The sequence below is a fragment of the Natrialba hulunbeirensis JCM 10989 genome (assembly GCF_000337575.1).
Classification (GTDB): domain Archaea; phylum Halobacteriota; class Halobacteria; order Halobacteriales; family Natrialbaceae; genus Natrialba; species Natrialba hulunbeirensis.
On the sequence record NZ_AOIM01000020.1, the window covers coordinates 1 to 57,671 of the forward strand.

Annotated in this window: 53 protein-coding genes, 2 tRNA genes and 1 rRNA gene (1 of these 56 running past the window's edge); 28 read left to right on the forward strand and 28 right to left on the reverse strand. The window is 57.5% G+C overall.

The genetic code is table 11. The features are described from left to right. Positions 1-15: 15 nt before the first annotated feature. The 3 genes from C483_RS07705 to C483_RS07715 form a co-directional block, all read right to left on the reverse strand. A tRNA-Ala gene (locus C483_RS07705) sits at positions 16-87 on the reverse strand. A gap of 185 nt (positions 88-272) precedes the next feature. Continuing rightward, positions 273-344: transfer RNA gene (locus C483_RS07710), tRNA-Ala, on the reverse strand. Between the two features lie 132 nt (positions 345-476). Next, positions 477-1,948, reverse strand: a 16S ribosomal RNA gene (locus tag C483_RS07715). Between the two features lie 675 nt (positions 1,949-2,623). On the opposite strand from C483_RS07715, the gene C483_RS07720 reads away from it, so the two are divergent. From C483_RS07720 to C483_RS07740, 6 genes are all read left to right on the forward strand, one after another. Further along, complete coding sequence (locus C483_RS07720) at positions 2,624-3,457, forward strand: ParA family protein (protein ID WP_006652792.1); 834 nt, start codon at positions 2,624-2,626, stop codon at positions 3,455-3,457. Between the two features lie 944 nt (positions 3,458-4,401). Next, positions 4,402-4,872, forward strand: coding sequence for a winged helix-turn-helix domain-containing protein (locus tag C483_RS07725; protein ID WP_006652793.1), 471 nt, complete (start codon positions 4,402-4,404; stop codon positions 4,870-4,872). Next, positions 4,869-5,147, forward strand: coding sequence for a DUF7521 family protein (locus tag C483_RS07730; RefSeq protein ID WP_006652794.1), 279 nt, complete (start codon positions 4,869-4,871; stop codon positions 5,145-5,147). The genes C483_RS07725 and C483_RS07730 overlap by 4 nt, the downstream gene beginning before the upstream one ends. Before the next feature lie 185 nt (positions 5,148-5,332). Beyond that, positions 5,333-8,038: an efflux RND transporter permease subunit gene (locus C483_RS07735; RefSeq protein WP_006652795.1), complete on the forward strand. Its 2,706-nt coding sequence runs from the start codon at positions 5,333-5,335 to the stop codon at positions 8,036-8,038. A gap of 508 nt (positions 8,039-8,546) precedes the next feature. Further along, positions 8,547-8,762, forward strand: a complete 216-nt coding sequence (locus C483_RS20210; RefSeq protein ID WP_160166251.1) for a hypothetical protein — start codon at positions 8,547-8,549, stop codon at positions 8,760-8,762. A gap of 749 nt (positions 8,763-9,511) precedes the next feature. Then, on the forward strand, positions 9,512-10,738 hold the full coding sequence (locus tag C483_RS07740) for a Cdc6/Cdc18 family protein (protein WP_006652796.1): 1,227 nt from the start codon (positions 9,512-9,514) through the stop codon (positions 10,736-10,738). Positions 10,739-11,435: 697 nt separating this feature from the next. Here the strand turns inward: C483_RS07740 and C483_RS07745 are convergent. Together C483_RS07745 and C483_RS07750 are read right to left on the reverse strand one after the other, a co-directional pair. Continuing rightward, positions 11,436-11,681, reverse strand: coding sequence for a DUF7127 family protein (locus tag C483_RS07745; protein ID WP_006652797.1), 246 nt, complete (start codon positions 11,679-11,681; stop codon positions 11,436-11,438). Positions 11,682-12,075: 394 nt separating this feature from the next. After that, positions 12,076-12,435, reverse strand: coding sequence for a hypothetical protein (locus C483_RS07750; protein WP_006652798.1), 360 nt, complete (start codon positions 12,433-12,435; stop codon positions 12,076-12,078). A gap of 297 nt (positions 12,436-12,732) precedes the next feature. On the opposite strand from C483_RS07750, the gene C483_RS07755 reads away from it, so the two are divergent. The 3 genes from C483_RS07755 to C483_RS07765 all read left to right on the forward strand — a co-directional run bounded on the left by C483_RS07755 (position 12,733) and on the right by C483_RS07765 (position 15,131). After that, complete coding sequence (locus C483_RS07755) at positions 12,733-13,014, forward strand: PadR family transcriptional regulator (RefSeq protein ID WP_006167184.1); 282 nt, start codon at positions 12,733-12,735, stop codon at positions 13,012-13,014. Positions 13,015-13,261: 247 nt separating this feature from the next. Further along, positions 13,262-13,822 carry a universal stress protein gene (locus C483_RS07760; protein ID WP_049912494.1) on the forward strand — a complete coding sequence of 187 codons (561 nt, stop codon included), beginning with the start codon at positions 13,262-13,264 and terminating at the stop codon, positions 13,820-13,822. A gap of 403 nt (positions 13,823-14,225) precedes the next feature. Further along, a complete protein-coding gene (locus C483_RS07765) occupies positions 14,226-15,131 on the forward strand; it encodes a formyltransferase family protein (RefSeq protein ID WP_006652800.1) in 906 nt (301 codons plus the stop codon). Between the two features lie 24 nt (positions 15,132-15,155). On the opposite strand, the gene C483_RS07770 is transcribed toward C483_RS07765, so the two are convergent. The 7 genes from C483_RS07770 to C483_RS07790 form a co-directional block, all read right to left on the reverse strand. Continuing rightward, the gene (locus tag C483_RS07770; protein ID WP_006652801.1) at positions 15,156-17,111 is read right to left on the reverse strand and encodes an MEDS domain-containing protein; all 1,956 of its coding nucleotides are present in this window, start codon (positions 17,109-17,111) and stop codon (positions 15,156-15,158) included. A gap of 480 nt (positions 17,112-17,591) precedes the next feature. Then, the gene (locus tag C483_RS07775; protein ID WP_006652802.1) at positions 17,592-18,224 is read right to left on the reverse strand and encodes a phosphoribosyltransferase; all 633 of its coding nucleotides are present in this window, start codon (positions 18,222-18,224) and stop codon (positions 17,592-17,594) included. A gap of 96 nt (positions 18,225-18,320) precedes the next feature. Further along, complete coding sequence (locus C483_RS20410; RefSeq protein WP_006652803.1) at positions 18,321-18,488, reverse strand: hypothetical protein; 168 nt, start codon at positions 18,486-18,488, stop codon at positions 18,321-18,323. 430 nt (positions 18,489-18,918) lie between these two features. After that, positions 18,919-19,194, reverse strand: coding sequence for a hypothetical protein (locus C483_RS19435; RefSeq protein WP_083860412.1), 276 nt, complete (start codon positions 19,192-19,194; stop codon positions 18,919-18,921). Positions 19,195-19,448: 254 nt separating this feature from the next. Further along, positions 19,449-20,015, reverse strand: coding sequence for a DoxX family protein (locus C483_RS07780; RefSeq protein WP_006652804.1), 567 nt, complete (start codon positions 20,013-20,015; stop codon positions 19,449-19,451). A gap of 582 nt (positions 20,016-20,597) precedes the next feature. Next, complete coding sequence (locus C483_RS07785; RefSeq protein ID WP_006652805.1) at positions 20,598-21,614, reverse strand: hypothetical protein; 1,017 nt, start codon at positions 21,612-21,614, stop codon at positions 20,598-20,600. A gap of 311 nt (positions 21,615-21,925) precedes the next feature. Beyond that, positions 21,926-22,678 carry a zinc ribbon domain-containing protein gene (locus tag C483_RS07790; RefSeq protein WP_006652806.1) on the reverse strand — a complete coding sequence of 251 codons (753 nt, stop codon included), beginning with the start codon at positions 22,676-22,678 and terminating at the stop codon, positions 21,926-21,928. Between the two features lie 524 nt (positions 22,679-23,202). Here C483_RS07790 and C483_RS07800 point away from each other — a divergent pair. The 3 genes from C483_RS07800 to C483_RS19915 all read left to right on the forward strand — a co-directional run bounded on the left by C483_RS07800 (position 23,203) and on the right by C483_RS19915 (position 25,577). Beyond that, positions 23,203-23,448, forward strand: a complete 246-nt coding sequence (locus C483_RS07800; protein ID WP_006652808.1) for a hypothetical protein — start codon at positions 23,203-23,205, stop codon at positions 23,446-23,448. A 319-nt stretch (positions 23,449-23,767) separates the two neighbouring features. Then, positions 23,768-24,742 (forward strand): hypothetical protein, encoded by a 975-nt coding sequence (locus C483_RS07805; protein ID WP_241431483.1) that lies wholly within the window; start codon positions 23,768-23,770, stop codon positions 24,740-24,742. Next, entirely contained in the window at positions 24,675-25,577 is a 903-nt protein-coding gene (locus C483_RS19915; protein WP_152419850.1) for a restriction endonuclease, read from the forward strand. The genes C483_RS07805 and C483_RS19915 overlap by 68 nt, the downstream gene beginning before the upstream one ends. 56 nt (positions 25,578-25,633) lie before the next feature. Here the strand turns inward: C483_RS19915 and C483_RS07815 are convergent, their stop codons facing one another. Continuing rightward, complete coding sequence (locus tag C483_RS07815) at positions 25,634-25,795, reverse strand: hypothetical protein (RefSeq protein WP_193787503.1); 162 nt, start codon at positions 25,793-25,795, stop codon at positions 25,634-25,636. Between the two features lie 287 nt (positions 25,796-26,082). Here C483_RS07815 and C483_RS19920 point away from each other — a divergent pair, with 287 nt between their 5' ends. The 9 genes from C483_RS19920 (at position 26,083) to C483_RS07860 (ending at position 35,267) form a co-directional block, all read left to right on the forward strand. Further along, a complete protein-coding gene (locus C483_RS19920; protein ID WP_152419851.1) occupies positions 26,083-27,108 on the forward strand; it encodes a DUF5677 domain-containing protein in 1,026 nt (341 codons plus the stop codon). A gap of 512 nt (positions 27,109-27,620) precedes the next feature. After that, complete coding sequence (locus C483_RS07825) at positions 27,621-28,850, forward strand: eCIS core domain-containing protein (protein WP_006652813.1); 1,230 nt, start codon at positions 27,621-27,623, stop codon at positions 28,848-28,850. A gap of 110 nt (positions 28,851-28,960) precedes the next feature. Then, entirely contained in the window at positions 28,961-29,782 is an 822-nt protein-coding gene (locus C483_RS07830; RefSeq protein WP_006652814.1) for a hypothetical protein, read from the forward strand. A 107-nt stretch (positions 29,783-29,889) separates the two neighbouring features. Continuing rightward, the gene (locus tag C483_RS07835) at positions 29,890-30,696 is read left to right on the forward strand and encodes an eCIS core domain-containing protein (RefSeq protein ID WP_006652815.1); all 807 of its coding nucleotides are present in this window, start codon (positions 29,890-29,892) and stop codon (positions 30,694-30,696) included. Positions 30,697-30,698: 2 nt separating this feature from the next. Next, entirely contained in the window at positions 30,699-31,613 is a 915-nt protein-coding gene (locus C483_RS07840) for a hypothetical protein (RefSeq protein WP_006652816.1), read from the forward strand. Positions 31,614-31,667: 54 nt separating this feature from the next. Then, complete coding sequence (locus tag C483_RS07845; RefSeq protein ID WP_006652817.1) at positions 31,668-32,279, forward strand: hypothetical protein; 612 nt, start codon at positions 31,668-31,670, stop codon at positions 32,277-32,279. A gap of 87 nt (positions 32,280-32,366) precedes the next feature. Continuing rightward, positions 32,367-33,230 (forward strand): hypothetical protein, encoded by an 864-nt coding sequence (locus C483_RS07850; protein ID WP_152419853.1) that lies wholly within the window; start codon positions 32,367-32,369, stop codon positions 33,228-33,230. A 175-nt stretch (positions 33,231-33,405) separates the two neighbouring features. After that, a complete protein-coding gene (locus C483_RS20800; RefSeq protein WP_006652819.1) occupies positions 33,406-34,296 on the forward strand; it encodes an eCIS core domain-containing protein in 891 nt (296 codons plus the stop codon). Between the two features lie 2 nt (positions 34,297-34,298). Continuing rightward, positions 34,299-35,267 carry a hypothetical protein gene (locus C483_RS07860; protein ID WP_049912497.1) on the forward strand — a complete coding sequence of 323 codons (969 nt, stop codon included), beginning with the start codon at positions 34,299-34,301 and terminating at the stop codon, positions 35,265-35,267. 165 nt (positions 35,268-35,432) lie between these two features. On the opposite strand, the gene C483_RS07865 is transcribed toward C483_RS07860, so the two are convergent. From C483_RS07865 to C483_RS07885, 5 genes are all read right to left on the reverse strand, one after another. Further along, positions 35,433-35,873: a universal stress protein gene (locus C483_RS07865; protein WP_006652821.1), complete on the reverse strand. Its 441-nt coding sequence runs from the start codon at positions 35,871-35,873 to the stop codon at positions 35,433-35,435. Positions 35,874-35,960: 87 nt separating this feature from the next. Continuing rightward, the gene (locus tag C483_RS07870; RefSeq protein ID WP_006652822.1) at positions 35,961-36,191 is read right to left on the reverse strand and encodes a hypothetical protein; all 231 of its coding nucleotides are present in this window, start codon (positions 36,189-36,191) and stop codon (positions 35,961-35,963) included. A 39-nt stretch (positions 36,192-36,230) separates the two neighbouring features. After that, complete coding sequence (locus C483_RS07875) at positions 36,231-38,027, reverse strand: dihydrolipoyl dehydrogenase (protein WP_006652823.1); 1,797 nt, start codon at positions 38,025-38,027, stop codon at positions 36,231-36,233. Between the two features lie 57 nt (positions 38,028-38,084). After that, positions 38,085-39,209, reverse strand: a complete 1,125-nt coding sequence (locus C483_RS07880; protein WP_006652824.1) for an MBL fold metallo-hydrolase — start codon at positions 39,207-39,209, stop codon at positions 38,085-38,087. A 279-nt stretch (positions 39,210-39,488) separates the two neighbouring features. Further along, positions 39,489-39,890 (reverse strand): helix-turn-helix domain-containing protein, encoded by a 402-nt coding sequence (locus C483_RS07885; protein WP_006652825.1) that lies wholly within the window; start codon positions 39,888-39,890, stop codon positions 39,489-39,491. Between the two features lie 370 nt (positions 39,891-40,260). On the opposite strand from C483_RS07885, the gene C483_RS07890 reads away from it, so the two are divergent. Then, on the forward strand, positions 40,261-41,058 hold the full coding sequence (locus tag C483_RS07890; protein WP_006652826.1) for a ZIP family metal transporter: 798 nt from the start codon (positions 40,261-40,263) through the stop codon (positions 41,056-41,058). A 67-nt stretch (positions 41,059-41,125) separates the two neighbouring features. Continuing rightward, positions 41,126-42,370 (forward strand): S8 family peptidase, encoded by a 1,245-nt coding sequence (locus tag C483_RS07895; protein WP_006652827.1) that lies wholly within the window; start codon positions 41,126-41,128, stop codon positions 42,368-42,370. Between the two features lie 162 nt (positions 42,371-42,532). Here the strand turns inward: C483_RS07895 and C483_RS21330 are convergent, their stop codons facing one another. Further along, entirely contained in the window at positions 42,533-42,688 is a 156-nt protein-coding gene (locus C483_RS21330) for a DUF7129 domain-containing putative zinc-binding protein (RefSeq protein ID WP_006652828.1), read from the reverse strand. 188 nt (positions 42,689-42,876) lie between these two features. Next, positions 42,877-44,166 (reverse strand): MFS transporter, encoded by a 1,290-nt coding sequence (locus C483_RS07900; protein ID WP_006652829.1) that lies wholly within the window; start codon positions 44,164-44,166, stop codon positions 42,877-42,879. A 195-nt stretch (positions 44,167-44,361) separates the two neighbouring features. Between C483_RS07900 and C483_RS07905 the strand changes: the two genes are divergently transcribed. Continuing rightward, positions 44,362-45,510 (forward strand): cobalamin-independent methionine synthase II family protein, encoded by a 1,149-nt coding sequence (locus C483_RS07905; protein ID WP_006652830.1) that lies wholly within the window; start codon positions 44,362-44,364, stop codon positions 45,508-45,510. Between the two features lie 18 nt (positions 45,511-45,528). Here C483_RS07905 and C483_RS07910 read toward each other — a convergent pair whose 3' ends face one another. From C483_RS07910 to C483_RS07935, 6 genes are all read right to left on the reverse strand, one after another. Further along, entirely contained in the window at positions 45,529-46,326 is a 798-nt protein-coding gene (locus C483_RS07910; protein ID WP_006652831.1) for a pirin family protein, read from the reverse strand. A 329-nt stretch (positions 46,327-46,655) separates the two neighbouring features. Next, positions 46,656-47,423: an iron-sulfur cluster repair di-iron protein gene (gene ric / locus C483_RS07915; RefSeq protein ID WP_006652832.1), complete on the reverse strand. Its 768-nt coding sequence runs from the start codon at positions 47,421-47,423 to the stop codon at positions 46,656-46,658. 303 nt (positions 47,424-47,726) lie between these two features. Continuing rightward, positions 47,727-49,457 (reverse strand): methyl-accepting chemotaxis protein, encoded by a 1,731-nt coding sequence (locus C483_RS07920; RefSeq protein ID WP_006652833.1) that lies wholly within the window; start codon positions 49,455-49,457, stop codon positions 47,727-47,729. A 109-nt stretch (positions 49,458-49,566) separates the two neighbouring features. After that, positions 49,567-50,028: a YeeE/YedE family protein gene (locus tag C483_RS07925; protein WP_006652834.1), complete on the reverse strand. Its 462-nt coding sequence runs from the start codon at positions 50,026-50,028 to the stop codon at positions 49,567-49,569. Between the two features lies 1 nt (position 50,029). Next, positions 50,030-50,593 (reverse strand): YeeE/YedE family protein, encoded by a 564-nt coding sequence (locus tag C483_RS07930; protein ID WP_006652835.1) that lies wholly within the window; start codon positions 50,591-50,593, stop codon positions 50,030-50,032. 20 nt (positions 50,594-50,613) lie between these two features. Next, positions 50,614-51,807, reverse strand: a complete 1,194-nt coding sequence (locus tag C483_RS07935; protein ID WP_006652836.1) for an MBL fold metallo-hydrolase — start codon at positions 51,805-51,807, stop codon at positions 50,614-50,616. 244 nt (positions 51,808-52,051) lie between these two features. Here C483_RS07935 and C483_RS07940 point away from each other — a divergent pair, with 244 nt between their 5' ends. The 4 genes from C483_RS07940 (at position 52,052) to C483_RS07955 (ending at position 55,814) form a co-directional block, all read left to right on the forward strand. Beyond that, positions 52,052-52,297: a sulfurtransferase TusA family protein gene (locus C483_RS07940; protein ID WP_006652837.1), complete on the forward strand. Its 246-nt coding sequence runs from the start codon at positions 52,052-52,054 to the stop codon at positions 52,295-52,297. Position 52,298: 1 nt separating this feature from the next. Further along, positions 52,299-52,889 (forward strand): DsrE/DsrF/DrsH-like family protein, encoded by a 591-nt coding sequence (locus C483_RS07945; protein WP_006652838.1) that lies wholly within the window; start codon positions 52,299-52,301, stop codon positions 52,887-52,889. Between the two features lie 126 nt (positions 52,890-53,015). Then, positions 53,016-55,046 (forward strand): heavy metal translocating P-type ATPase, encoded by a 2,031-nt coding sequence (locus tag C483_RS07950; RefSeq protein ID WP_006652839.1) that lies wholly within the window; start codon positions 53,016-53,018, stop codon positions 55,044-55,046. Positions 55,047-55,460: 414 nt separating this feature from the next. Further along, the gene (locus C483_RS07955) at positions 55,461-55,814 is read left to right on the forward strand and encodes a DsrE family protein (protein ID WP_006652840.1); all 354 of its coding nucleotides are present in this window, start codon (positions 55,461-55,463) and stop codon (positions 55,812-55,814) included. A gap of 238 nt (positions 55,815-56,052) precedes the next feature. Here the strand turns inward: C483_RS07955 and C483_RS07960 are convergent, their stop codons facing one another. Both C483_RS07960 and C483_RS07965 read right to left on the reverse strand, forming a co-directional pair. Continuing rightward, positions 56,053-56,688 (reverse strand): vitamin K epoxide reductase family protein, encoded by a 636-nt coding sequence (locus C483_RS07960; RefSeq protein ID WP_049912498.1) that lies wholly within the window; start codon positions 56,686-56,688, stop codon positions 56,053-56,055. 318 nt (positions 56,689-57,006) lie between these two features. Beyond that, positions 57,007-57,671 carry the 3' portion of a universal stress protein gene (locus C483_RS07965; RefSeq protein ID WP_006652842.1) on the reverse strand. Its footprint extends 169 nt past the window's final position, so only the last 665 of its 834 coding nucleotides appear in the window; its start codon lies beyond the right edge, outside the window; the stop codon is at positions 57,007-57,009.

Consider the following 57,671-nt stretch of genomic DNA (forward strand, 5'->3'; position numbering starts at 1 on the left):
GATCGTGACGCGATATGGACCCACTGGGATTTGAACCCAGGGCATCCTCCTTGCAAAGGAGGCACTCTCCCACTGAGCTATGGGCCCACTCATCGGATCCAAACGGACTCGATGAGAGAAATGTGAGCTTCGACAGTTCAAAGGTGCCCGTTCGGTTCTGCGGGTGGGTGGTGTAACCGAACGTGGACTGAAAGGTGGGCCAGGCGCGACGGCCTGGTCCCGATCTGTGGAGGNTCGTGCGCCACCATCTCCGAAGAGATCGTGACGCGATATGGACCCACTGGGATTTGAACCCAGGGCATCCTCCTTGCAAAGGAGGCACTCTCCCACTGAGCTATGGGCCCACCCCTCCAATCTGGAGGGAACGAGGCGTTAGCCTTGGTAGTTCAAAGGTGCCCGTTCGGTTCGGCGGGTGGGTGGTGTAACCGAACGTGGACTGAAAGGTGGGCCAGGCGCGACGGCCTGGTCCCGATCTGTGGAGGTGATCCAGCCGCAGATTCCCCTACGGCTACCTTGTTACGACTTAAGCCCCCTTGCGGAGCCCAGATTCGACCCGGAAACCGAGCCTCATCCGGACCCCACTCGGGTGCTTTGACGGGCGGTGTGTGCAAGGAGCAGGGACGTATTCACCGCGCCCTTCTGAGGCGCGATTACTACCGAATCCAGCTTCATGAGGGCGAGTTTCAGCCCTCAATCCGAACTACGACCAAGTTTCGGAGATTAGCGTCGCCTTTCGGCGTTGCATCCCACTGTCTTGGCCATTGTAGCCCGCGTGTCGCCCAGCACATTCGGGGCATACTGACCTACCGTTGCCCGTTCCTTCCTCCAGTTTGGCACTGGCAGTCCTCCTAATGTACCCAACCACCACAAGGGGGTTGCTGGCAATTAGGAGTGCGGGTCTCGCTCGTTGCCTGACTTAACAGGACGCCTCACGGTACGAGCTGACGGCGGCCATGCACCTCCTCTCAATGGCTCAGGTAAGCTCATCACACTGACCGTCACTGCACATTGTCGATGCTGGTGAGATGTCCGGCGTTGAGTCCAATTAAACCGCAGGCTCCTCCGGTTGTAGTGCTCCCCCGCCAATTCCTTTAAGTTTCATCCTTGCGGACGTACTTCCCAGGCGGTCTGCTTCACGGCTTCCCTACGGCACAACACAGGCTCGTAGCCTGTGTCACACCTAGCAGACATCGTTTACAGCTCGGACTACCCGGGTATCTAATCCGGTTCGTGACCCGAGCTTTCGTCCCTCCCCGTCGGATCCGTCTTCCAGAGGCGCTTTCGCCACCGGTGGTCCGTCCAGGATTACGGGATTTCACTCCTACCCCAGACGTACCCCTCTGGTCTTCCGGTCCCAAGCCACACAGTTTCCACCGGACGCCTCTCCGTTAAGCGGAGAGATTTCCCGATAGACTTGCGCGGCCAGCTACGGACGCTTTAGGCCCAATAACAGCGGTCATCACTCGTGCTGCCGGTATTACCGCGGCGGCTGGCACCGGTCTTGCCCAGCACTTATTCCGCGACCACCTTACGGTCGCAAAAAGCGAGGACTATATGCCCTCGCACTTGGAGTCCCCTTATCGCACTGGCGTGCAGTGTAAAGGTTTCGCGCCTGCTGCGCCCCGTAGGGCCCGGTATCTTGTCTCAGATACCGTCTCCGGGCTCTTGCTCTCACAACCCGTACCGATTACTGGCACGGTGGGCCGTTACCCCACCGTCTACCTAATCGGCCGCAGCCACATCCTATGGCGCCGGGGCATTTCAGGCTCTCTCCACTCCAGGATGAGAGCCCTATTCCAGATTAGCCTCAGTTTCCCGAGGTTGTCTGGATCCATAGGGTAGTTTGGCCACGTGTTACTGAGCTATCTGCTACGAGTCTAAACTCGTACAACTAGCATGGCTAAATCGGACTCCAATAGCAATGACCTCCGGCAGGATCAACCGGAATGGTCTCCCCAGCNTGGCGGTGAATGCTATGTCTCGTGCACTCACACATGGGTCCACGTTCGGTGACCAACCACGATCGTGAACCGATCGGGCGTCACCGAACTGTCGAAGCTCACATCAGATCCCATCTGTACGGCGGACCGCAGGGGTGAGATCCTCATCTTCCGTCTACTATATTGTAGTGCCCGACCACTACTTAAGGCCTACGAACTGGACCGTCACAGACAGGGAGTACCACGCGTGGCAGAATAGAACAGTGTTCAATGAAAGAGCCGGTCAAGAACGCAGTCGTGGTAATACAGTTTGGTGGACGCCACTATGAAACGGGTAGCAATCTCCGTTACAGGGGCAACTTTCTCTCCAAATAGGTGAGGAGGGGTTGGCGATGGTGTACATCTAGTTGATACGCACCCGTGTATAGGTAGACAGATGAAACGACCGTAGTCAGACAGCGTTCAATGTTCAGCGATCTGCGAAAGTCGGCAACTGGCACAGGGTAGGGAAAGATACAATTTAGAACAGAATCGCATCAAGTGAGGAGTCAAACGGCGAATAGCCAGAAAGGACTAGAGGCTACAGAAAATCTGTGTAGATAGCATAGCTAGAGAGAGCCGCCAAGAAAATAACAATCAGTTAGAGGGTGTGTAGCAGCGCGAACGTGAGCTGCAGGTAATCGATGAACGGAGTAACAGTAACGCTACAAAAAGGCGGAGTTGGAAAGACGACAGTCGCAATCAATCTCGCAGAGCGATTCGCAGCAGCAGGAAACGATGTACTTCTAGTTGATGTTGATCCCCAAGGGAGTGCCACCGATGGCGTTGGCTGTAACGACGCGTATACGACGGACACATATCTGAAACACGTACTTGACGAGGACGATCCAACGACACCAACAGACGTAATCAGAACTGTCTGTGGGCCGAATCAGTTCGATCTCGTTCCGTCGAATAGGAAACTCCAGCGCGTTAGTCACGAACTCTATGAAGCCGACAACGGCGAGGCAGCGTTCTACCGACATATCGTTGCTCCACTCGAGTCGACCTACGATTGGGTGGTCTTCGATGCGCCGCCAACGATCGGGCCGGTATCGAACGCTGCGGTGGTTGCGACGCGGCAGGTGGTGGTTCCGATGCAGTTGTCGAAGCCAAGCGCTGATGCGCTCGTCCGGACAGTAACGAATCAGCTGTTCGCCCTGAATGGACGGCTCTCAGAATCTGACCCCGTCGAAATTCTCGCGATTGTGCCAAACCGGGTGAAAGGAGACAATGAGGAGAAACACGTGTTGAACGCACTCGAGGACAGCCAGTTCGAGTCGTATCTACCATCGTTTGCGAGAACAACTGCATACGAGTCACCGGGGCCCGGGCCAGGAATTCGTGAGCGGGTTGCCTTCCGACGGTCGTATCGAGAGGGAGTTCCACTTGCAGCCTACGATTCGTCCGCAGATATGCTCAAGCGGTTTGCTGCGCTGGCAGCGATGATCGAGGATGAGGCCCGAGAATCGATTTGAGAGGGATCGATCAACCAGAGATGCGTATCGAGGGCCAGACTAGTATCGAGGGCCAGCAGCGGTACAGAGTGAGGGAGGGAGATCAGGGGCAGAAAGGAGGCGAGAAGCACGAAAGCGAGAGGTGTGAAAGGGGATAATATGAGAGTGGGAGACACGAAAGCGAAAATGCTGTGAGTATGAACGAGACAACAGGCGAGAGCACTAAATACGCTGGTGTCCTGAAATGGGGTAATGGAGAAGGGGAACAACCAACGGAAAGTTGCAGCGATGTGCGATGGTTGTGGAACAGCCTATGCGGCGATTGAACGGGATGGCGGTACAATACAGCCGATTGGGCATCCGAATGGTTGCTGTGATGGAGCAGGAATGACAGTGTTATCAGACAGAGAAAGTGGCGGAGAAATTGTCGGGAAGCCAGATTCAGAAACGCAGTAAACAGAGATCAGAACTCGAGCACAGAACCGACATGCAGTAAATCGAGGGCTATAGTAACAGCTGCAACTATTTGCATACTGATCGCACGACTGCTGGGCGATCAGATGCGCACTGATTTCCAGTGGCTACCATCGTTCGTTGACCGAAAACGCAAGACTGCAGCTAGTCCTACATCGTGGGAACACCCACGAGGCCTATAGTCCTACACTGAGAAAGACGAGCAGAGAAGAATATGTGTGCTGTTCGTGTTGAAACACTTCCCGCTGCTAACAGAGTATCTGCGGTCAGGATTTGCGGGTGTCTCCATAGGCACGATCACAGCCATGCCACTGCCGCCGTCTACGAACTAGACCAGTCACGTCTCGTTGTGAGAACGGGCGACCTCCGGCAGCACCCTCAACAGGTGGCCCAATGAGGTGGGTCAGCCCCGTTCAGCGGCTACAGCGTTCTCAGAGAGGTCAGACGTGTAAAACCCTTCAAAGGTTTCAGAGGACGGAGTCCCCACAGAAATGACAAAAAAGCACGTATCGTGGGATCGGCTCTGTCTGATCCCATCAGCAAACGATCGAGAGACGACAGCGTTCGAGATGGATCACGAATCATCGTCGGCCGACGACACTCCCGATGAAGAGCAACCACCTGTCGAAACCGTACTGCGGACCCTCGATGATGGCACCTGTCGACAGATACTGACGGCCCTCGACGAACCGAAAGCAGCAACTGCGCTCTGTGAGGAGTGTGACGTACCCAGTTCGACGATGTACCGCAAGTTAGATCTCCTTCGCGAGGCAGCACTCGTCGAGGAATACACTGAAGTTCGACGTGATGGTCCAAACGCGACCCTGTACGAGCGAAACTTCGCGACGATTTCCGTCGGAATCGACGATACAGACGAGTTTACCGTGCAGGTGAAACGGCCGGCAGAACAGCCGGAAGATCGCATGGCGACCTTCTGGACGGAAATGAAACGAGAATCATGACGGAGCTACTGACGACACTACTCGCTGTCGTCAAACTCACGGTCCTCATACTGGGAGGAATCGTTGCGCTGCTCGCATATCGAGCCTACGTTCGGACCCGAATCGATGGGTTACAGTACTTTTCGATCGGGTTCGTGATTATCACAGTCGGGACGTTCCTGGTCGGGTTCTTGCATCACATCGTCGGAATCTCAGTTACAGCGGGAATGCTACTGGAGAGTCTGATTATCTGCAGTGGGTTTCTGGTGATGATCTACGCGTTGTACGGATACTGAACGTACTACCATACAGAACGTGCTACCATACAGAACGTGCTACCGTAGTTTGGAACACGTGCAACCAGAACACTCTGCTGCAGTTACCACCTCCTTCACAGAACCGGTTCTGTGGGCGAACCGGTTGTCCCACCACGTGGGACCCCACAGCGACTCCTTATTCACATAATACCGAGAGATGATCGATGAGCGAAACGCTCTCGGATCGATATGCGGATGCAGTTATTTCGTATCGGCGATTACTCATCGTCTTCGTACTCCTGCTGACCGCCATCGTAGCAGCCGGCATCGTACTGGGTACTGACCCTGTCGATGACGATGGTGACCAGTTTGATATTGAGTCACCGGAGACAGCAGCACTCGAGGAGATCGAGGAAACCTATGCAGCTGACACACAGCCGGTCACCCAGGTCGTCGTTCGAGACGATGGTGGTGACGTCCTCACCCGCGAGTCGTTACTCGAGGGACTCCGATTTCAACAAGAGATCCGAGAGATAGAGTCGATTAATCAGACCCTCGACGAAAACGGCGCAGTCGGCCTCGAAAACGCCGTCGCGACGGTCGCCGTCTTCGAAGATCGCGCAGCCGATGCAAACGGCGCCCACGATACCAGCGAGCCGACACTCGAGGAGCAACGCCAGGCACTCGAGTCCCGGTCTGCTGAAGAAGTCGAAGCGTTGCTGGAGAGCGTGTTGGAGCCGGACCAGGAGTTGCGGGGCGGCGACGATCCGTACGCGTTCCTTCCGACCTCGTACGAACCCGGTTCTGTCGAGTCTGAATCCCGACTCGTGTTGTTGTTCCACGAGGAGGACGATGAGACAGGTGACGGACCGAGCGGGACAGGTGACGGGACGAGTGACGACGAAACGGCAACCGCTGTCGCCGACGCACAGCTAGCGATCGAATCGGTGTTCGAGGATCGCTTCGACGATGGCTTCGTCTTCGGTGAGGGGATCACCGACGCCGCGAGTGCGAGCGCGGTCGGCGATAGTTTCGTGATCATCACGCCCGTTGCGTTCGTGTTGGTGTTGTTCGTCCTCGCAGTCACGTATCGTGATCTCGTCGATGTGCTCATCGGATTCCTCGGAATCGGAGTCGTGATGGCCTGGATCGGTGGGGTTCAGGGCTGGCTCGCGATACCCGGCGATTCGATGCTTATTGCCGTGCCGTTCTTGCTGATCGGGTTGTCCATCGACTACTCGTTACACGTCGTGATGCGGTACCGGGAAGCGAGAGGTGGTGGGGCTGCACAGAGTACGGCTGCGACGGGGAACGTTGCAACGACCACAGCCGCTGACGGCATGCGCCGCGGATTCGGCGGCGTCGTCCTCGCCCTCGCTGCCGCGACGGTCTCGACCGGCGTTGGGTTCTTTTCGAACGTCGTCAGTCCATTGCCCGCCATCCAGAACTTCGCAGTGTTGAGCGCGAGCGGCATTCTCGCGACGTTCATCGCCTTCGGTGCGTTCGTGCCCGCAGTGAAAACCGAGATCGACGAGCAACTCGAGAGGCGGTTCGACTGGACGCGTGCGAAGCAACCGTTCGGGATGGACGCCGGCATCGTTCACGGTGCACTCGAGCGCATCGTCTCACTCGTTCGAACGGCCCCGGTCGGCGTGATTGTCGTTGCGTTCTTGCTCGCGAGTGCGGGAGCGTACGGCGCGACGGGGTTGGATACGGAGTTCAACCAGGCCGACTTTCTCCCGGAAGACGCACCAGAGTGGGCGAAAGCGCTTCCCGGACCGCTTGCTCCGGACACCTACACGGTGAGCGACGATCTATCGTACCTCGGGGAACACTTCGCAGACCACGGCCCGGACTCACAGTCACAGATACTGATACAGGGTGATGTGACCGACCCAGAAACACTGACCGCGATACAGAACACCACTGCGACCGTTGGCGGTGTGAGTGCGAGTGAAGCTGAAGGTGGGGTTGGGGGTGAGCGTGGTGAAAACAGCCTACACGCGACCACGACAATCGACATTCGTGCCGACGGGACGGCGGCGATCGATGGACCACAGGCGCTCATCGAGTCGCTCAGCGCGGAGAACGAGACGGTTGCAACCGAACTCGAACAGCGAGACACGACCGGAAACGGACTCCCCGATGAGGACGTCGCTGGTTTCTACGACATACTGTTCGATGCAGACGAAGAAGCGGCCGAATCGGTACTCTACCGGACAGATGACGGTGAATACGAGTCAGCACGACTGGTCCTCTCCGTTCGCGGCGATGCCGCATCACAGAGCGTCGCATCGGATACGAAGGCTGTCGCAGAGGCGATCTCGAGTTCGGTTCCCGTAACGGCAACTGCAACCGGCGGCATTGTGACGACTGCCGTTGTTCAGGATGCGCTCCTCGAGACGCTCGTTCAGGCGTTCACGATCACCGTCGTCGTAATCCTCGTCTTCCTGACGCTCCTCTACTGTGTTCGCTACCGAGCACCATCGCTTGGCGTACTCACACTTGCACCGGTTGTCGCGGCACTGGCATGGCTCCTCGGTGCGATGGCACTTCTCGACGTCCCGTTCAACACCGAGACGGTCGTGATGACGAGCCTCGCGATCGGTCTCGGTGTCGACTACAGCATTCACGTCAGCGAACGATTCGTCGACGAGCACGCGAACGGGACACCGCTATCCGAAGCAGTGACGGCGACGATCACCGGGACAGGCGGTGCCCTCCTGGGAAGTGCAGCGACGACAGCGGCCGGATTCGGCGTTCTCGCACTTTCACTCGCACCGCCGCTTCGCCGGTTCGGACTCGTCACTGGCCTCAGCATCATCTTCGCGCTGATCGCGTGTCTGACGGTCTTGCCGTGTTTGCTCGTGCTTCGAGCGCGACTCCTCGAGACACTCGAACGCAGAGAACGTGAGGAGCAACAACTGTGAAAAGTGAGAGTCTGAACGTGAGAGTGACCAAAACGGCATTCACAGGTGAAAAGTGGGTGTACTCGAGTTCCAGTCTCAAAGTGGGGAAACGACTGGAACCGATGACAGCGACCGGAACACGAACACACCGGGTTTCCGGTGAATACCGGGCCCTAAGAAGGGTCACTCCGTTCATTCACCAGTTCGGTAACACTCGCTTTTGGGTTGAACATCGATGTCGCTTTTGAGTTGTACATCTATGATCGGTACGTTGGGTGAAACCTCGTTAATCGGTACGTCAAGTGAAGCCTCGTTAGTTCCGGCTGCGAGACTGTAGAGTGCCGGGTGCGATACTGCAGATAGTCCGACACATCATTGAAGTGACTCGTCTCACCTGGGAGATGCATCATAATTAGGTTCTGCAGACGTTGCTACCCTAATTCTGCAGACGGTACTACCCTAAAGACAGGCACACCGGGTTTCCGGTGAAAGAACCAGCGAGTTTCCGTTGGGGTGTTGAGATAACCGAATGTTGAGATACCCGAAGATAGAGGAGAAGAAGGAAAGACTGGCGATGGTGGGAAGGAGGAGTGGTGCTACAGAAACGGAGATAAAAGAAAGGGGTGGTGATAGGACAGACACACCAGACACACACACCGGATTTCCGGTGAAATGGACTGAGGTTCTCCGATTCTCTCTTGTATTTTCCTGTTTCTCTCAAAAGTTGATGGTGAAGAATAGATAGATATATACCATAGACAGGAGTAAAGTCCATTGATTCGGTCGCAAACACATATTGCGACATTGTCGCATAAAGCAGTCTTGTTCCAACGGAACTGCTCCACATCAGTTCCCCGTCCACTTCTGCACTCTATAAACTTGGGATCTCCTCTACGATTTTCTGAAGTAACACAAATCTCGGTTGACCGCTCTTCAAATTCTGTTCCTGCTTATCATTGCCACTCTCCTGCTATTTTGAACCCTGCTCTTCAACTTCGCACCCTGTGTTACACTCTCGGCTGTGACTAATGCTGCACTCCTCGGCTGTGACTGATGCTGCACTCTCGCCTGTTACCAACTTACCTTCTCCCACCTAACCTTCTACTACTCCCGCTTCCACTACCTCCGCTTCCACTGCACCCACCACACCATTTCACCCCATTTCACCGGAAACCCGGTGTGTGTGTGCCAACCCAAATTCAGCCATCATCCTTCGCCTCGTTCCTGCATACTAGATCTCACTCTCGTTTGTGTGTGCTCACGAGTAGTTACTCGAGTACCGTCACTCTGCGAGTATCGTCTCTTTGGATCCACCGAACTCGGTGCTTACGTGAGCTGTGCCACCGGGTCCTACAGGTGAGGTGCCTACTCGTTCTACGGCAGCTCTGCTATCAGGTGCACCGGCGTGATTTCCAGACGTATTGGCGTGATTCCCGGTGCCATCGGTGACGAAACGTTCAAGATGATTCACCGGAAACACGGTGTCCAAGGTATATGTCTGAGTCCGACGACCTCTTCATTCGGGAGGATCCGATCTTCGTCAACAAGGAACTCCTCGAGATCAGTCACCTTCCCGATGAGGGGCGGATCGTCGGCCGGGACGAAGAGATCGGGCAGCTCGCGAACGCGGTCAACCCTGCGATTTTCGGACAGAGTCCCAGTAACGTGCTCATCTACGGCAAGACTGGTACCGGAAAGTCGTTGTGCGCCAAATACGTCTCCCGACGTCTCGTCGATACGGCCGAAGAGGAAGGTGTCAGCGCGGTCTTTGCCTACGTCGACTGTGCACAGGACACGACCGAAACGCAGGCCGTCCAGACGATCGCGAGTTCGGTCAACACCGATGCAACTGAGATCTACATTCCAGATAAGGGGATCAGCACGGCAACCTACTACAAACGCCTCTGGCGTATTCTCAACAAGGAGTACGACGTCGCACTCATCATCCTCGACGAGATCGACAAACTCGAGGACGACGCGATTTTGATGCAACTCTCTCGCGCCGGCGAGGCAGGGAAGGTAACTGACTGCAAGATCGGTGTTATCGGCATCAGTAACAAGATCAAGTACAAGGATCGAATGGACGAGCGTGTTAAATCGAGCCTCTGTGAACGCGAGTTCGTCTTCCCGCCGTACAACGCGAGCCAGTTGAACAACATCATGGCGGCGCGTAATGATGCGTTTCGCGACGGTGTCCTCCAGGACGCGGTGATCCCGCGAGCGGCCGCACTCGCAGCGCGTGAGCACGGTGACGCACGAAAAGCAATCGACATTCTGCGCTACGCCGGCGAAATTGCACAGGCCGAGGGGGCGGCTACTGTTCGCGAGGAGTTCGTCGTTCAGGCTCGTGAACGCGCGGAAGTCGATCGGTTCCGTGAACTCATCCGTGGTTCGACGCCCCACTCCCGATACGTACTCCAGGCGTTGACGGTCCTCTCGCTCGAACACCGTCCCGACGGAGCGTACAGCGATTCCGCTGGCGAGAACGATGGCTTTCGAACGACACGGATCTACGACGTCTACGAACAGATCTGTCGCCAGGAAGGTGCCGACACACTGTCGCTTCGTCGCGTTCGTGACTTGCTCAAAGAACACGCGTTTCTGGATATCCTCGAGCAGTCGCGCCACAGCGGCGGGAGCGCGGAAGGAAGTTATACCGAGCACACGCTTCTTGAGGACCCGGAAGTTGTTCGAGACGTTTTAGCCGACACTGTCGAGTAGCACTCGCTCAGCAGTTGTGTTCCGCGAACACCTACCCCACTCCAACTATCGGCAGCCGACTGCAAGTCGGGTTATTCCACCGGAAACCTGGTGTCTTCCTATCGCCACTTTGACCGTGTGCCATCTCGTGTCCGTTCACCGGAAATGTGGTGTGGGTAGTCGTACGCCGAATCCGTTTTACCGGAAACCCGGTGTCCTGTCGCTCTGTATTCCCCTCGCAGCCGAGAATATCGCTTTTCCCTCGTGAACACACCCGGTTTCCGGTGAAAACGGATGGTAATTGCTCTCTCTGGTTGTTTTTCGTGGGCTATTAGATTCGAGATCGGTGCTTCGAACTGACTTGTTTTGAGTGAGGGACTCGAGTCCCTGTGGTCGCTGTGGCGGCTCCGATGACTGTTTCACCGGAAACCTAGTGTGGTCCGTGCTGCTGTGTGGAGTGTCTACTGCGTTGGGTGCCTGCTGTGTGGGTATCTGCTCTGTTAGGGTGCCTGCTGTGTGGAGGTATCTACTCTGTTAAGGTGTCTGCTGGGGGGTATCCACTGGGTCAGGTCCCTCTTGTGTCCGGGTGTCTGCTGTATTTAGAAGCTGATTGTGTCCGGAGCTACCGATCAGGACCGGAGAGAGTCGACAAGGGGAGGTGATCGACAAGGATAATTGGAACCCGACATAGATTCGCCAGCACCTGTGATTCTCTTCGTCAATCTCTGATTGTTAGAATCCCATCGTTTATTTTCACCTCGTTTGCGTCCGTCGGGATTCCGAATTCGAACTGTGCCTCATCGATGACGACGATTGCCGTTTCGCCGACGATGTCGAGCGTTGGTTGGCCGGCGACTTGTCCGAAGTCGACGGCGATAACCTGTTCTTCGTCGTACTGGCGGTTCGTGATCGTAATCTCGTCTTGTTCTCCTGCTGCTGCTTCTAGCTCTGGTGGTGTTTCCATACTCTGTGTTGGCGGGCAGCAATCGTAAGTACCGTGCACGAACATGCCACCTCGGTTCTGTGTCCGGTGGGGGGTTTTCGATCGGTTGTGCTCCTGTTCTGTCTCGCCGTTAGCATGGGACCTCTCGAGTAGTGACGGTTCGGCGGAACCTGGGTCTGTATTTGGCCCGGTGTTCGCAATACAGCGTTTGTGGCTCCGTCTGTTCAGTCACGATTGTGGCTCTATCTGTGCAATCTGTGCAATTACGGTTGTGACTTTGCCTGTCCAATTGCGACCGAAGAGATTAGCTGGAAAAGAGGGCGCTAAGCCCCCATCCTCACGGAGCGAGCGGGAGCGAGCGAGTAGGGCGGGGTAGTTCACAATAGACAGATCGATTCCCGACAATGACGGTATCCTACACTCCCAGAATCGCAACGAGTGGCTCTCCTGAGAGCAGAAGCAGGACGTTGTTCACGACGAACAACGTGTACAGCGCGACCATCGCTCCGATAAACTGGATATCCCGGGGATGTGAGAGGACGTGGCCGATTCCCATAATAATCACCGCATAGAGGCTCGCCGCCAGCGGAACACCTGCAAAGCCGAGATATTCGAAGAATAGGACTGTCACCGGATTGAGCTCGTTCGCATAGGGGACGACGAAAAACAATGTTGCAGCGACCATGTCGATAAACCATAACGAGAGAAAGGCGACTCGCAACGGTGGCGATTCTGGCGGATCGAGATTCAGTCGTCGAACTGTTTCAACTCCCATCTGTAGTTCTCCATTGGGAGGTACAGGAATTACGTGTTGACCTTGCCTACGCTACTGTGACTGTCTCACACGCCCGCTTTCGCCGCTTTTGTCTCCGTGGTTTCTCATTACCGTCGAGTCACGTTCTCTGCTATCAATCAGTTGTTACCTGCTCTGTCATGCAGGTATGTCGTTCTTGCATTGGTCTTGTTGCACCGAATACGGAACTGGGTCGAGACAGGGTTTCGGTGGGCAAATCCTCTTTCTCGCCGTTCTGTTTCCACTATATTTATTATATCTAGTTCCATACCGAATTGTATGTATGACCTAACTGGGTTCCAGCGTGACCTCCTGTACGTCGCTGCAGGACTTGATGAACCACACGGCCTCGCAATCAAAGAAGAACTCGAGAACTACTACGAGAGCGAAATCCACCACGGCCGACTCTACCCGAACCTGGATACGCTCGTCGACAAGGGACTCATCGAGAAGGGGACGGCTGACCGACGGACGAACGTCTACAGCGTTACGCGCCGCGGCCGTCGCGAACTCGAAGACCGACGTGACTGGGAGGAGCAGTACGTTTCTGAACTGGTCTGATCGGCTTACCGGTTCATAGCTGCTTGCACCCGTCAGCGCCCTCCCGTAGGGCATGCTTTCTTCTGCCCTTGCCAGCTAGTTCGCTGGGACCAGCCCGGTTTCGCCCTCCCGTAGGGCAATTTGTCCCGTGACTGCCGTCACGACTGTATCCGTTTTCGGAATTTGAGGGGCTCAGTTGTGTCGATGGTAGCCGTGATCGCGGAACTGAGGTTGCCGATTTATGCTTTTCACGCGCGTTCTCATCTGTATGGACGGCTCTACCAACGACCACGACACTGACACTGGCCACAACCATAACAACGACCACGACACTGACACCGGCCATAACCACAACAACGACCACAACGACCACGACCACAATCACCACTCCACCAACAATCACGACACCAGTCCTGAACCCGACCGTGATCACATCCTCGTTCCCCTCGACGCAACACCACTCCTCGAGGACACCCTCTCGTATGCGTTCGACCACCACCCGAACGCACGCCTTACCGTTCTCCACGTCGCAACTGTCCCCACAGATGCACCACTCGAGTTCAGTGGTGAGCAGTCAGCGTGGCACGACAACTCCGAGGCGGTCTTCGAGCGGGCGGCCGCTCTCGCAGCGGAGCGCGATCGGTCGATCGAAACGACAGTCACCTTTGGCCAGCCAGCACGAGCGATACTCGAGTACGAACGAGATGAGGCAGTCGATGGGATCGTTCTGGGGAGTCACGGTCGCTCGCGCGTTGAGAAGTTGCTTCTCGGGAGTGTTGCAAATACGGTGTCACGGCGTGCGTCTGTTCCGGTGACGATTGTTCGGTGATTGGTTGCTGTTCCCCTGATGTTCACTTGGCGACCGATGGTCCTGTTCCCCTGTCGTTCGCTTGGCGACCGGTGGCCCTGTTGAAACTGCACTGCTGTGCACTGCTGGGTATACGAGTGTATCACCGGGCAGTAGTGGCATCCCGCCGAAGCTATAGTAACAACTGCAACTAGTTCCACACTGATCGTACTTCCGCGGTTCTCGCTCATTTCACTCGTCCATTTCACTCGTCCATTTCACTCGCTCCGAACCGAGCTGCTATCGCACAATCGGGTGTACATTGTCTTGCAGCGGCTACTATACGGTTTAGCTGAGTTATCCCGTATTACTGTCTTTCTGGACACTGACCCGGCGTGAACGCCATTGGTAACTAAGTGCGGCTACGTCTGCAATACGGATACCAATGCCCGAGCGGACAACGATCGGTGTTCTGGCGGATCCGTTCCTCTACGAGTGGCAGGTTCGTGCGATCGACCGGGTCCAGACACAGACCGACGCAGAAATTTCGGTCGTGGTCACGAACGCCGAGAAAAAAGACTGTACAGCAGAGTCGTGGAACGACTCTCGATTCGAAGCCGCAGATGTACGACGATTCGTCGACGTTGTTCGCCAGGAGCAGGCGTGGGCACTGGTCCTCGCCGAACGGGCGTTTGCGAGACGGCTTGGGGATGACCAGCATCTCTGGTATCGCCACTCGATCGATGCAATCGATCAACTCGAGGACGCAGACCACCTCGAGTGTGAGCCCCACCGTGACGGGAGCTGGTACGAGTTTCCCGACGACGTTGTGTCACGACTCGCTGAGGAGTGCGATGTATTGGTCCTCTTTGGGTTCGGTCTCTTGAAGGGGGCGGTTCTCACCGCAACTGAACACGGCATTCTGAGCTTTCCCCCCGCCGATATCCGTTCGTACCGTGGGATGGGGCCACCACCGATCTTCCACGACGGCCAGTCGATGGCCGGTTCGACACTGCAGCGACTCACCGAGTCAATCGACGGTGGAGAGGTCATCGCGTACGACGAGGTCGATATCAGTGACTGTCACACGCTCTGGGATGTCTTCGACCGACTCGTCTCACTCCAGATCCAGTTGTTGCCGGACGGCATCGAACGGGTGTGTGACCCAGCGTTTGAGCCGACTACCGTTCCTGACGACCAGCTCGGCGCGTTTTACCCGCGGTCGATGCGCCGCAGCCCGTCGTTTGCCGGCCGGATTCTCGCGAAAAACGTTACTGGTCGCATCCGTCGACAGGTTCGCACGCGTGTATCACTCCCAGCCATTGACCGGGCGAAGCCGGTTCGCCGATAACCATCGACTTGCAAATAACCGAGACTACGCCGTTCTGGCTACAGCGGGCAGTGTGAACGAAAACGTCGCCCCGTCGCCCGGCTCCGACTCGACCCAGATCTCTCCGCCGTGGCGTTCGACGATCCGCTGACACAGCGCAAGGCCGATCCCGGTTCCCTCGTACTCGTGGCGACTGTGTAGCCGGTCGAAGACGGTGAACACGCGCTCTTGATCGTCGTGGTCGATCCCGATTCCGTTGTCCGTAACCGAGAGCACCCACTCTCCACCGCGTCGTCTCGAGTCGATCTCTATCTGTGGCTCCTGCTCGCCACTGTAGGTTATCGCGTTCGACAGCAGATTCTGGAAGACCTGTCGGAGCTGACTGGCGTCACCCTCGACTCGCGGGAGGTGCCCGGTCGAAATCTTGGCACCACGTTCCTCGATACACAGCTGCAGGTCCTCGCGTACGTCGTCGATGACCGGCCCCAGATCGATTGGTTCGATGGGATTCCCTCGCGTTTCGACCCGTGAGTACGTCAGGAGGCCGTCGATCATCCCACGCATCCGGTCTGCCCCGTTGACAGCGTACGCGAGGAACTCCTCGCCGTCATCGTCGAACTCGTCACCGTACCGGCTTTCGAGTAGCTGCAGGTAACTGGTGACCATCCGCAGCGGTTCCTGCAGGTCGTGGCTGGCCGCGTAGGCGAACTGTTCGAGGCGCTCGTTCGACTCCTCGAGTGCGTGTTCGCGCTGGCGTTGGTCGAGTTCGTAGGCGACCCACTGCGTCATGAGCTCGTGGAAGGTCCGCTCGGCATCGGTGAACGGCTGCTCTCGTGGGTCCGAACTGACGAAGAAGAACGTCCGATCGGCGCTGTTCTCGAGTTCGATCCGTGCGCCGAGATAGGCCTCGACGCCGACCGTCTCGTGTGCGATCGTCCCTTCGACGCCGGCGTTTTGCGGTGTGGTGACGCCGATTGTGGTTTCGGTGTCGGTCGTGAGTTTGCAGTAGGTTTCGGCGAGTGGGATCGCCGTGCCCGGTGAGAGCTGTTCGTGGTCGTCGCTTGCGGCCTCGATTTCGATCGTTTCCGTCGTCGGATCGATTCGTGAGAGCGCACCGAACTCGAGATCGAACCGGTCACAGCCGAGTTCGAACAGCGACTGCAGTTTCTCTTCGAACGAGCGGTTGGGGTCGCCGGTGATCTGATTCTGGCGCTCGAGGTACTGCTGGTTCTCGTGCAGTCTATTGTTCGCTTTGGTGCGATCGAGCAGCGTTCCCATCATCCGGTCGTTCTCTCGTTTGAGCTGCTCGGGGCCGAAGAACTCCTCGGGTGGCGTATAGTAGAAATTCTTGCAGGCGATGTCGTCGTAGACGATGTGGGGGTGTGTCTTGAGTACCTTCTGGATGGTGTCCGCTGGGAACTGTGCCCGGTGGTACTGGCAGAGCGCGATCATGTCCGTCTCTGGCAGGAGCCGATTGAGCTTGTTCTCGTAGTCGATGAGTTCGGTATGTGGGCAGCCGCCGTCGGTTGCCCAACTCATCTCTCCCGTGATGCGGAGCCCGTCGTACTCACTCGTTGCGTCGTCGATAAGGCCGGTGAGGAGGTCGACCATGTCGTCGGCGTCGAACGCCCCGTTTCGAAGGTAGGACTCCTCGGCAGTCCATACCGTTAGCGCACCCGTCTCGCGTGCAGTGTCGGTTTCGACGCCTGCCTCACGCAGTCGGCCGAGAATCTCGTCCCGGTCGGTTTCGTCGACGATGTAGAGACACTTCTCGCCGCGCTCGAGTCCTCGTTTGATGAACGGCAGCGCTGTCTCGAACTGCTCGTCGGCAGACTCATAGATGAGAGCGAGGTGATCGTGTGAGCCGTGGTGTTCGTGTTGCCCACAGCTCTCGAGTTGCTGTGGTTTTGGGTCTGCTATCGGATTCGCTGTCGGCTGTCGTGTGCTGCGTTCTCGTTCGAAACCGAGACTGTCATCAACACGTTGTGTCGGATAACTCATAGTGGATGATAGGTGGGTTCGGGCCCGACATTCGCACGGTAGCACTGGGTGCGAAAGATCAGTACACGAGTCGGTGCATAGCTTCTCGCGCCGATGGCGACGGATTCGGTGACCGACCCGACAGCGTCACTATCGACACCGTACCAGACACAGCGGAATAAGAGCGCGGGTTGTCCGAGGATCGAAGTGTGTGAAAGATAGAGTATGAGGGCTGTAATCCTCTTTTTCGTTACTTTCACTCCGACCTCCACTCTTCAGCTGCGGGAGGATGTCACCCTCAATTTCTTTTCTGACTCTTCCCTCCTTCCTTGGTTCCGACTCTCACATCCTTCCTTGGTTCCGCCCCACATCCCTTTCTTTTCCTTGCCTTCAGTTTCGTCCGCTCCCCACAGTGAACTCCCACTGTCAGTCGTCACCCCTTTTCTATCAGTCATCGAACTGCAGCGCTCGTGCAATCACTCATCCACACTGAGCAATCACTCATTCATCGAGATACGACTGTGCACGCTCGTCACTTACCTGCCGGAAATCCTCGTAATACTGTCCAACGGCGCTGAAATCTGCTGGCTGTTCGAGCGCGACAATCGCATCCACTGGCGCTTCGTTCTCGAGTACCTCGAGCGACCGCGGCGAGCCAACCGGCACTGCCAGGGTAACGGCCGTCGCGCCTGCGTCCGCGACCTGTCTGAGACACGCGATTGCCGTCGCACCGGTCGCTACTCCATCGTCGACGACGACCACCCGTTTCCCGTCGATTGCCGGAATCGACCCGTCACCGTCTCGATACTGGACCACTTTCTCGCGTGCGGCCTCGGCTTCGCGCGTCCGTTCACGGTCGATGTAGTCGTCTCCAACCCGCAACTGCTCGACGAGATCATCGTTGAGCCACAGGGTCCCGTCGCTAGCAACAGCACCGAGTGCCAGTTCCGGATTCCCAGGTGCGCCGATCTTCGATGCGACAACGACATCGAGTGTCGCTCCCAGTTCGTCTGCGACCGGCCGTGCGACCGGAAGCGCACCGCGTGGAATCCCGAGCACTACATCTGCCTCGATCCCTTCCGCCGCGAGGTGTGCTCCAAGCTGCTCGCCGGCGTCCGTTCGATCGGTGAACATCCCTCTTCCTCTCACGTTCCCTACGCGCCCACCCTGGTTGTATGTGTCTATCACTACCCACGTCAGTAACAGCCGCTGATACTGGATGGTGACAGCTCAGTGCTCGCTCTCCTGTGACTCTGTTTCCTCGAGTTCTGTGAGCACCCACTCGAGTGCATCTATCTTTCCGTCGAGGTGTTTCGATCGGGGATCGTAGTAGTCACAGGAGTCTCTCGTCCGGCGCAGTGCGGTCAGTCGGTCGCGAATCTCGTCGGGAGCGGGCATTGTATCCCGGATGGACCACAGCGAGGTGTATAAATCATTCACCGGTCGGAACCAGTCGATCTGGACAGTCTCTTGGTCTGAAACGGCGTATCTCGGTACGCTATTGGTGGATGGAGACCGTTTTCGACGGTGACTGTGAAACGAGACGGAACGGGTCGACGGTGACTGTCGAACGGGTCGGCGGTGACTGCGGAACGAGACGAAACGAGCGTATAGGCCAGTCCAGTCTGGGATGTTGTCTACAATTTATAGGAGTAGCGCCGCTCCACCGGCGTTCCAGTGTGCCAGCGTACGGTTCTGTTGAAATTGGCGTCCAAGACGTAATGCAGCACTGCAACCCGACAACTTCGTTTGTCATATCTCGGACGCGGTGACCTTTTGACCACTACACTGCGAATGGCCTACTCGCTGAATCTCCGGAACACAACACCTACTGAACGGTTGCCATGATCGCTTCTAGTTCGTCTTTTCGGAACGATGACGGTGCTGTTTCCGGAGTCGCTTCTTCCACAACACCGACCTTCCACAGGATCCCTGCCCTCATTTCTGCTTTCGGAGGGAGACGTCCGCTTGTTTCAACCTCATACCCCACTTCATCACAAACTGCAGCGAGGTCCTCTTTCGTGAACGCTGCCGATCCCTCTCGCTCAAATCGACCGACCGCTACCCTGATTTCATTTCGAAGTTCATCGACGGTTTGTGCCATACGTGCCACGACACACACGGACACTGTCTTTGTTCCGGTCAGACACTCGTGTATCGGCGGTGGTTTCGGACCCAAAGGAACAGTCTGTCTTGTTATCTGGATCGCAGGAGTTCCAACTCTCTCTAACAGTGATGGCTCAGGGCAGGGAAAACACGTAAGAAGCAGCGATCAATTCACTGCTGGTCGCCGAGAAGGCGTGCTGGATTCAACGGTGTCCTCTGGACAGTTCCCCGGTTTCTGGAAAAGAAGCGGAGTTAGCCCAGGACGTATCGAAGCCTTGGGAAGCGCTCGACGAGCGCCTGCCCGCCGACGTCGATCTGTTCGATGTAGCGGTCGAGGCCGAGGATCCGGCCGGCGCCGAAGGCCGCGATGGCCAGGAAGACGATGGCGTAGATCAGCGTGTAGTCGAACGCTGCGAGCCACTGGCCCTCCCAGCCGCCGAGGTAGAACATCGTCATCTGCATGGCCCCGCCCAGGGCGGCCAGGCGGACGAACGCGCCGGCGATCAGCGCGACACCGATCAGCACCTGGGTGACCGGGACGACGACGTTGATGATCTCGAGCAGGGCGACGTTGCCGGCCATCGCGGCGAAGAGGCCGCTGACAGGGCTAGCCGGGTCGACGCCGTGGAGCAAGAAGCCGCTGGCGTCGAACGCCTCACCGCTGATGAACGCTACCTTGCCGAGTCCGGCGAACAGTATCATTCCGCCCATCACGAACCGCAGGGCGACGATGAACCACGCTGACAGCGCGTGGGGTTTTCCTTCGAGCGTGATTCCCGCATACCGGCTTTCGAGTCTGTTTCGAGTAGTAGTGGACATGATCGATTGACCTCTTGTACTTGTACAGAGGGTCGGAATACGGGTGAGTGGTTTTCCTTTATTTGAGGGGTTGTTTATATAGTGGGGTCGCAGACCCCTCCCTTGACGACCGTTTTCGACGCTGGTTCCCGCGGGCTACTACTGGACGAACTGGATACATCCGTCCGGACACATCCAGTTGATGCCGACCGAGAGGGGATTGAGAGCGATCACTACCTCCGACACTGCTGCCACCTCCGACACTGACCTCCCTCCTCCGACACTGACCTCCCACTTCCGACACTGACCTGTGTCATATCGCGCTCCGCACTCGCGTGTTTCCGTCAACATCTCGGCCAGTCTCCCAACTCACCAACTCGCCAACTCGTTGCGAGTGTCCGGTGACACCTGCCGTCCTCGGTGACCTCTCTCAGTTCGTCGGTGGCGCTGGACCGACGACGACCGATCGAGCGACAGCCTTGCAAGTACCGAGACGCGCATCCACCCGCCATCGCGTGGCAGTGGTGGTCGTCGTGGGGTGTGAGTCTTCGCTGTGGAGAGTACACTCCTTCTCAGGGGGGTGTGAGCAACCCGGGGACAGCCTCACCTGTCGACAGCAGTTGTCGCCGGGCTAGCCTGTTTAGCGATCTCTGTTTCTGTTCCTGTCCCTGTCCCTTCCCCTGTTCCAGTTTCAATCCCAGTCCCTCTCCCTCTCCCTCTCCCTCTCCCTCTCCCTCTCCCTCTCCCTGTCACTGTCCTCTCGCCAGGACTTGCACCAAGACTCGCACCAGGAATCTCCGCATCCGCCATCAGAAGCACGCGGCGCTCGGTGTACTCGAGTCCGTTCTTGCGCTGGCGCGTTCGTTTGATTGCGAGCCGATGCTTCGAGAGATCGAGCAGGGCGTCGATCGTCCTGGAGACGAGTTTCTTCGCGTAGCTTTCGCTAATGCCCGTCTCTTGTCTGCGGATCCAGTGTTTCATCTCGCTTGCCGTGACGTATTCGCGAACGCCGGCACAGCCGTTCTCCCATGGGTTGTCGCCAACGCCTGGATCAACTCGTGCTTTCCAGAGCCGCGCCGCAAGTCGCGACGGCAGCGAGGAGACCGTCGCGTGGAGCATATCGTCGTCCATGGTCGCGAGTTGTTGAATCGGCAGGAGATCTCCGTGTGCGAGCGCGACGTTGCCGCCACGCCCGAGCGGATCATCGCTCTCTGGGAGTCGAAAGTATCGCCTGCCGTCGTCCTTGCAGATGCGCTCGAGGCGGCCATCGGCGACGTCGATCTCGGTTTCGTCGACGTGCGTTTCGAGTAGATGGGCACCCTTCTCGAGTTCGCGGGCCTGGAGTTCGGTGACGCGCTCTTTGTTTGCGGTGAGTTTCTTCGCGTGGGCGTCCAGTCGCGCCTCGACGGGTGTCTGTGCGTCTTCGAGGTCGTCGACGCGAGTCCGGAGCTGGTCGTTTGTCGTCCGTGCTCGGTCGAGTGCCGTCTCGAGCGTCTCGAGTCGTGTGTCTTTCTTCTCGAGTTCGGTCTCGAGAGTGGTCACCCGCTCGCGCAGGGTTTCGAGTTCGGCAGTCAGTGCTTGCAGTGCGTTTGAGTCGGGGTGCTGGGATTGGGTGCTCATGTCTGGTGTGGGGTGGGATCTGTCGTTGGTTGGTGGTGTGTCGCTGCGGGTCGGTGGTGTGCCGTCGGTCGGTGCTGTGTCGCTGAGACCTGGGGTGTGTCGTCGGTCGGTGCGACTGGGGCGCGGACCAGTCGGCGAAAAGGATGGTCGGGTCCGCAGAGGAGTGTTGGTACTGGCGGTTCCACTGCGGTTTGACGGTGCCACTGCAGTTTGGGGTACCACTGCGGCTTGGCGGTGTCACTGCGAGTTCGGTCGGTTCTGGCCCGGCAGTGGTCGCGGTGGCGATGGTGAGGTTGATTGGGTGGTTTCGATCACCCATCGTGCTCGCATCGGCCACCGTCAGCCAGCATCGCGTGTCGCCCATCTGGCGTAGCGTGTCGGTCGGCCGGCGAAGTGTGCCGTTCGTCCGGCGCGGTGTGTCGTTGGTCCGGTGCACCCGAACGCGTCGGGCAGTAGGCGCAGCGCTGGCCGGGGTAATACCGCTGGGCGAGGACCTTCGCAGCGTTGCAATCGGCGTAGACGCCGCCGACGTAGCAGTCGGGGTTCGTACAGCAGACTGTCTGGTTTCGCACGCGCTCGCCGATGACGCCGCAGGCGTGACACTCCAGCGAGGAGTACGATTCGGGGACTGTCGCGACCTCGAGGCGGTACTCGGCGGCCACGGCGCGGAGCCGGCGGTGGGCCGTGGGGAGCAGCCACGCGGTCCCACGGTGTGCGTCGGGGTCGGTCAGCCACGCCCAGAGATCGGGTTCGTGGTTGCTATCCTCGGTGACCAGGACGGGATCGTCGTAGGCGGTTGCGTACTCGCAGATCGTCCGCGCCGCGGCGTCGATCGTGGTGCGGATCGCGGCGTGGTGCGCTGTGATAGCCGAGACGATCGTGTCTCGATCGGCGTCGCTGGCAAGGTGGGCGGCGGTCTGTGCGCGGAGCTCGTCGAGGTGGGTACAGACGTCGTCGCCGCTGATCACGTACGCGCCGGTCCAGTCCGGCATCGTCACCGGACAGGCGGTGTAGAGGTTGTGTTCACCGATATCGACGCCGATTGCGGTGCGTTCGCTACGCATCGCGATCACTGTCCGTCGGCTCGAAGAGGAGTGCGTCGTCGCCCGCGACGAGGATCGTGTCGTAGTGGGTGGCAGGGTCGCGGGTGGGTATTGCGGCGGGGAACTCTGCCGGTGAGCGGGTGGCGGTGCGGTCTCTCGCCCGTTCAGTCGTGGTGTGACGCGGGTTTGTTTTTGCGGTGTCTGCGGCTGTGTGTTGATCGTGATCGGTAGCCGATGCTCGTGGCTCGTGAGCCCTACAGTTATGGGCTCGGGGGCTGTCTTTTCGCATGGGTCGTTCACTCCCTGTAGGGAGATGACCCGCCCCGACGTGCTGGTTCCACGTCGGACCTTTCAGGCCCGAAAGGGCAGGTCACTACTCTTGTTATCACGTAGTCTACTAATATTTTACTGTGAAACTCACAGCACCTCTATAGACAATCAATGTGTGTTTATGGGGTAGCATATACTCCGTATCACCATCTATCGATACTACTATGGGTTCTACAGCGACATCCATGAGCGTGGTACGACAGCGAGCTGAATGGATGCGTCCAGTTGACGAGAAAATACTCGAAACAATGCGTGATGAGGGGAATATGACTCCCAGCGCGCTCGAGCAACTGGATGTGACTGTTGCCAACTATGCAAGCAACCGTCTGTCAAAGATGGCTGATTATGGCCTCGTTGAGCGTGTCGCTCAAGGACTCTATCGAATTACTGATGACGGAGATGCATTTCTCAATGAGGAACTCGACGCAGGTGAACTCGAGTCGGTTGAAGAATCTGAGTAGGATACCTTCTCAGAATGCAACTACCCGATGGTGAACACAGGCTCCAGTTTTCGAATTTCGTGGTGAGAATCTGAGGTGCAGTTCACGTGAAAAAGGGACTGAAGAATTGTTCTGGTGTTTTTGCGTACGGATTTCGGTTATGCACACGATTGTCCTTCATTCGTGTGCATATTTGGGAAACGGATTCTGTCGATGTATGACCCCAAGGTTCGGGAAAGGGAGACTGTGATGTAGGCCCCCTCAATTATTCCCTCACCGAAATAGCGTCCAGCTATAATATCACCAATGTTTATTAATGCTGAATGACCTGTCTAGGGTGATGTCCCAGGAGCTTGAATATAATGACCTTGAAGAGCGTGAGAATACGCTGAAATCATTTGGACTCTATATGACCGATATAGAACGGTTTTTGGAGAGTAGAAATCTTAGAGTCCCCAACAAAAATGAAAATTTCTATTTTAGAGTGGCGGAACAACTTGATGAAAATCAGTTTGAAGAATTGATTTTCCAGTATAGGTACGCTGGAAGACAAACTATAAATTATTTTTTAATAGAAGGATTGAACGATAAAGACCTTGGTGAGGTTAAAGAACGGGTCGAAAGTCGTTTACCTAGCGATGAGGACATTGAGAGTGCAATCAAAAAACCATATCTCGCGGAGTCTAACACTGTTGAAGGCAAATTATACTTTGCTATTGGATATAAAGAAAAAGCCGACAGTGTTGAACCCGCCACCGGGAAAAAGTCGGGAATTGTCCTGACAAAAAGAAATGTGGTTGTCATCTATGATGATATGGATTTGATCGAAGTGAGAGGTTCGGATGAGAAAATGGCAGAGGAGGTGAGAGATGAAATCTGCGACTCAATCGGGAAATACAAAAAGAGTGTGAAGAGTCGGCCCAATTTCGGGACAAAGTTCCAAGAAAAATTTGAGAAAATGGTAGAGACTTATCTTAATCTGGTAGTGAAAGTAGATGATCAAGAAGAGACGACCCTTGACACAATCTCGTTCACCTCTAAGGAGGACGAGTCTGGATCCCGAAAAGACGCGAGGAAGTCCGATCGAGTTGAGGAAGAACTAAGCGAGAGAGGCAGTGAGATAACACAAGGATATGTTGAACTGTTTGACGGATTCCGGTTCCGGATTAATCGCGATGCAAGCAAACTTTCATTTATGAAGGCGGAGAAGGAAGAGAACATCAATCAAATAACTAGACTGATCCACGATGTACTCACAGAAACTCGAGAACATTCCCAAAGAAAAATCTCAGGAATTGCAGACGTACCTGAGTAGAGCCTCTGACAACGAGGACAGCTATGTCCGACGGAGGTCAATAGCAAAGCAAACCGGGCTTGATGAGGCCACGGTACAGGTAATACTCTCTGAACTAACTGATTCTGGCGTTCTAGTCGCTAAGTTACAAATCAGATGCCCATATTGCAGTACTCAACACGGCATCTATGCGAGGAAAGGACAGGTTCCTGATGAGGAAAGAATGTGTTTTAATTGCCAGAATGAGTTTCAACTGAATAGAGAGCGGAACTGGGAGGTGATCTACAAAGTCACCGATGAGGAAGACGATTTTTTTCCTAGGGATTTCACCAACCTGCTAAAATATTCTGAGGAAGGAAAGAAAGAGTCTACAAAATTCTTTCAACACGAGTTAGAGAAGTTAAGAAATATGGACAATCCTCAACGAAGGGGGAAAATATTTGACCACTTTGTGGGGTTGTTGTTCCATCAGATAGATGGTTTGGAGGTACGTATTCAACCGGAAGGTGACTCTGGGGAAACTGATGTACATATAGTCTGTATCAATGGCCCGTCTTGGTTTTCTACTACTTGTGGGACACACACAATGATTGAAAACAAATGGGAGAAACACCCTATTCAGAAGGGCCCCGTTCACAAATTCTACGGGAAAATAAGCTCGAATCACAGTTGTGAAAGAGCTTATTTTCTAAGCATGAGTGGGTTCTCCAACGGGAATCGAAGCAATATTGGGGCACATACTGTTTTAAAGAAGTTTCAAGACCCTGAAATTGTGGATCTATGGGAAGAAGACCTTCAGAAAATGGTTGACGACGGAAACCCGTCCCGTGTATTGAGACAAAAACTAGTTCCTTGAGTTACAAGAGAAAGCGAAACCGGTTAGTTTGCTCATTTGGCCTTTACTACAGTTTCTTACTCGAGCTGGTGAATTGTCTCACTTGATGTGAGTCCGTGTTGCTTCCCGATCTCGACTGCAAGGTGCAACGCCCAGTCTTCTTTCTGAGTTCCTTCGTACTCTTGGGCAAGCAGTGACAGCGCATAGACGACCAGCAGATTGTCTTGTGGATGTCGCATGACGTCTGCAATTGGCTGCGTCTTCACTGATAACCCCTCGTAGGCGTATCCGACAATCACGGTTACCAAGGTCCCACTACGCCCAATCGGAGAGATAGGGGTTACTCTGGCGTCCGGTATCGGCTGGTCCAATTTTCGCTAGCGCGGCGCGCGCTCTGCGCGCCGCGCAATTACCCTGACCCCTTAGGGGCATATAAATGAACCAAATTTCCATCATATTTTCTGGAGGTGAAGTATGAATTGGAATGTAGATAGGCTTCTTGAGAGAAGATACCGTAGGTTATCTCATGAGTGAAAGCCACCATTCAGAAAGAAGTCGGGTTTCCAAATTAATCTCTGTTGGGAAACGCCTGATCACTAATTGGATGGTCCCCAAGATTTCTGCCGAAATTCTATTGAAGACTAAATTTTCAGGAACTCCGCCATTATATACGTGGAAAGAGGAGATGGGAACGTTCAATCAGCGGCTGTACGAGACATGGGAGAAGCCATTTGATCAGTTTCAGAGATATTTGATAGGGTATTATTCGATTGGTGGAGATATCCAGAAAGAAGCCAAAAAGAAACAGACGCCGATTAATGAGGATTATCTGTCTCATGCACTAATATTACTCTATTCACGAAGCTGTTTGATCGGTCGAGAAATATTCACTCTTTTGAAAAATGGCTATGCAGACGGCGCACTGGCAAGATGGAGAGCACTGCATGAGGTAACAGTAACTACTGCTTTTATTTACGAGCATGGGGATGAGGTGGCTGAAAGGTATTTAAAATATAAACGGGTCCAAGATCATCGAGAGGCAGAAATATATGATCAATATTATCAGGATCTTGGATTCGATCCATATCCCGAGGAGTTGTTTGATAAGTTGGATCAAGAAAAGAATGAACTTCGTGATGAGTATGGCAACCCAATAGACGACAAAGGATACGGATGGGGTTGGGCAGCAGAGGAATTTTCTAACAAAAGTGCCAGTTTTAAACAGATACAAGAAGAAGCAGGATATGATCATCTATATCCGTTTTACAAATATGCAAGTAACACTATCCATGGCGGCCCAAAAGGGACCTTATACCGGATAGGAACACCATCTACAAGTGAGAGTCCTCTTACAGCCGGCCCATCAAATACAGGTTTCACTGATCCCGCTCAGCTCACTATTTTCTCTCTTTTAGATATTGCAGCCATTATGGTTGATAACTTTCCTAGTAAAAAGCGACAGATGATACTTTTTATACTCAAAAATTCAGCAGACGAAATCATACTTGATTTCAATTGGATACAAAATCATATTGAAAAACAAGAGAGGTGAGCCACCGTTTCATGTGTTTCAACTCGAGAATGCTGTGCGGAGGTGGGGCGGGGGCGGTGTATTTTTTCGGCTTTGTCCCCTTGGGGACAGTGCGGAGGCAGAGCGGTTGGTTTGTGGTCTTGACCTTTACCATCACTATCCAGAAGCACCGCCTGCGTCACACTCCCGAAAATCACCTTCCGACCGGCGACTGCGTTCGCGACCCACGCACCAACTCATCAGTCCAACCTGCTCCGCCACGTCCAGAATCGCCAGCGGCGGACTCCCAGCCGCACTCTGCACGCGCGTGTCGATATCACTTCCAGCATCATGATCGTTCCCAGCATCGCGACGTAACTCGACGGACTCGGCCCCACCGTACATCTGAACGAGTCCACCACGAGGCTGAATCGCTATTACAACGAGACCAACGGTAACTATTAAGATATACTACTACAAATTCTAACAAAATGAGTCGCTGGACTGGTACCCACTGCCGGGAATCCACGACCGTCAACGCGGTGAGTCGGTAGATGGGGCGGAAACGGAAACGCAAACGCAAACGAACATCGAAATCAACCGACGCCGACGAGTCGTCGGAGTCACAGACAAAGCGTCGCTCCTTGAGTTCAACTCGATCGAAGAGTCGACTCGGCCCACTGGACGGAACCGCGGCAGTCGATCAGGGGATCGGCAACGATATCAACGCCCTGACTGGCCAGCCCGAGGGGTTCGACGCGATGGCCGGGTCAAACACGCCCGACTTCGAGCCGCTACCCACTGGTGCCGACGCACAGATTCAGCGTGCACTCGAGGGGACCGATACCACGCAGGAGGAGGTTCCCACCACAGTCCTCGACGTGCTCGGCCAGGGAGGGACGCCATTGGACAGTCCGATTCAGCGTGCACTTGAGGAGCGCATGGACGCCGATTTCTCGAACGTCCGCGTTCATACTGGTGCGAAAGCCGCCGAAGCAGCTGAGGCGATCGACGCGAAGGCGTTCACCTGTGGGAACGATATCGTGTTCAATTCGGGCGAGTACGATACCGAGAGTCCGGAAGGACAGCATTTGTTGGCCCATGAGCTGGCGCACGTCAAACAACAGAACGGCGGTGCACCCATCTCGATGATGCCCAAGGAGGGCGCTGATCTCGAAATCGATCCGGATCCACAGTTAGAGCGTGAGGCTGACCAGGCGGCTGTACAGGCACTCTCCACCGACGAGCCGTTGGTCGTGAGCCGGATGGGGACGGATGTCCATATTCAGCGGTCGATAAAGGGAAAAGTCGAGGACTTTCTCTCTGGTGACCAGCCGGCGTTCGAGGAGGGAGTACACGCAATCGATGACGATGAGCGAGGTGAGCTATCGGAGTCGGTCAATCGGATCATCGACGACGTCAAACAGTTAAAAGAGGATGTCTACGGATCGGATGGAGTGGATGCTGTCGGTGCGTCGAAGAAGGGGATTTTGGCTGGGGGCCTTGCACTCGGTGCTGGGGCTGTCGGCGTCGCAACTGGCACCGTGGGTGCCGCGGTGGGCCTCGTCGGTGCACCGCTGCTCGCCTACGCGGCCACGACTAGCGAAGAACTCTACGAACAGGTCGGCAAACGAGCGATCGACAAAGGCGGCAAATGGGCCGGTGAAAAATACGAGGACGAACTCCAGTGGCTCAAAGAGAAATACAGATCTCTCGAGCAGAAGCTTGGACTGGGTGATGGGACCGAACACGGTGGAAACGACCCGCTTGCAGATAAGAAGTAATTATGGATGCCAGTATCACTGCAGAAGACGAGAGTCACATTGGTATAGATGTATGTGATTGTGTTAGTAATACACACGATATTACTATTAAAAAGACCACTGGAGAAATAGTGTATCATCAATGTGAAGAATACGCCGATAAGCCAAAAAACCGAACGGCAGAAGAGAACGAGCACAACAATCAGGCTCGGCGATTCGCTCGCTATTATGTCTACGAAGAACGCGGATACGAGACCCTTTCGTGGGAGGAACACCCGGACCGACTCAACACTGTCCGTGTTGCCCTCGAGGAGCTCTCACCCGAGGAATTCGACCGATTGTTCGGCGACTTCTACCAGCAAGTGACCAGCTACTTCGACGGCGGTACCGACCCGGTTGTTGACATCCCGTCGAACGCCGAAGAGCCGTCGGAAATCCTCTACCGGAAGGATATCTTCCTCGCGGTGGATCCCGATAAGTCGACGGGCCTAGAACGAGCAGCGGAACTGGCCGACGCCTACGATATCGACCTCGAGCAGCCACCCACACGGGACACGGCTAGCTGGGAGGCGTTCACTGATGCCGTCGCTGGTCACTCAGAGATCGACTTTGGTGGCTCACTCGAGATCGGAGCTGTCTCCGATCTCGGCATGTTCTACCTCGACGATGACTGGAACGAGCACGTCGTTGACGGCGACGCACCTGTCGATCGTGATCCCGACGCCCGAATCGAACTACTGCCGGTCGAGTTCAGTTCCCCCGAGCGGTGTCAGGAGTTTCTGGTCCATCACCTGAAGTGCCAGATTCGGGATTGCTTCATCGGTATGGGTGTCGAGCCACCCGCCGAGTTCCGTGTGCTGGGCCCTGGCCGTCTCTACTACACAAAACGCTACGGGAAACTCGACATGTACGAAGAGTACCACACGCTCGAGGCTGACGTGCCAACCGCGTAATGCGTATGGGGTATTTCGATACTATGGCCTCTCGTGGCTCCGAGACGGTACCTCTTTCGCCACCGCTTGTGAGTGCTGTCCAAAATCAACACACCACTAAGGAGCGCATGGACGCCGATTTCTCGAACGTCCGCGTTCATACTGGTGCGAAAGCCGCCGAAGCGGCTGAGGCGATCGACGCGAAGGCGTTCACCTGCGGGAACGATATCGTGTTCAATTCGGGCGAGTACGATACTGAGAGTCCGAAAGGTCAGCATCTGCTGGCCCACGAGCTGGCGCACGTCAAACAACAGAACGGCGGTGCATCCATCTCGATGATGCCCAAGGAGGGCGCTGATCTCGAGATCGATCCAGATCCACAACTCGAGCGCGAGGCCGACGAAGCAGCCGAGCAGGCATTGTCGGGCGAGGAGCCACTGGTCGTCAACCGGATGGGAACTGACGTGCACGTCCAACGGTATCCTGGTGAAGAGGCAGTTGCCAAAGCCGGCGATCTCTTTGAGACTGGTACAGAGAAAGTCGATGACGCCACAAGCAAGCAGTACCGACTCAGCAAGGACCAAATCTTGGATCTGGTTGATTCTGTTGAAACACCGAAGGGTCTCACCGAGTGGCTCGAGTATCACGATATCGAGGTAGCCAGCCGCGTTCAAGACGCAGCCAGTAGCCCAGTCAAAGGGATGACACAAGGCTGGACTATAGGGTCGTCAGTCGGAGCGATGGCTGGACCAGCTGGTGCAGTGGCTGGCGGCCTTGCTGGTGTCCCAATCGGAGCTGTCCTCACCACCAAGTTCGGACAGAACGTTGCCGACAAGGTTCAGACGTTCTTGCGAGAGCGACTTGGTCTTAACACTGACCAAGAGTTCGATCTTGACGACGAGACCGGAGCATATAGCGAAAAGGTCGACTTCTAATCATGCAAGCAAAAATTCGAAAAGAGACAGACGACGGATATGGCGTTTTAGTAACCGATAATAACGAAATTGAGCACAAAATAGGAATTTGTTACGACGGAGAAATTGACGGGCATATTCAAAACGGGTACCCGGACAAGCCAGCGAAACGAAACCATAGCGAAGGTGAACACATAGGGCATGCACGCAAATACGCCCAGTATTACGTCGCTCAAGAGACCGAGCACGACACGATCCCGTGGGACCTCGATGCGGACCGGTTCGAAGACGTTCGGCAGGCGCTCCAATCGCTCTCAGACGACAAGATTGAGATCTTCTTCGGTGATCTCCTTGACCAAAGTCTGAGCCACTACGACAATGATCCTAACGTCGACATCGGCGACACAACGCGTCCGCACGAACTCCCCGAAGACATGATCGGGTCTGAGGGTGCAGTTGGATACAAACAGGAAATCTATCTCGATGCTGCCGGTGATATCGAGGCGGTTTCGGGTATCGGTATTGACTATTACGTTGCTAGAGGTGAGCGCCGGACTGTGTGGCATGGCGATGCGCCTGATAGAGAGCCGGATGCCTGTGTGGATATTACCCCGGCTCCGCTGACCGATCCCGCCCCTTTCAGAGACTATCTGGACTACAACCTTCGGTGTCAGGTCCGTGATTGTTATCTCATGCGGGGTATGGAACCACCTGAAGAGTACAAAGTGCTTGGGCACGGCCAGTATCGCTTCACTGGCAAATACGACAACTTCGATCTCTACCCTCCCTACCATCTTATCAACGCCGATATCCCTGGCTACACCCACGAGTTCCGCCCTGATCTCCCAATTACCTGGGAAGAACTCGTTGAGATGACCGATCCCGGTCGTAACGACTCCATCTACTCACAGATCAAGGGTGCACTCTTCAGTAGATAGACACTTCTTTCGTTTAATCATATAGAAGATTTTCTCTTTGGGAATCATCAATATATGAACGTCACGAACCTCCAGCTTCATACGACTTCGAAAGCCGACGAAGCAGCACAGCAGACATTGTCGGGCGAGGAGCCGCTGACCGTCAATCGAATGGGGACAGAGGTACACATTCAACGAGCCGCCGCTGGTGCCCCGGTGAAAGGTGCAGCGGGCGGCAGCAACCTTGCTGAGCGAGTGAGTGCAATCGAAGCATCACTGAGTGAACTCGAGCCGTTGAAACCGCTAGCTGACCGGACTGAGGAACTCACTGCCCAGTTGGACACAGCTGACGACGGGATTGCGAAAAAAGTCGGCGTCGCAGGCATGTGGGGCAGTATCGGCGCTGCACTCACGGCCGCCCAACACGCTGGTGCCGAAGCCATCGGCCTCGACAGCCTCCTCGGAAACGTCACTGGAGAGGCCCATGCCGACGCCGCACTCGGGATGGTCATCGCAGGAACCACGGCAGCGAAAGTCACTGGTGGAAAAGAAGGCCTCTCGGCACTCAAAGAACGTACCAAAGCGTGGTTCTCAGAGTGGCGTGCCAAGAGTGATGAGGACGAGCGCAAGAGCCGAGAAGAGACGGAAGTCGACAATGAAGATGAGAGCGTCTTTGGAATTTTCTAGAGTATGAAGGCCAGTATTAAAGCGGAAACGGACGAGGGTGTGGGGGTCAAAGTGATTGATAATGACGGAGCAGAACATAAAATAGAGATGTCATTTGACGGAGGGGTTGTCTATCATTATCAGGATACGTATCCCGACGATCCGTCCGAACGAACCAACACCGGAGACGAACGCATCTCCCAGGCTCGGCGCTACGCTAAATATCATGTCTACCGAGAGGAGAACTACGATACCCTTGAGGTGCGGATGAACCCGGACCGTATCGCTGCGGTCCTCGCAGCCATCCACACGATGGATGACGAGGAATTCGAGTCGGTATTCGAGCCTTTCCATCGCCAGGTGGTCAGCTACGACGATCCTTCCGTGGAGCCACCGATCGACCCACTCGAGTACGTCGATCACGAGGAGTTCAGACTGTACATGCTCGACGTCTACCTCGAAGCGGAGCTCGAGGAGATTCAAGCGACCGCGGACGCTTACAGCGACGAACTGGCAGCGATTGCCGACGAAGTCGAGGCCCAGACCGACAGTGGTGGGCTCCGGCAGAAAGTCGCCAACTTCGGCAGCCGAGTTCAACAACGAGCAGCTACTGGCGACATCGAACCGCCGGAGTTTGCCGTTGAAGCGGTTTCAGATGTCCACTTGCTCTACTACGAAGGAACCAACGACGACCGGGTCGTCGAAGGTGATCGCCCGTTCGACCGAGAGCCCGACGCCCGACTTGAGTTCACACCGATTCCTGCTCACTCCATAGAGCAGTTTCGCCCGCTGATCGAGGAACATCTCCTCTGTCAGATCAGAGACTGCTACGTTGGTATGGGAGAAGACCCGCCAGCACAGTATCGCGTGCTGGGTCACGGGCTCTACAAATTCGCCCAGAAGTACCGTCACTTCGATTGCTACCCCGATTACGCCGACCCGGAGGCCGACGTTCCGGGCTACAGCGTCTAAATCGGACCGACCGACAGCGTTCATGAGTATCAAACTCCGTTTCGCGTCACCGCAGCCGGCGACGAATAACTTACATTGCTTTGACCGGCGGTCGAAGTTTACTCCGGCACAGACATTGAGACACAATTCGGACAGCCACGCTTTCAATACTCGAAACGGACTGATCAACCGTACGGTGGACAGCCATGTTTACGAGTTTGTTCCGCTGAAGACAGAGACCACTCACCGCACACTCGAGGGAACCAACACCACGCAGGACGAGGTACCCGATACTGTCCTCGACGTGCTAGGCGAGGGTGGCCGCTCTCTCGAGCAGCCGATTCAGCGAGCACTCGAGGAGCGCATGGACGCCGATTTCTCGAACGTCCGTGTTCATACTGGTGCGAAAGCCGCCGAGGCAGCTGACGCGATCGACGCGAAGGCGTTCACCTGCGGGAACGATATCGTGTTCAATTCGGGCGAGTACGATACTGAGAGTCTAGAGGGGCAACATCTGTTGGCCCATGAGCTGGTGCACGAGGCAGCCGTGCAGGCGCTGTCAGGTGAGGAACCGCTGACCGTCAATCGAATGGGGACAGATGTACACATTCAGCGAACGGCCCTCGGAAAACTCAATCCGTTCAGTAATTCGGAAGAGGACGAAGCGGGTGACCTGGTCGTTGATGAGGTGAAAGCCGAGCCTGAAGCGTTGGCTGAGGAAGTCCGACAGATCAAGGTCAATCAGGCCAAACTATTCAACCAAGTTAACAGTAAGCGAGGGATGGTCGACACTGTCGGTGAGGCTGCTGGCGCAGGTGTCGTTGGCGGGACCGCTGGACTCGTGGTTGGTGCCGCAACTGCAAACCCTGTTCTGGGTGCGTTGGTTGGTGGTGCAGTCTCCGATGTTGGCAAAACATTGTATGGCAAACTCTGGGGTACAGGTCGAGATGCGGTCGCCAACGCCTCAGTCCCAGAGGTCAATCTCGAGCGCCTCGGTGGCGTCAAACAATCAATCGAGGACTTAATTGACGAGAAACTCCGCCAGCGCTCCAGTGGTGCTGATACCAATGGATATCCTGGTGAATGATTATGGAGGGGAAAATAATCGACGAAGAGAAGGAGTGGATTGGTGTAGAAGTGTTAGACAATAATAGCGTCGAGCACAAGATTGCCGTTGAATTTGATGGGGAGATCAGAGGTCACGGTCAGAGCGGTTATCCAGACAAGGCAACAAAGCGAACCAACAAAGGCAACGAATACGTCGAACAGGCCCGTCGGTTTGCCCAGTACTACGTCTACTGCGAGCGTGGCTACGACACCATGCAGCCCCGTCGAATTCATCCGGAGCGTCTCAATGCTGTACGGGTGGCTATTGCCGAGTTCACCGAATCGGAGTTCGAACAACACTTCGGCGACCTGTATCGACAGCTTCGAAGTTACGACGACGCCAGCGCTGATCGTGCCGTCGAGATTCCGTCGGCAGCGTCCAGCCCCGACTCGGTGCTCTACCGCAAGAACATCTACCTGGGATTGGACCAATTCGAGACCGAATTCAGCGAGGAAGCTGAATCGATCGCTGCCCAACATGGGCTAGATCTCTCGCCAGATCGGCTAGACACGATATCGCTTGAGGGCGGAGACACGGTCGACCTCGATGGCTGGACCGCTGCGTCTCGAGAACTGGGCGAACTGGCTGACGCCGCAGACGGTGACCTCTCCGATGGTCTCCAAATCGCCGGCGTCTCGTCACTCCACATGGCCTATCTCGACGACCGTGGTGAAGAACACGTTACAGACGCTACCGAGCCGTTCGATCGGGAACCCGACGCACGGATCGAATTGCCAGTGATGGACACTGGCTCTCTCGAGGAGTTCCAGAAGTACGTCAACCACAATCTAGCCTGCCAGGTTCGAGATTGCTTCATCCGAATGGGACTGGAGCCACCGGAACCGTTCCGCATCCTCGGCTACGGTGATTTCGAAGCCGCCGAGCAGTACAAGCGCCTCGAGATGTACCCGAACTACGTCGATCCAGCCGAAGAGCGCGCGTTCTGCTGACTCAGTGCCAACCGAGTTACCGACGAACCCGATACCTGACTGCGGGTTCCCGGTAACCCTGGCTGAAAGCTATTTTGGCCACTCCAAGTCGTTCAAAACGCAATTCCTGCTGGCACACGAGTCACCGCACGTTCGCCAGCAGACTAGCGCGGCTTCGCATCCTGCTCAGTTTTCGGCCGCCGAAACCACCGTCACCGGCCGATCACTGTCCAGAATCACCGCCTGCGTCACACTCCCGAAAATCACCTTCCCGACCGGGGACTGCTTGCGCGACCCAAGTACCAACTCGTCAACCCCTACCTGCTCGGCAACGTCCAGAATCGCTGGCGGCGGACTCCCAGTCGCGCTATGCACGTGCGTCTCGACGCCAGCATCGCGACAGGACTCGAGTGCCGTCGAAACCGTCTCCGGTAGCTGGTCGACGTCCTCGTAGTCGAATTTGATCTCGCCGATCTGGACGTCGGTGTCGGCGAACTCGAGTTCCTTGCGGACGTAGAGAACGTGGACTGCAATCTCGTCTGGAACGCCGGGGCGGGAGAGTATGGCGTCGAGTTGGGCCTGTACTCGCGGTTCGGTTTCGTCGACGGGGAGCAAAACGGTGTACATACCGGTGCTGATGGCCGCTTGGCATATCAATGCCAGTGTTGGTTCGATGATTCACTGCTGGGTTGTGCTCCTGTCGGCGAGAGCAGACTACTCGTCTCGACAGCTACGCACCGGTGAGCAGGTAGTGGCGAACCGGAGCACAAGACCGACGACGGCGAGTGTTATGCCCGTCGCGGCGAGTTGCCCGAAGCCGGCGGCGAGTCCGAGTCCACCAGCCGTACCGCCGGCCAGTGCGGCGGTGCTGGTGCCGAGACAGCAGAGACTGGCGACGCCCGCGAGTCCGAGGAGAGATCGCGTCGAGGCTGAATCGGAGTCCACGTGTGTTCGTCTCGTGGTTGGTATGGGAGCGACGACTATCTAGTTTTGGGACGGGTTACGACCGCTGTGTGTGTCTGTTTCTGTTTCGTCGTGATTGCGGTCGTGGTTGTGCTCGTGATCTCGCTCGTGGTCGTGGTCGTGGCCGTGATCGTGATCGTGGGTATGCTCGCCCTCGTGGTTCCGATGATCGTCGTGCTGGTGGTCGTCTCCGTGGTTATGGTCGTGCTGGTGCTGTTGAGTTTGGTGATCCTGCTGCTGATCGTGTTCGTGGTCGTCGCTCTGTCCATGCTCGTGCCTGTGTCCGTGTCCGTGTTGCTGACCGCCTCCGTCAGACCCACGTCGAGTAAACTGTCCCGAAAACGCGCGGTCGACGACCTCCGACAGCGCGGGATGAACGTGCACGGACTCTCGAATATCCCAGACAGTTCCGGTGCCGGCTTTCATCGCGACCACGACCTCCTCGATGAGCGTCGGTGCATCGGGGCCGATGATGTGACAGCCGAGAATCTCGCCGTTCGGTTCGATGAGGACCTTCACGAATCCCTCGGCGTGCATCGCCTGTCCGCGCGCCGTCTCCTCGTACTGGTACGTCGTCGTTGCATACGGCCGTGCTGCCTCGCGCAAGTCCTGTTCTCGCAGTCCGACGCCGGCGACTTCCGGGGAGCCGAACACCGCGAACGGCATCGCCGTGTAGTCGACTGGCTCCAACTCGTCGCCGAACAGATTTCGCGCGACGGCCTGTGCCTCGTGGTTCGCGTTGTGTTTCAGCAAATACTCGCCGACGATGTCACCGAGTGCCCAGATCCCGTCTGTCGTCGTCCGGAGGTACTCGTCGGTTGCGACGAACCCCTGTGCATCGGTTTCGACACCCGTTGCGTCCAGATTCAGCGTATCCGTGTTTGGCCGGCGTCCCGCTGCGACGAGGAGCGTCTCGCCGCTCACCGTGAGCGCATCTCGGTCGTCAGGATCGTCCCACGCGGGCGGGTACGGTCGCGCGTCGACAGTTACTCCATCCCCGGACTGCCCCTCTCCGGACTGCGAGACGCCGACCGCCTCGTAGCCCGTGTACACGTCGAACCGGTCGGCGTATTGCTCGGTGACGGCATCCCCAACCTCCTCGTCTGCCTGGGGGAGCAACCGCGGCCGCCGACCGATGATCGACACATCGCTCCCGAACGTCCCGAAGAAGTGTGCCAGTTCGGCCGCGATGTAGCCCCCACCCACGATGACCAGGTCGTCCGGCGGCGTCTCGAGTTGCAACGCTTCTGTGCTGGTCAGATAGTCCACGTCGTCGATCCCTTCGATCGCTGGAATCGACGGGCGCGTTCCGGCCGCGATGAGGACGGTTTCCCCGCGTACTCGCTTACCGTTGTCGGGGCCGCTGACGAGCTCCACCGTTCGGTCGTCGACGAAGCGCCCCTCGCCTTCGAGGAGGGTGTGCTGACTCGAGGATCGAAGCCCCCGCTTGATCGAGTCGGCGCTGCCCGACACGTCGTCGGTCACGTCGCGAACGATCTCGGCGAACTCGACGTCGGTGACGTCGGCGTGGATGCCGAACTCGTCGGCGCGTTCGATGGTGGTCAACACCTCCGCATGGTACAGCAGTTTCTTCGATGGGATACAGCCACGATTGAGGCAGGTGCCGCCGAGCGGTCCCTTTTCGACCACAGCAACCGACTGGCCACGACTCGCCGCGGCGCTCGCGACGTCGAGGCCGGAGCCGGAGCCGATGACCAGGAAGTCGACTGTCTGTGGTTCTCCTGCCGACGACGCTGCTTCCGACTCCGTCGCTGATCCTCCCTCTGATTCAGGTTCGGCTCCCGTATCCGTTCGCATACAACCCGGACACCGCCCAGCCAAATCAAACTCACAGGGACTCGAGTACAGCCGCTATCAGTTCGCAGCGCAGTTGTTGGGGCCGAGTTCGAGCTCCTCAACGTCGTCTCCTGGCTGTTGCTCGCCCCAGTTGATCTGCTTGATCTCGTTGTAGTTCGCCGGCTCGTCCGCGAGACTGTCGACGATGGTCTCGACGAACGCTTCCTCGTTGCCCTCCGCGACGTAGCTCAGCAGTTCGTTCGTCGTCTCCGCTCGCAGGTCGCCGAGGTCGGTCGCGAGCGGACGGATCGACTCCGAACTGAAGTGGCCGGGAAGGACGACCCGCTCGTCGTCGAGCTCCGTCAGCTCCTCGAGACTGTCGAACAACTGGCTCGCGGCCGTCCGGACAGCCTCCTCGGCACCGTCCTCGAGATCCGGCCGCCCGACGCTACGGAGGAACAGCGTGTCACCGCTGAGAAGCGCGTCACCGAACGCGAAGGATACGCTGCCAGGCGTGTGCCCCGGCGTGTCAATCACGTTCAGGTCGCGTTCACCGACGGCGATTGACTCTCCATCTACGAGTGCCGTACTTCCGTTGAGCGACCCGGAATCCTCCTCGTGGAGGTAGTACGGCACGTCGAGTTCGCCGGCGAGCCGTCGAGCACCGGAGACGTGGTCCGCGTGGGCGTGCGTGTCCGCAATCCCGACGATCTCCAGTCCCCGCTCGTCGGCCGCACTCAGATACTCGTCGATATACTGGCTCGGGTCGATGACGACTGCCTCGTCGCCGTCGTGGACGAGATACGAGACACAACCCGTTCCCGGGCGGACGATCTGAACGACGCCGTCGACGCCCTCGACCTCGTACTGGCGATGGACACGACCCCAGCCGTTCATCCCGTCTGCGACCGACTTCGCGTCGAAGCCATGGGTCCGCAGGAACTCCGCCGCCCGAGACGACGTTATCCCCGCGACACACATGACCGCGATCTCCGTGTCTTCGGGTAACTCGTCTACGTGCGACTCGAGTGTCGAGTAATCGTACTCGAGTAGCTCGTCGTAGATCGGGATGAGAGTGCTCCCTTCGATGTGCCACTCGTCGTACGCTGCTTCGTTTCTGACATCGAGGACGAACACGTCCTCGGTGTTCTCGGTGTAGAGGCGCCGAGCGACGGCAGACGGGTCGATAGTAGTATTGCTCATTCAACCCAATACGACTTCACGACTACTAATAAGTATACTGGTCAGGTGACCCACCTGTTCCGTCGAGCCACTCTCACGGATCGATACACAATAGAGATCACAGCTATCCGGACAACCGACGACGGCGGACGGGCTCTGCATCGAGAGTCTCGAGAGGAGGAGTCGAGTAGACGTTCGCCTCATTGCCACATCTCTGAACGACTGCCTGGAACGGGCGTGCCTGCCGTTCGTGTCGTGCGTCTCTGTAGCGATTTCAGCTCAGCGTCGCGCTGTTCCAACTCAGCCCTGTGCCGGAACGTCGCCGCTCGTTTCTTCGTACTTGTCTTCGAACTCCTGGATCAGTTGGCCCATCTTGGCGTACCAGTCGTTGAGCATTCGTTGCATGTCGTTTGCGATCTGGTTCGGATCGGTCGGGTAGTAGACGTGGTAGTAGCCGCCCTGATCGTAGTTGATCTGTTCTTTCTGGATGAAGCCACTCTGCAGCAGACGCTGAATCGAACGGTAGGCAGTCGAGCGCTCGCGGTCGACGCGCTCTGCGACTTCGTCGATCGTCAGGGGTTCTTCGCTTTCGACCATCGCACGAAAGCAGTCCTTGTCCAGTTGTTTCAGGCCGTGAATACACTCTAACAGCCCTTCACACTGCATATCCTGCTGGAGTTGTTCAGAGAGCGAGTTGGACATGGTGATACGCTGTGTATGGTTCGTACGCGTATAAGGGTTGTGTGAGTATTGTACAATCTCGATTCTCAGGGCCGCTCGGCCGTGTTGTCCCGGTGGCAGAGCCGAGCAGACTCCTAACTGACCGTCGACTTCGGCTGGTGTTACGTGCCGCTATAGTAACAACTGCAACTATTTACACACTGATCGCACTTCCGCGGTTCTCACTCGTTCCACTCGCTCCGAACCGCGCTGCCGTCGTGCGATCAGGTGTGCATTGACTTGCAGTGGCTACTATAGGTTTTGGAGCTATCAGCACCTGATCGTGACACGACGACCACACACTACGCCGGCACTGGTACTTTGGTGGTCTCCCTCGATAGGTTGTTTCCAGATGGTTTCGGCCGACCAGCTCACACTCGTCTTTCTCGCCGGACTCGTGACGGCGCTCGCTACCGGACTCGGCGCGCTCCCGTTTTTCTTCTTCGACGAGATCAGCGACCGGCGAACCGTTCTTCTGTGGGGGTTTTCTTCGGGGATCATGATCTCGGCGTCCGTCTTTGGGCTTCTCGATGAGGGACTCGCCGAAGGAACGGTACTCGAGATCACCCTCGGTATGGGGGCGGGCGTGATCCTGGTCATTATTGCGCGGGACGTGCTGCTCGACACCGAGATCGATCCGCGCGAGTATGAGCAGGCTGATTTCACCAAACTCGTGCTAATTTTGGGGGTGTTGACGGTGCACAGCTTTCCAGAGGGTGTCGCAGTCGGTGTCGCGTTTGCCGACCTCGGACTCGAGGGTGGGCTTTCGATTCTCGGCTTTTCGGTGCCGTTGCTGGCTGTCTTCATGACGGTCGCGATTTCGATTCACAACATCCCCGAAGGAACGGCGATCTCTATCCCGCTGCGGTCGATGGGCGTCGCCAACTGGAAACTCGTCTGGTGGGCGGTCTTCTCGAGTCTCCCACAGCCAGTCGGCGCGGTCATCGCGTTCGCGTTCGTTCAGACGGCACGGGGGGTTCTTGTGATCGGGTTCGGGTTTGCTGCGGGTGCGATGATCTATCTGGTTCTCACCGAATTCGTTCCGGAGGCGCTCTCGATCGGCGAGCGACTGCCACGCGGCGGGAAGCCAGAACTCGCCGCTGGAGCCATACTCGGTCTCTTGCTTATGGTGCCACTCGCAGCGATCTGATGCAGTTCTCAATTTCTGCGACAACCATCGGATATTATAATACACGATTGCTTACGGATGAGGTGGTATGGCATACCAACGACAGACACGCCGGCGGGTACTACGGGGAATCACAGCAACGGGCCTGACGCTCGGGATGATCGGGACTGGAAGCGCACAGTCGTCGTCGACGTACGTCGTCACCGGGGGAAGCCGCTCGCGCCTCGAGAACGCGGGCGCGACGATCACGCGCGAACTCGCGAACGGATCCGTCTTCATCGTCTCGGCCGATGACGGCGCTGGGGACGACCTGGGCTCCGTTTCGGGTGTCAATGGGGTCACGGAAAATTTTGAAGTCGAACACGACGCTCCGATTTCGGAGGCAGAGCCACAGACGACTGCCGATGCTGACTTTACCGAGAATCAGTGGGACAAGGAGATTACGGACACCTTTGCGGCTCACGACTACGCGACCGGTGCAGGAACGCGAATCGTCATCGCCGACACCGGTGTCGACGGCACGCATCCAGATCTGGAAGGAAACTTCAACGAGGAGTTGAGTGTCTCGTTCGTCGACGGCGGCCACAAAGACGACCACATCGGTGACACCGGCGACCACGGCACGCACGTCGCCGGCACCGCGGCTGCAACCGGTGCTGAGGGCGTCACCGGAACCGCACCTGACGCCGAACTCGTCTCCGTTCGTGTCCTCGGCGAAGACAGCAGTACGTTCGCAGATATTCTCGCTGCAGCCGACTACACCGCCGAGATCGGCGCGGATGTCGCAAACTACAGCCTCGGTGCGGGTCCGTTCCCACCCGAGGCCAACAGCGACGGTACTCGAGTTGCCGTCCAGACGGTGATGCAAGATGTCGCCCGTCGTGGAACGGTGTCGACGGTCTCTGCTGGCAACGCCGAGACCGACCTCCAGCGGGGTGGGCTGTTCTACCTGCCGGGAACCGTCCAGGGTGTGATGACGATTTCGGCGAGCGGTCCGGCGGACAACCTCTCGTTCTACTCGAACTACGGGACGAGCGAGATCGAGGTTGGTGCACCCGGTGGTGGCCGGGGAACGGAAGAAGAAACTGTCATCCCCGATGATCTGGTCTTCTCGACCGAGCCAGACGGGACCTACGGCTGGAAGGCCGGCACGTCGATGGCCGCCCCGCAGGTTGCGGGACTCGTTGGACTCGTGCGCGACCTCGACCCCGACGTGCACACGAATCAGGTTGAGAATGCGATCGCACACGGTGCCGAACTCGTCCCAGGACGCAGCAGCCCCGAGTTTGGCGCTGGTCGAATCAACGCCCTGAACACCGTCAGCAACCTGTAGACCGCGCTGGAGCAGGGGTTGTGGGCATCGTCTTCGTTCTTTGTGGACTACTGCTTCCTGGCCACCACCTATTGACTACCTCGCGACCTGGCTCCCGATCCGGTCACTGTGAGACCCTCAGAATGATCTTGGACCGCCATCCTGTTCAACCGAGCGCGGCACTTACTCGAGTTCGTACTGTGCGACTTCCGTTGATCCGCACGCTGGGCACGTTGTCACGTCGTCGTCATCGATGGAGACGCCGCAGTGTCGACACTCGTAGATTGTGTTGTCTTCTCGAACGGCAGCGACCAGATGGTCGAAATATGTAGAGAGCATGCGAGCGGGTGATAGCTCCCTCTACCAGCGTGAGTGGTATATATCCTCTCCAACCGGAGTGAAACTGAAATGTCCGTAGAGAGGCGATCTTGTTCCAGTATTCTGCTCGAACACCGCAAATATCATCCGTCTAATGGGACGGGGAATCTGACACTCAGTTCAGCGGGACGGTTCGGATAACCGTCCTGTCACTGCTGTGCTGTCTCAGTAGCCGTTTCGCTGGGCATCCAGAACGTGAGTACGATCACGACTGCCATGATCACGGCCAGTGCGATGTATCCGTGATCGAAGTAGCCGTAATCGCCGATCACGCCGAAGATAACGGGTCCTGCGGCGGCGAGTGACGCAGAGACCGTCCGGACGACGCCGAGTCCGGAGCCTTGCATCTCTTTGGAGAACGAGTCTGCGAGATAGGACTGGGTAACCGCCCCGGTTCCGAGCATCGTGCTGATCAACGCCGTAATCCCGACGAGCAGCCAGACGCTGTCGACGAACGGCAACAGGAGAAAGCCAGCCACGGCTGGCGTTAGAATGCTGATCAGCGCGATTCGCATCCCAATCCGGTCGTACGCCGCCCCAGCCGCGGGCTTGACGAGGACGCCAACGGCGAAGAAAAAGCCAAACAACACGCTCGCTATCGTTGGCGACAGGTCCTTCGTCCTCGTCAGGTAGGTCGGATAGAACGCGGTGAACGACTGCCAAATGAACATATAGAGGAACAGGATTCCCGTCATGAGCCCCATCGCCGGCCGTCGAAGCTCCGCGACGACATCGAGCAGATCGCTGAGCGACTGACTACTCGAGTCGCCCTCAGAGTCAGCGTCGGAATTGGAACGGCTGGCGGCCTCGGCTGTGTCCTGTTCTGGTCGCCTCGAGCGCGTCGTTGTCGAGACCGAGGTGGCGAGGACGGCGAGGCCGGCAAGAAGGAGCAGCGGGGCAACGAACCCGAGCCCTGCCTGCCAGGCGATGGCTGCGGCGAGCACCGTTGCAATCGGCGGGAGGACTGTTTGCCCGATATCGCCCGTCGCCATGGTGGCGCCGAGTGCGCTTCCGAGCCGTCCCGGATAGAGATTCGAGAGGAACGTTATTCTCGCAATCGGGTACAGCGAGTGTCCGAGTCCCCAGAGTGCTGTCGCGAGAAACAGGGCGAGTGCTGAGGACGAAGAGACGATAACCCCGAGTGCGAGTGCGACGACGGCTGTGCCGACTGCCATGAGCTTTCCTTCGCTGTATCGGTCGGCGAGCATGCCGCCTGGCAGTTGTCCGATCGCTGCGAAGAACCACAGCACCGTCACCAACAGTCCGGAGACTGCGAGGCTCAGGCCGTATGCGTCCTCGAGATATGGGATAATGACGGGGTAGATCATCCGTGTCCCGTTCAACAGCCCCCAGCCAACGGCGACCGCGACGAGTGCGATCCCTTTGCCGCCGCCCCAGAGTCCAGATACTTCCTGTCGCAGTAGTGGTAGAACCTTCATTACGCGCAGTCCGTACCGAGTGACCGGTCTGTATGTTCATAGTTGCTGGTTTCACTCCCCATCTTACCGCTTTCGTGCGGTTGGTTGCTCGGCTGCGGATTTTCGGTTGCTCGGTTCCTCGGTCGTGACTGTCTCCGCTTTGTGAGTACCGTGAGTTATAATGCACTCCTGAACTATTACTCTGGTAAGTACACAATGACAGCTGATCGAATCCGTACGACGCATATTGGGAGTCTTCCGCGCCCACCGGAACTACTGGAGCTTCTCACGGCACGACAGGACGGCGAGGACGTCGACGAAGACGAGTGGGCTGAAACGGTTGCAGAGGCAACGACGGCAGTCGTCGAGCGGCAGGCAGACACCGGTCTCGACATCGTCAACAACGGTGAGCAGTCGCGCGTCTCGTTCAACTGGTACGTTGCGGACCGACTGAGCGGCATCGACGGCACGCGCGAACAGGAACTCTGGGCAGACTTACAGGAGTTCCCGGAGTACGCCGAGGAGACGTTCAAAACCGATGTTATCGACCTCTCGATGCATCCAGTCGTCACGGACGAGGTTGCGTACACTGGCCAGGAGGAAGCAACCGCCGAGCGCGACGAGTTTCTGGAAACGATCGATGCCGCCGGCGTCTCGGTCGACGACTCGTTCATCACGTCGGCCTCGCCGAGTATCGTCGCGGCAACGCACGTCAACGATCACTACGACGACTACGACGCATACCTCTTCGACATCGCGGATGCGATGGCCGAGGAGTACGAGATTTTCGCGGAGAACGGCCTAACCATTCAGATCGACGCACCCGAATTCCTCACCGCCGGCCACACGGCTGCCTTCGCGGACGCACCGATCGACGAAGTCAAAGACGTCACGCGACTCCACGTCGAGGCGCTCAACGAGGCACTCGAGAACGTCCCCGCCGAGCAGGTTCGGCTGCATACCTGCTGGGGGAGCTACGAGGGGCCACACCACCTCGATACGGATCTGGTCGACCTGCTGCCGGTGATCTACGAAGCCGATATTTCCGGTCTGAGCGTCGAACAGGCGAACCCGCGCCACCAGCACGAGTACCGCGCGTTCGCTGAGCAACCGCTTCCGGACGGCTGGGATCTCATCCCTGGCGTCGTCGACGTGAAGACGAACATCATCGACCATCCCGAGACGATTGCGGACCGACTCGAGCGCGTTGCCGACGCGGTCGACGACTCCACGTCGTTGATCGCCGCACCGGACTGCGGGTTCGGAACACAGGCGGGTATCGGAATGGTCGACCCCGAAATCGCGTGGGCGAAACTCGAGGCGCTCGTCGAGGGTGCCGAGATCGCGACCGAGCGCATCTACTGACTGAATCTACAGACCCTCTCAGCGTCCGATCGTTCCCTGCCGCGTGATCGGGGCATCGGGATTGATCACGAACACGACGAGCAGCGATTCCTCCTGTGCGGTAACTGTCGTGTCGCTTTCGCCGACGAGAAGCCCGCTATCGGCCGTCTCGAACGTCGTGTCTGCGACGGTGACAGCGCCATCGAAGACGTAGAAGTAGGTATCCCAGCCAGGCCGCTCGGGGAGTTCCACGCTTGCGCCGTCGTCCAGCCGGCCGTCGTAAAAGTGGACATCGTTGCGGACGCTGAGTGGTGCGTCAGTGCCCGTCCCGTTGGTTCCCGCCTCGTCGGTAGCAGCAGCCCCATCACCGTCAGCCGGTTCGAAGAGATGTCGCCACTCGTTGGCTACTGGTTCGGGAATCGGCTCGTGTTGAATCGTCGCCGGTAACTCGAGACTGTGCGGGCGCACGAAAATTTGGAGCATTCGAAGCGGCGGATCGTCCGCGAGCGTTCGCTCCTCGTGCCAGAACGACCGCCCAGCCCCCATCACCATCAGGTGGTTCGAATCGGTGACGAGTTCGTTACCCTCCTGGTCGTCGTGGCGCATTACACCGTCTGGTACCCAGGAGATGATCTCTTCGTTGCGGTGCTGGTGCATCGGAATCAGTGTGTCGGGGTCCATGTACGACTCGACGACCGTTGCGAGCGGGCCGTAGCCGTGATCCTCGTGGGACGGGTGATTTCGCCCGGGGAAGTTAAAGTGCGTGCGAAACGCTCCCTGGTCCTGCGAGACTGTCGTTCGCGGTGCCTTGTAGAGTTCCGTTGCGTCGAGAGTCACTACGCTCCCTTCGAACGAGCGAGGTATACACCTGACGGCGAGTATTCTAGTAACAACTGCACCTATTCATACATTGATCGCCCGAGAGCAGCGCGGTTCGGAGCGAGCGCGGTTCGGAGGGTGCGCGGTTCGGAGCGAACGAAGTGAGCGAGAACCGCGGAAAAGCGAACGGGGAACAGCGTGACCCGTGAGCGAACGAAGTGAGCGAGAACCGCGGAAAAGCGAACGGGGAACAACGTGACCCGTGAGCGAACGAAGTGAGCGAGAACCGCGAACGTGCGATCAGGTGTGCAGTAACTTACAGTGGCTACTATCGCCTGGTTCCCGCGCTAGCTCTCACCGCCTGCTTCGAGCGCCTGCTCAGCTTTCGGAAACAGGACGTTGTTCTCCTTGTGGACGTGCTGGTGCATATCTGCCTCGAGAAGCTGCAACCGATCGAGTATGTTCCGATAGCTCGTACAGGCATCCTCCGGAACTGCGTAGTTGTCGCTCAGCGACCGCAACCGCTCGAGTTGTTCGGCTGCAGTGTCGTGCTCCGCCTCGAGGTGCGCAATTGCGTCTCGAATCTGTTCGTCCTCCATGCCCGTCTGCGTCAGGTCCGTTTCGGCTGCATCGGGATCAGTAGCCGCGCCTGTGCCAGCCGTCTCGAGTGCCCTCAGTACTGGGAAGGCGTTCTCCTCTTCATCGGCAATATGGTGTGTGACTTCTTCCTTGAGGTCGAGGAACGTCGATTCGATTGCCTCGAGTTCCGGCTGTGACTCGCCGTGGACTCGAGTAACCTTCCGGACGAGTCGCTCGAGCGAGGGCAGTTCGGCGCGCAGGAAGTCGTGGTGTGTGTTGACGATGTCGTCGATGAGTTCAGTGATCGATGCGTCGGCCGGGACAGCGTCTGCTGCACGCTCGGTTGTGTCTAACTGCTCGAGAACGGTCTCGAGTTCGAGGTCGTTTTGGGCGCAGGCACGCTGCAGCGAGGTCTCGCCACCGCAGCAGTAGTCGATGCCGAGTGATTCGAAGACGGTCGCAAACTCGGGGTGGTTGCCGACGAGTTGTCCAAGTTCTGTGGTTGGGTCGATTGGGTGTGTTGGTGTCGTTGTCATAGGCGTGGGGTGGGGTTCGGTATCGACTGTGGGGGTGTCTGCTCGATTCCACTTCTGGCGGTAGCGACGTCTGCCGGTAGCGGATGGTGGGGTGACGTGGGCCGTGGCGGTGGTGGATGCTGCCGTTGTATAGGGTGTGCACCTATCCGGGTACCACACCGTCGCCCGGGACAGCGTCGTCGTCACCCACGTTGTTCTCGAGACGATCGGTCTGCCGCTACCTAGTTGTTTTCCGCTGCACAGGTCCCGTTTCTCCCGAACATATTCGCCAAGGAGCTGATTCACGCTCGCAGTACCGATCGCTCAGTTTCTTCGCTCAACTGTGAACGACTCGAGTTGGTCGTTCAGTTCGGCTGCAGTGTCGGAGAGCGAGCGGGCGGACCCGGCAATTGCTGAAATCGTCGCCGTCTGCTCCTCAGCGGCTGCTGCAACGCTACTGGTCTCTCTGAGTGTTCGTTCGCTTTGCTCAGTTGCGTCTTCGACCATCGCGGCGACCTGTTGGCTGGTGTGGGACTGTTCGGCCGTTGCATTGTTGATCGATTGTACGCCGTCGTTTGCCTCCTGGACGCTGTTGGCGATTTCTTCGAGGATTTCGAGGCTTTCCTCGATCGTTTCTGCACCGTCGGCGACTTCCTGTTGCATCGTCTGGATCTCACGGACGGCGTCCTGCGCCGAGTCCTGTACGTCACTGACGATTTCGTCGACTTCCTCGGTTGCGGTCCCGGTCTCGGCTGACAGCGACTTTACTTCCTGAGCGACGACGGCGAATCGCTTTCCATCGTCAGTTGCACGCGCTGCTTCGATCGACGCGTTGACTGCGAGGAGGTTCGTTTCCTCCGCAATTTCGTCGATCATGGTTACAATTTCTGTGACCTCCGTGAGGTCCTCGTCGAGGGTCTCGATCCGGTCGCCAATCGTCTTCGTCTGGTGCTCGATCCGCTCGAGTGCCTCGATTGCATCGCTCGCCGTTTCGCGTCCCGTTCGGGCGTTCGTCGCTGCCTGCTCGGACAGGTCTGCGACGCCGTCTGCCGTCGAGGCGATCTCCTCGATCGTCGCCGACAGATCGGTCATCTCAGCAAGCACCGCTTCGAAGCGGTCGTTCTGCTCGTCCGTTGCAGCCGAAATTTCGTCTGCCGACTGGCTGACCTCCGTGCTCGCTTGCTCCATTTCGGAGACGCTCGTCGACACTTCCGTCCCAACCTGATCCACCTCGTCTGCCATCGCCTGGATGTTCTCGAGCGTTCCAGCGACATCGTCCAGCATGGTGTTCAGTCCATCACCGATTTCGACCATCGCGTCGTGGTCGCTCTCGATCGTCACTCGGTGTGTGAAATCGCCATTGGCACATTGCTCTAACACCGCCTGACACCGCTCGGCATCTGCTTCGAGCATGGCGTTTCGCCGTTCGACGTCCTGTCGTTGTCGTTCGATTTCTGCTCGCCGCTCCTCGAGTTCGGTAATGCGCGCCTCGAGTCCGGTTCGCATTCGTTCGAGCGACTCGCCGAACTCGCCGGGGACGTCCGCCGTGAGAACGTTCGCAGAGAAGTCTTCGCGTGCGAGCGCATCAGCCTGGTCGGCGACAGTTGTCAGGTAGTCGTGCATCTCGACGATCGAGTCCTGGAGGCTGCCCACTTCATCGGCCTGGTCGGGTTCGGTAGGCTGTGTCTGAAGATCACCACTCGCAATATCGTCGGCGACAGTCTGCATCTCCTGCACTGGGTCGATAATATCCTTCCTGGCGATGAGCATCGTATTTACGAACGCGATACTCGCCAACAGGAAGACGACTCCGGTGAGGACGATTTGCCCCGTTGGAAAGACGTTGAACGCCGTTGTGGGCCCGAGGAACACGAGAGGGAGTGCGAACACAGCAATTGTCGAGAGAAACTGCAACACAACTGCTGCGATCATCTTCCGTTCGGAACTCTCTGTGATTCCCAGCCAGTCCATACTCCCCCAGAGGAACGACTCGTAGTGGTGCAGGTAGTTTGCACCATCAGCAGTGTCGGTTCCACTGCTCGAAGCGGTTGCCATGACTATGCAATCAAACGAGTCTCCCTTAAACGAAACAGGGGTCTCTCACCTACTTGGAAGCGCTTGACGCGGAGGGAAACTCCAGACGGACCACGATAGAATATCGGTTTCAGCCCGCGCTGGTGGCTTCTGACTTCGTGGCAGCACGCTGGCTGCGCCAGTAGCCCTGAATGTAGGCGCCAACGAACATGCCCGCGAGCGCCCACAGGATCGTGACGTTGCCGACGCCGAGGCTGGCGTAGGCCGCGCCGGGACAGATACCCGACAGTCCCCAGCCAACACCGAAGATTGCGCCGCCGATCAGGACGTTTCGATCGAAGGCTTTCAGCCGCCGGCCGTACGTGTCGCCGGTTAGCGGCGCACGGTCGAACAGTCGTGGCACCAGCGCGAACGCAATGGCGGTGACGACCGCTGCACCACCCATGACGAACAGCAGTCCGAAATCCTCGAACTGCAAGAAGTTCAGGACGACTTCGGGACGAGCCATGTGGCTAAAGCCGAGGCCGAAGCCGAAGATCAGGCCACCGACGAAGATCAAGGGTATGAACAGCGGATGGCGTTTCTGCTCCATTCTACGGACTCACCCCCAGCGCCATCACGACCTGCGCAGTTCCGACCGCGACGATCAGGAACGTGATCACGCCAACGATCGACGTTTTCGAACCCGACCCGACGCCACAGACGCCGTGGCCCGAGGTACAACCCTTGCCGATCCGGGTGCCGATCCCGACCAGAATCCCGCCAAGGAACAGCCGCCACGGCTGAACGTCAGTTAGCCAGAGCGAGAACCCGCCGAGGTCGTACAGCTGGCCGGTCGTCCCCGATTCGTAGAGCCCACTCGAGACTACTCCTGACTGGAACGTGAGCGCGTAGACGAACGCGCCCCCGATGATCCCGAGCGTGAAGACGACGCGCCAGTCCCGTGAGGAGACGTATCGCTGGAACCGCGACTGATCCGAGACGTACGAGAGGGTGGACTCGAGGAACGTACTTGCGCCGGCTGAAATGCCGGTACCGAGGTAGATAACGACGGCACCGAGTCCGACGAGCAGTCCACCGACGGCGTACCGACTGATGCCGGCGGGAAACAGCGACTCGGACAGCGCGGGTACGAAGAGTTCAAGTTCAGTAACCATTCGTCTGGTGGATATGGGAGTTAGTCACCGGCCAGCGACTCCTGGCTGGCGGCGCAGTTGTTCGGGCCGAGCTCGAGTTCGAACGCTTCCTCGTCGCCGGTCGCTTGCTGGCCGAGATTCGTCGCGATGATCTGCTCGTAGTTGGCCGGCCGTGGTGGCATGTCCGAGAGGATCAACTCGACGAATTCGTCCTTGTCCATCGTCAGGGCAGCCATGTCCTTCTCGAGTTCGCCGATCGATGCGGTGTAGGTACCGTCCGCTGCAGGCACGGCCGAGTCGCTGAAGTGAGCGCCACCGATCAGGGTGTCGTCTGGGAGCGAGAGCACGCGCTCCTGCAGGGAGTCGTAGAGCTGTTTTGCGGCGTCTTTAGCGCCCTCATCACCTTCTTCCAGGTCGGGACGAGCGACGCTCTCGACGAATAGCCCGTCGCCGGTCGCGAGCAGTTCACCGTCGATCAGGTACGACGTCATCCCGGACGTGTGGCCGGGCGTGAAGATGGTCTCGATGGTAGCGTCACCGACCTGGAACTCGTCGCCGTCGTCGGCCACCGTTACATCGTCGGCGTAGGTGACGCCGCGGTCGACTGCGGCCGCAGGGATACTGCCTTCGACGCCTTCTGCGGCGAGGGTTCGAATACCCGAGATGTGGTCCGCGTGGATGTGCGTGTCAATCGCGTATTGCAGGTCGACGCCGAGTTCGTCGGCGTCCGCGAGGTAGCGGTCAGTGAACGCGCGCAGTGGGTCGATGACGGCTGCTTCGTCGCCGTCGTGGACGAAGTAACCGAGGCAACCCGACGATGGCCGCTGATACTGTAGCAGGGTTCCCGCCCCATCGTAGCGTTCGACCTCGACGGCCTCGTAGATGCTCGCCCACCCGTTCATCCCGTCCTCGAGGTGGTTTACGTCGTAACCCTGTTCTTTGAGCGAGCCGGCGACGAACTCGCTGGCGCCGCCTTTCGCACAGAGGACCGTGACTGCTTGGTCGTCCGGAATCTGTGCAAGAATCTCGTCGTCGATCTCCTCGTCAAGGAAGTTGAAGTACGGGACGTTGATCGACTCGACGTTCTCGCCATCGATCTTCCACTCGTTGTAGTCTGACTCCATTCGAGCATCGAGGAGCGTGACGTTCTCCTTCGCGTCGATACGCGCTTTCAACTCGGTCGGCAGTACTGATTCGACCTCGACATCCGGCGTCGGAAAGTCCATCTCATCCATGGTGTACACGTCCCAGTACCGGTCGTTCCCACTTAAGACTTCGTATGGTATTCCCAAAATCATACAATACAGTGGGTCCCGATACTCATGTACAACCTGCTTATGCACGTGTATAGGTCTCAAAACCGGTGAAGGATATCTGTGGATACCGATAGGTGTTCGCCAGTAGTACAATAATCGACATCCTTTTATACACTCCCATAATATTGTGGGATAGCTCCAATACAGAGCACAGATATCAACTATGAGTTCGGAATACGATGTGACTGAGACACTCGACGTAAAGGGACAGTCCTGCCCGATGCCGATCGTCAAAACCAAACAGGCCATCGACGATCTCGAGAGCGGCGATCTTCTCGAAGTCGTCGCGACTGACTCTGGCAGTATGAGCGACATTCAGGGTTGGGCGGCTGGGACCAGTGGGGTCGAACTCCTCGACCAGGTCGAGGGCGACGATCTCTACACTCACTACGTCAAGAAAACGGAATAACATGAGTACGGACAATCAAACGCCGTCAGCGGACGATGCCGACCCTGCGTCCGACGCCGCCGAACTGCAGGCGCTTCGCGAGCGAGTCGACGAGCTCGAAGCGTCTCTGAGCGAACTGGACGACGCCGACGAGCAACAGAAACTGACGATCGTCGCTACCCAGGGTAGTTTCGATATGGCGTACCCGCCGCTGATCCTTGGGAGCACGGCCGCTGCCTTCGGCTGGGATGTCGTCGTCTTCCACACGTTCTGGGGACTCGACATCCTCCACGAGAAGAAATCGAAGAACCTCAAACTGAGTGCCGTTGGCAACCCCAACATGCCGATGCCGAACGCCCTTGCTGCGATCCCCGGCATGGACCGCATGGCGACGCGAATGATGGAGAAGAAGATCGACGAAAACGGAACCGCCACCATCGAGGAACTGATCGATCTCTCACTCGAGAGCGGCGTGGATCTGCAGGCGTGCCAGATGACGATCGAACTGATGGACTACGACGAGGACGACTTTTACGACGGCGTCACGACCGGCGTCGGTGCGGCAACTGCACTGCAACATATGGCTGAGTCCGATATTCAGCTTCTGGTGTGACGTGGGTTTGTCACGGGTTGCAACTGCAGCCATACTGACTTCTGGTCACCGATCCGACCCCTCCTCTCTGACTCGTGTGCTTCTGGCACACGAATATTTATCCAACGCGGTGTCTGAACTCTCTCTATGGATGTCTCCGGGAGTCCGCTGTCGGCTCCAACCGACAAGCCAGCAACACTGGTCGACCGCCTGAATATCAGGCGACAGGCAGTTTTCGTTGCGATTACGTTTGTCGGCATGATCGGTGGGCTCCTGGGTAGTTGGTTCGGTGCACCGTCGTGGGTTATCTGGGGCTGTTATGTGGCCGCCTACGTCTTCGGGGGGTGGTACGGACTCAAAGAAAGTATCGCAGCCCTGCGAGAACCTGCCGTCGAGATCGACCTCTTGATGATCGTTGCTGCACTCGGTGCGCTCTATATCGGCGCGCCGTTCGAAGGCGCGATGTTGCTGTTTTTGTTCTCGCTTTCGGGCGTCCTCGAGGAGTACGCGATCGGGCGCTCGCGAACCGCGATTGAATCACTGGTCGAGATGCGACCGGAATCTGCGCAGATCCTTCGCGACGGCAGGGAAGTATCGACCCAGGTCGACGACGTCGAGGTCGGTGACGTCTTCGTCGTTCGTCCCGGTGATCGGCTCCCGCTCGACGGTGTCGTCGAGGCCGGCGAGAGTACGGTCGATCAGTCGTCGCTCACCGGCGAATCGGTTCCGGTAACGAAGGAACCGGGCGACGAGGTGTTCAGCGGGACGATCAACGAGACGGGGAGTCTCGAGGTACGGGTCACTCGAGAAGCCACGGAGTCGGCGATCTCCAGACTCATCACGATGGTCGAGCGAGCCCAGGAGAAACGCGCGCCGACCCAGCAACTCATCGATCGATTCGAGCAGCCCTACGTTCTCGGCGTTTTCGCGATGACTGTCGTCGCGGTCGCGGTTCCGCTTACGGTCCTGAACCACGCCTTCGAGCCGACGTTCTACCGTGCGATGACGCTCATGGTTGCAGCGTCACCGTGTGCGGTCATCATCTCGACGCCGGCAGCGGTTCTTTCGGCGATCTCCGCCGGTGGTCGACAGGGTGTCCTGTTCAAAGGTGGTGAGCACATCGAAACGGCGGGCAACGTCGATGCGGTCGCGTTCGATAAGACGGGGACGCTGACCGAGGGGAACACCCGGCTGACAGACGTGAGCGCACGTAAGGGCGCGTCCGCCTCCACCGATGGCGGCTCCGTCGATAGTAATCTCCTCGAAGCTGCTACCATCGAAGACGGAACCCTGACCGACGAGCAACTGCTGGCGCTCGCGGCGGCCGTCCAGTCACGATCGGAGCACCATCTCGCCGAGGCGACCGTCGAGGCCGCCACCGAACGCTCACTCGAGATACCCGCAGCGAGCGAGTTCGAGGCGGTCGTCGGCAAGGGCGTCCACGCGACTGTCAAGGAGCGGACGATCCACATTGGAAACCCGCGGTACGTCGAAACCGTACTGGATGGACGACCGATCGATGGTCGGGAGGATGGACTCGAGGCCGTCCGTGCGCTCGAATCGCACGGGAAAACGAGCGTCCTCGTCGTCAGCGAAACTGACGAACAGCTGTGCGTCCTCGGGTGGCTCGCGTTCACCGACACGATTCGTCCCGACGCGGCTCAGATGATCGACCAACTCCGCGCGCGTGGCGTCGAACAAATTGTCATGCTCACCGGCGACAACGAACGGGTTGCCCAGTACATCGCCGAGGAACTCGGGATTGACGAGGTGTACGCGGGATTGCTCCCCGAGGAGAAAGTCGAGCACATCGAGGCGCTTCAGACGCGCCATGAGGCCGTCGCGATGGTTGGCGACGGCGTCAACGATGCGCCAGCGCTCGCGACAGCGGACATCAGCGTCGGCATGGGTGGGGCCGGAACCGACGTGGCACTCGAGACGGCTGACATCGTCCTCATGTCGGACAAACTCGATCGGCTCCCCTATGCGTTCGCGCTCAGCAAGGAGACGCGCCGAACGCTGTACATCAACTTCGCGATCGCGTTCGGCGCGATTGCGATCATGGTGATTGCGATCCTCACCGCTGGGATCCCGCTCCCGGTCGCAGTCGTTGGCCACGAGGGGTCGACCGTCCTCGTCAGTCTGATCGGCTTGCGGTTGCTTCGGTTCGACGGGTGAGCGAGATTGCGTACCGATGACCGGTGGGCGAACGCGACACGACTCCGTTCGCCCGCCCTCCGCGGCGAGATGTTGTACGCTGTGTCGTTTACTGGAGGGAACGCGTCGTTCTGGGGCTGATTGTGCGGCCGTCCTGCCTCGTCGGTACTGGTTGGCGATGTGTTTCAGTTCTCTCCGAAGTGACACTGCATCGGCTCCTGTCGTGGCTCCGATCGACGTACTCTCGTTGACGTGAGGCTGACTGTTTTACGCCCTGAAAGACGAACCTTGAGTCTTTTTCCAATCGAGCAACCTCTCCAATCTCCACTGGTCATTTATACTCACGTCTGATCTGAGGGTTCGCTATGACTGGAGAGCCATCCTCTTGTTCGAGCGAGCGAGGTGTTTATGGTATTGGGACTACAACACAAATACGTGAGTTCACAGCAATCTGAATCGTCGGTCGACAGTATCGGAATCGTTCTCGAGACGGCGGATCCAGAACGGGCCTGGAACGCGCTTCGCCTCGGGATTACAGCGGTTGCGGACGGACACGAGGTCTCGATATTCCTTCTGGGAGAAGGGGTCGAGGCCGAGGGGATTACAGACGAACAATTCAATGTTCGCGATCGTATGGAAGCGTTCGTCGATGCCGGCGGCGACTTGCAGGCGTGTGGGACGTGTCTCGAAATCCGAAACAGCGAAGAAAGCGAGTACTGTCCGATGTCGACGATGTCGGATCTTCTCGAGATTGTCACCGCGTCCGATCGTGTGCTGACGATCGGGTAGTCGACGGTCCACACCACCAGCAGTATCGCTCTACAGATGAGCAAGGCGAGTTCCTCGGGGCTCGACCTTGAGGCAATTCACACTTCTCTCGAGGTGTCCGTAACGGACTGCAAAGATCGGCTGATTCTCGATTGTGTGGGGCCCGTTCGAGTGTCACTACCGTCACTGCCCGTTGTCAAGCGTTTATTGTGAAAATGGGTGTACCGACGCTAGACCGTCCCTCCCTGAAGATACCTGTTTAGACGAACGGGACGACATCCGGCAGCGGAAGCACTGGTACGATGAACAGCCCCGCGAGCGTGACCAGTCCCATGAGCACTGGAACGAGGACGACTGCGGCGTTCGTCTGTTCGAGCACTCGACCAAGGTCGTTCCTCATGTTGGACAACGAGGGCGTCGTACTCTGACGAAGGATCACCAACTCGAGTGCAAACAGGATGACAGTCGCACCAGCCGACACCATACAGAACGGGCAGATTGCACCGATGACGCCCAGCTGCAGGTAGACGAAGTACGCCGAGAAGGCGACGCCACTTGCCGTGATCGGCGTCAGAATTTTGAGGAGCAGCGGGTGCCGGGTGTCGAACCACCAGAGTGCGAGTCCGATCGTCGTCAGGTAGTAGAAGCCACCCAGGGTCGCGAGCGGAATCCCGAGGACGTAGGCCCACTGGCTGGTGATTACTTCGATGCTTCCCTGCACCGGTGCGTCAGCCGGTATTGCAGGAATTGCAAACAGGTGTATCGCCGTTAGAATAACCGTCACGAGCCAGCCGAGTACCGCAACGAGCGAGAACGCGCCGAATAATGCCGACACTCGGGGTGAGTACTCCCACTCGTAATCGAATTCCACCGGCCGCGCTATTTCTGTTGACATACAATACCGGGTTGGCGAGGGCAGTACAAAAGTGTTGTGCACTACAAACAATTCTACAAACCCGGATGCAGGAGACTCTTTTTTAAAGGAATCATACTCAATACGGGTCTCTGGATCTCTATCGGTGTCTTCCCGACCACAACTGCCGATTATCGATGACCGTTTCTCGGTACTCGCACTCCAATACCGGTTGTCCCGGTGGGTCATTGCAGTCGCTTTGCGGAGTTAGTATTGTGCCTGTGAGTCACTACACCGGTCCTGCGGAGTTACTCGTGCGCCGTGGGGTCGATACAGGTCTGGACGCTGGCCGTCTCCGCGTCAGGACGGTGGAACGAGCAGTACGTTTCCGTTCGATTGCGCGACGAGGTCTTCCGAGACACTCCCGAGTAGTAGCCGCCGAAGCCGACTGTGGCCGCGCGAGCCAACTAGAATCGTCGTCGGATCGACGGCGTCTTCGACGGCGAGAATTTCGGCAGCGGGATCTCCCTGGCGACGTTCGATTCGTGTGTCGATTTCCCACTCCTCGAGTTGCGCTGCCAGCTCGCTGAGTCGTGTGTCGGGATCGTCGTCCGACGGCTCTGGGTCCTTCGGTGTCTCGACGTGAACGAGCGTCGCCTCCTGCGTTGCGTGCCGGAGGTACGAGAACGCCTCGAACGCATGGTCGGCGTTTTCGGAGAAGTCCGTCGCGTACAGCATCCGCTGGAAGAGGTGCTGTCTCACGACGGACGGATCGTCTGCCTCGCGCTCGATTCGGTTGACGAGCAGCGGGGTCTCGGTCGTTCGCGCGAGGTTGCGCGCCGTCGAACCGATGACGCGGTTCTCGAGTGGACTCTTCCCGCGTGAGCCGACGACCGTGAGACTCGCGCCGATCGTTTCGGCGATTCCGCGGATCCGTCGGTGTGGCGTTCCGCGGACGACGTGTGTCTCGACATCGAAGCCAGCGCGCTCGATGACGTCCTCGTAGCTTCGAATCGCGTTCCGAC

Excerpts from the sequence above, each read along its gene's own strand:
- C483_RS07905 (WP_006652830.1), top strand. The coding sequence starts at position 44,362 with ATGACAGCTGATCGAATCCGTACGACGCATATTGGGAGTCTTCCGCGC.
- C483_RS07785 (WP_006652805.1), bottom strand. The coding sequence starts at position 21,614 with ATGAGCACCCAATCCCAGCACCCCGACTCAAACGCACTGCAAGCACTG.
- C483_RS07755 (WP_006167184.1), top strand. The coding sequence starts at position 12,733 with ATGTATGACCTAACTGGGTTCCAGCGTGACCTCCTGTACGTCGCTGCA.
- C483_RS07940 (WP_006652837.1), top strand. The coding sequence starts at position 52,052 with ATGAGTTCGGAATACGATGTGACTGAGACACTCGACGTAAAGGGACAG.
- C483_RS07945 (WP_006652838.1), top strand. The coding sequence starts at position 52,299 with ATGAGTACGGACAATCAAACGCCGTCAGCGGACGATGCCGACCCTGCG.
- C483_RS07725 (WP_006652793.1), top strand. The coding sequence starts at position 4,402 with ATGACAAAAAAGCACGTATCGTGGGATCGGCTCTGTCTGATCCCATCA.
- C483_RS07850 (WP_152419853.1), top strand. The coding sequence starts at position 32,367 with ATGTCATTTGACGGAGGGGTTGTCTATCATTATCAGGATACGTATCCC.
- C483_RS20410 (WP_006652803.1), bottom strand. The coding sequence starts at position 18,488 with ATGCCCGCTCCCGACGAGATTCGCGACCGACTGACCGCACTGCGCCGG.
- C483_RS07805 (WP_241431483.1), top strand. The coding sequence starts at position 23,768 with ATGTCCCAGGAGCTTGAATATAATGACCTTGAAGAGCGTGAGAATACG.
- C483_RS07835 (WP_006652815.1), top strand. The coding sequence starts at position 29,890 with ATGGACGCCGATTTCTCGAACGTCCGCGTTCATACTGGTGCGAAAGCC.
- C483_RS07960 (WP_049912498.1), bottom strand. The coding sequence starts at position 56,688 with ATGTCAACAGAAATAGCGCGGCCGGTGGAATTCGATTACGAGTGGGAG.
- C483_RS07735 (WP_006652795.1), top strand. The coding sequence starts at position 5,333 with ATGAGCGAAACGCTCTCGGATCGATATGCGGATGCAGTTATTTCGTAT.
- C483_RS07860 (WP_049912497.1), top strand. The coding sequence starts at position 34,299 with ATGGAGGGGAAAATAATCGACGAAGAGAAGGAGTGGATTGGTGTAGAA.
- C483_RS07950 (WP_006652839.1), top strand. The coding sequence starts at position 53,016 with ATGGATGTCTCCGGGAGTCCGCTGTCGGCTCCAACCGACAAGCCAGCA.
- C483_RS07880 (WP_006652824.1), bottom strand. The coding sequence starts at position 39,209 with ATGAGCAATACTACTATCGACCCGTCTGCCGTCGCTCGGCGCCTCTAC.
- C483_RS19435 (WP_083860412.1), bottom strand. The coding sequence starts at position 19,194 with ATGGCACAAACCGTCGATGAACTTCGAAATGAAATCAGGGTAGCGGTC.
- C483_RS07920 (WP_006652833.1), bottom strand. The coding sequence starts at position 49,457 with ATGGCAACCGCTTCGAGCAGTGGAACCGACACTGCTGATGGTGCAAAC.
- C483_RS07885 (WP_006652825.1), bottom strand. The coding sequence starts at position 39,890 with ATGTCCAACTCGCTCTCTGAACAACTCCAGCAGGATATGCAGTGTGAA.
- C483_RS07745 (WP_006652797.1), bottom strand. The coding sequence starts at position 11,681 with ATGGAAACACCACCAGAGCTAGAAGCAGCAGCAGGAGAACAAGACGAG.
- C483_RS07775 (WP_006652802.1), bottom strand. The coding sequence starts at position 18,224 with ATGTTCACCGATCGAACGGACGCCGGCGAGCAGCTTGGAGCACACCTC.
- C483_RS07800 (WP_006652808.1), top strand. The coding sequence starts at position 23,203 with ATGCGTCCAGTTGACGAGAAAATACTCGAAACAATGCGTGATGAGGGG.
- C483_RS07895 (WP_006652827.1), top strand. The coding sequence starts at position 41,126 with ATGGCATACCAACGACAGACACGCCGGCGGGTACTACGGGGAATCACA.
- C483_RS07900 (WP_006652829.1), bottom strand. The coding sequence starts at position 44,166 with ATGAAGGTTCTACCACTACTGCGACAGGAAGTATCTGGACTCTGGGGC.
- C483_RS07730 (WP_006652794.1), top strand. The coding sequence starts at position 4,869 with ATGACGGAGCTACTGACGACACTACTCGCTGTCGTCAAACTCACGGTC.
- C483_RS07765 (WP_006652800.1), top strand. The coding sequence starts at position 14,226 with ATGCCCGAGCGGACAACGATCGGTGTTCTGGCGGATCCGTTCCTCTAC.
- C483_RS07865 (WP_006652821.1), bottom strand. The coding sequence starts at position 35,873 with ATGTACACCGTTTTGCTCCCCGTCGACGAAACCGAACCGCGAGTACAG.
- C483_RS07815 (WP_193787503.1), bottom strand. The coding sequence starts at position 25,795 with ATGCGACATCCACAAGACAATCTGCTGGTCGTCTATGCGCTGTCACTG.
- ric (WP_006652832.1), bottom strand. The coding sequence starts at position 47,423 with ATGACAACGACACCAACACACCCAATCGACCCAACCACAGAACTTGGA.
- C483_RS07740 (WP_006652796.1), top strand. The coding sequence starts at position 9,512 with ATGTCTGAGTCCGACGACCTCTTCATTCGGGAGGATCCGATCTTCGTC.
- C483_RS19920 (WP_152419851.1), top strand. The coding sequence starts at position 26,083 with ATGAGTGAAAGCCACCATTCAGAAAGAAGTCGGGTTTCCAAATTAATC.
- C483_RS07750 (WP_006652798.1), bottom strand. The coding sequence starts at position 12,435 with ATGGGAGTTGAAACAGTTCGACGACTGAATCTCGATCCGCCAGAATCG.
- C483_RS07840 (WP_006652816.1), top strand. The coding sequence starts at position 30,699 with ATGCAAGCAAAAATTCGAAAAGAGACAGACGACGGATATGGCGTTTTA.
- C483_RS07930 (WP_006652835.1), bottom strand. The coding sequence starts at position 50,593 with ATGGTTACTGAACTTGAACTCTTCGTACCCGCGCTGTCCGAGTCGCTG.
- C483_RS07935 (WP_006652836.1), bottom strand. The coding sequence starts at position 51,807 with ATGGATGAGATGGACTTTCCGACGCCGGATGTCGAGGTCGAATCAGTA.
- C483_RS07890 (WP_006652826.1), top strand. The coding sequence starts at position 40,261 with ATGGTTTCGGCCGACCAGCTCACACTCGTCTTTCTCGCCGGACTCGTG.
- C483_RS07770 (WP_006652801.1), bottom strand. The coding sequence starts at position 17,111 with ATGAGTTATCCGACACAACGTGTTGATGACAGTCTCGGTTTCGAACGA.
- C483_RS07790 (WP_006652806.1), bottom strand. The coding sequence starts at position 22,678 with ATGCGTAGCGAACGCACCGCAATCGGCGTCGATATCGGTGAACACAAC.
- C483_RS21330 (WP_006652828.1), bottom strand. The coding sequence starts at position 42,688 with ATGCTCTCTACATATTTCGACCATCTGGTCGCTGCCGTTCGAGAAGAC.
- C483_RS07925 (WP_006652834.1), bottom strand. The coding sequence starts at position 50,028 with ATGGAGCAGAAACGCCATCCGCTGTTCATACCCTTGATCTTCGTCGGT.
- C483_RS07760 (WP_049912494.1), top strand. The coding sequence starts at position 13,262 with ATGGACGGCTCTACCAACGACCACGACACTGACACTGGCCACAACCAT.
- C483_RS07825 (WP_006652813.1), top strand. The coding sequence starts at position 27,621 with ATGGGGCGGAAACGGAAACGCAAACGCAAACGAACATCGAAATCAACC.
- C483_RS07845 (WP_006652817.1), top strand. The coding sequence starts at position 31,668 with ATGAACGTCACGAACCTCCAGCTTCATACGACTTCGAAAGCCGACGAA.
- C483_RS07720 (WP_006652792.1), top strand. The coding sequence starts at position 2,624 with ATGAACGGAGTAACAGTAACGCTACAAAAAGGCGGAGTTGGAAAGACG.
- C483_RS20210 (WP_160166251.1), top strand. The coding sequence starts at position 8,547 with ATGTTGAGATACCCGAAGATAGAGGAGAAGAAGGAAAGACTGGCGATG.
- C483_RS07780 (WP_006652804.1), bottom strand. The coding sequence starts at position 20,015 with ATGTCCACTACTACTCGAAACAGACTCGAAAGCCGGTATGCGGGAATC.
- C483_RS19915 (WP_152419850.1), top strand. The coding sequence starts at position 24,675 with ATGTACTCACAGAAACTCGAGAACATTCCCAAAGAAAAATCTCAGGAA.
- C483_RS07875 (WP_006652823.1), bottom strand. The coding sequence starts at position 38,027 with ATGCGAACGGATACGGGAGCCGAACCTGAATCAGAGGGAGGATCAGCG.